The 57,671-nt window shown below is 65.6% G+C and carries 45 protein-coding genes (2 of these 45 cut by a window edge); 11 read left to right on the top strand and 34 right to left on the bottom strand.

Going from position 1 to position 57,671, the window contains the following annotated elements; translation table 11 throughout:
* Together VF092_18175 and VF092_18170 are read left to right on the top strand one after the other, a co-directional pair.
* Positions 1-1,866, top strand: partial view of a hypothetical protein gene (locus VF092_18175; protein ID HEX6749230.1) — the 3' portion only. 51 nt of this gene lie to the left of the window's left edge; only the last 1,866 of its 1,917 coding nucleotides appear in the window; its start codon lies beyond the left edge, outside the window; the stop codon is at positions 1,864-1,866.
* Between the two features lie 127 nt (positions 1,867-1,993).
* Positions 1,994-2,713, top strand: a complete 720-nt coding sequence (locus tag VF092_18170; GenBank protein HEX6749229.1) for an AcvB/VirJ family lysyl-phosphatidylglycerol hydrolase — start codon at positions 1,994-1,996, stop codon at positions 2,711-2,713.
* 80 nt (positions 2,714-2,793) lie between these two features.
* Here VF092_18170 and VF092_18165 read toward each other — a convergent pair whose 3' ends face one another.
* From VF092_18165 to VF092_18135, 7 genes are all read right to left on the bottom strand, one after another.
* Positions 2,794-4,710: an SEC-C domain-containing protein gene (locus VF092_18165; GenBank protein HEX6749228.1), complete on the bottom strand. Its 1,917-nt coding sequence runs from the start codon at positions 4,708-4,710 to the stop codon at positions 2,794-2,796.
* A gap of 172 nt (positions 4,711-4,882) precedes the next feature.
* Positions 4,883-5,110: a pinensin family lanthipeptide gene (locus VF092_18160; protein ID HEX6749227.1), complete on the bottom strand. Its 228-nt coding sequence runs from the start codon at positions 5,108-5,110 to the stop codon at positions 4,883-4,885.
* A gap of 51 nt (positions 5,111-5,161) precedes the next feature.
* Positions 5,162-5,458 carry a hypothetical protein gene (locus tag VF092_18155; GenBank protein ID HEX6749226.1) on the bottom strand — a complete coding sequence of 99 codons (297 nt, stop codon included), beginning with the start codon at positions 5,456-5,458 and terminating at the stop codon, positions 5,162-5,164.
* A 449-nt stretch (positions 5,459-5,907) separates the two neighbouring features.
* A complete protein-coding gene (locus VF092_18150) occupies positions 5,908-6,729 on the bottom strand; it encodes an RES family NAD+ phosphorylase (protein HEX6749225.1) in 822 nt (273 codons plus the stop codon).
* Between the two features lie 294 nt (positions 6,730-7,023).
* Positions 7,024-7,557 (bottom strand): DUF4145 domain-containing protein, encoded by a 534-nt coding sequence (locus VF092_18145; protein HEX6749224.1) that lies wholly within the window; start codon positions 7,555-7,557, stop codon positions 7,024-7,026.
* A gap of 112 nt (positions 7,558-7,669) precedes the next feature.
* Positions 7,670-9,850, bottom strand: coding sequence for an SIR2 family protein (locus VF092_18140; protein HEX6749223.1), 2,181 nt, complete (start codon positions 9,848-9,850; stop codon positions 7,670-7,672).
* Positions 9,847-10,887 (bottom strand): tetratricopeptide repeat protein, encoded by a 1,041-nt coding sequence (locus tag VF092_18135; protein ID HEX6749222.1) that lies wholly within the window; start codon positions 10,885-10,887, stop codon positions 9,847-9,849. The genes VF092_18140 and VF092_18135 overlap by 4 nt, the downstream gene beginning before the upstream one ends.
* Positions 10,888-11,598: 711 nt before the next feature.
* On the opposite strand from VF092_18135, the gene VF092_18130 reads away from it, so the two are divergent.
* Positions 11,599-12,606: a hypothetical protein gene (locus VF092_18130; GenBank protein HEX6749221.1), complete on the top strand. Its 1,008-nt coding sequence runs from the start codon at positions 11,599-11,601 to the stop codon at positions 12,604-12,606.
* A 920-nt stretch (positions 12,607-13,526) separates the two neighbouring features.
* Here the strand turns inward: VF092_18130 and VF092_18125 are convergent.
* Together VF092_18125 and VF092_18120 are read right to left on the bottom strand one after the other, a co-directional pair.
* Entirely contained in the window at positions 13,527-15,608 is a 2,082-nt protein-coding gene (locus VF092_18125; GenBank protein ID HEX6749220.1) for a hypothetical protein, read from the bottom strand.
* 104 nt (positions 15,609-15,712) lie between these two features.
* Positions 15,713-16,153, bottom strand: a complete 441-nt coding sequence (locus VF092_18120) for a hypothetical protein (protein HEX6749219.1) — start codon at positions 16,151-16,153, stop codon at positions 15,713-15,715.
* Between the two features lie 718 nt (positions 16,154-16,871).
* On the opposite strand from VF092_18120, the gene VF092_18115 reads away from it, so the two are divergent.
* Positions 16,872-17,222 (top strand): hypothetical protein, encoded by a 351-nt coding sequence (locus tag VF092_18115; GenBank protein ID HEX6749218.1) that lies wholly within the window; start codon positions 16,872-16,874, stop codon positions 17,220-17,222.
* Positions 17,223-17,689: 467 nt separating this feature from the next.
* Here VF092_18115 and VF092_18110 read toward each other — a convergent pair whose 3' ends face one another.
* The 7 genes from VF092_18110 to VF092_18080 all read right to left on the bottom strand — a co-directional run bounded on the left by VF092_18110 (position 17,690) and on the right by VF092_18080 (position 30,237).
* Positions 17,690-19,192, bottom strand: coding sequence for a lamin tail domain-containing protein (locus VF092_18110; GenBank protein HEX6749217.1), 1,503 nt, complete (start codon positions 19,190-19,192; stop codon positions 17,690-17,692).
* Between the two features lie 2,411 nt (positions 19,193-21,603).
* Positions 21,604-22,209: a hypothetical protein gene (locus tag VF092_18105; protein ID HEX6749216.1), complete on the bottom strand. Its 606-nt coding sequence runs from the start codon at positions 22,207-22,209 to the stop codon at positions 21,604-21,606.
* 1,261 nt (positions 22,210-23,470) lie between these two features.
* Complete coding sequence (locus tag VF092_18100; GenBank protein ID HEX6749215.1) at positions 23,471-24,586, bottom strand: hypothetical protein; 1,116 nt, start codon at positions 24,584-24,586, stop codon at positions 23,471-23,473.
* Positions 24,583-25,011, bottom strand: coding sequence for a hypothetical protein (locus tag VF092_18095; GenBank protein ID HEX6749214.1), 429 nt, complete (start codon positions 25,009-25,011; stop codon positions 24,583-24,585). The genes VF092_18100 and VF092_18095 overlap by 4 nt, the downstream gene beginning before the upstream one ends.
* Positions 25,012-25,495: 484 nt before the next feature.
* Positions 25,496-29,044, bottom strand: coding sequence for a carboxypeptidase-like regulatory domain-containing protein (locus VF092_18090; GenBank protein ID HEX6749213.1), 3,549 nt, complete (start codon positions 29,042-29,044; stop codon positions 25,496-25,498).
* A gap of 238 nt (positions 29,045-29,282) precedes the next feature.
* On the bottom strand, positions 29,283-29,501 hold the full coding sequence (locus tag VF092_18085) for a hypothetical protein (GenBank protein HEX6749212.1): 219 nt from the start codon (positions 29,499-29,501) through the stop codon (positions 29,283-29,285).
* An 82-nt stretch (positions 29,502-29,583) separates the two neighbouring features.
* Positions 29,584-30,237, bottom strand: coding sequence for a thioredoxin domain-containing protein (locus VF092_18080; GenBank protein HEX6749211.1), 654 nt, complete (start codon positions 30,235-30,237; stop codon positions 29,584-29,586).
* A 632-nt stretch (positions 30,238-30,869) separates the two neighbouring features.
* Between VF092_18080 and VF092_18075 the strand changes: the two genes are divergently transcribed.
* A complete protein-coding gene (locus tag VF092_18075; GenBank protein ID HEX6749210.1) occupies positions 30,870-31,610 on the top strand; it encodes a hypothetical protein in 741 nt (246 codons plus the stop codon).
* 286 nt (positions 31,611-31,896) lie between these two features.
* Here the strand turns inward: VF092_18075 and VF092_18070 are convergent, their stop codons facing one another.
* Positions 31,897-32,148: a helix-turn-helix transcriptional regulator gene (locus VF092_18070; GenBank protein HEX6749209.1), complete on the bottom strand. Its 252-nt coding sequence runs from the start codon at positions 32,146-32,148 to the stop codon at positions 31,897-31,899.
* A 249-nt stretch (positions 32,149-32,397) separates the two neighbouring features.
* On the opposite strand from VF092_18070, the gene VF092_18065 reads away from it, so the two are divergent.
* A complete protein-coding gene (locus tag VF092_18065) occupies positions 32,398-33,102 on the top strand; it encodes a hypothetical protein (protein HEX6749208.1) in 705 nt (234 codons plus the stop codon).
* A 628-nt stretch (positions 33,103-33,730) separates the two neighbouring features.
* On the opposite strand, the gene VF092_18060 is transcribed toward VF092_18065, so the two are convergent.
* The 14 genes from VF092_18060 to dnaA all read right to left on the bottom strand — a co-directional run bounded on the left by VF092_18060 (position 33,731) and on the right by dnaA (position 51,848).
* Positions 33,731-33,970 carry a hypothetical protein gene (locus VF092_18060; GenBank protein ID HEX6749207.1) on the bottom strand — a complete coding sequence of 80 codons (240 nt, stop codon included), beginning with the start codon at positions 33,968-33,970 and terminating at the stop codon, positions 33,731-33,733.
* 55 nt (positions 33,971-34,025) lie between these two features.
* Positions 34,026-34,841, bottom strand: coding sequence for a hypothetical protein (locus tag VF092_18055; GenBank protein HEX6749206.1), 816 nt, complete (start codon positions 34,839-34,841; stop codon positions 34,026-34,028).
* 11 nt (positions 34,842-34,852) lie between these two features.
* Positions 34,853-36,136, bottom strand: a complete 1,284-nt coding sequence (locus VF092_18050; GenBank protein ID HEX6749205.1) for a hypothetical protein — start codon at positions 36,134-36,136, stop codon at positions 34,853-34,855.
* Positions 36,133-37,299, bottom strand: coding sequence for an AAA family ATPase (locus VF092_18045; GenBank protein ID HEX6749204.1), 1,167 nt, complete (start codon positions 37,297-37,299; stop codon positions 36,133-36,135). The genes VF092_18050 and VF092_18045 overlap by 4 nt, the downstream gene beginning before the upstream one ends.
* Positions 37,292-37,888, bottom strand: a complete 597-nt coding sequence (locus VF092_18040; protein ID HEX6749203.1) for a hypothetical protein — start codon at positions 37,886-37,888, stop codon at positions 37,292-37,294. The genes VF092_18045 and VF092_18040 overlap by 8 nt, the downstream gene beginning before the upstream one ends.
* A complete protein-coding gene (locus VF092_18035) occupies positions 37,881-40,115 on the bottom strand; it encodes an N-6 DNA methylase (protein HEX6749202.1) in 2,235 nt (744 codons plus the stop codon). Before VF092_18035 ends, VF092_18040 begins: the two co-directional genes overlap by 8 nt.
* Entirely contained in the window at positions 40,112-41,251 is a 1,140-nt protein-coding gene (locus tag VF092_18030; GenBank protein HEX6749201.1) for a DNA adenine methylase, read from the bottom strand. Before VF092_18030 ends, VF092_18035 begins: the two co-directional genes overlap by 4 nt.
* 39 nt (positions 41,252-41,290) lie before the next feature.
* On the bottom strand, positions 41,291-41,800 hold the full coding sequence (locus VF092_18025; GenBank protein HEX6749200.1) for a helix-turn-helix transcriptional regulator: 510 nt from the start codon (positions 41,798-41,800) through the stop codon (positions 41,291-41,293).
* 491 nt (positions 41,801-42,291) lie between these two features.
* Positions 42,292-44,193: a TnsD family Tn7-like transposition protein gene (locus tag VF092_18020; protein HEX6749199.1), complete on the bottom strand. Its 1,902-nt coding sequence runs from the start codon at positions 44,191-44,193 to the stop codon at positions 42,292-42,294.
* Entirely contained in the window at positions 44,193-45,683 is a 1,491-nt protein-coding gene (locus VF092_18015; protein ID HEX6749198.1) for an ATP-binding protein, read from the bottom strand. The genes VF092_18020 and VF092_18015 overlap by 1 nt, the downstream gene beginning before the upstream one ends.
* A complete protein-coding gene (locus VF092_18010) occupies positions 45,680-47,857 on the bottom strand; it encodes a hypothetical protein (protein HEX6749197.1) in 2,178 nt (725 codons plus the stop codon). Before VF092_18010 ends, VF092_18015 begins: the two co-directional genes overlap by 4 nt.
* A complete protein-coding gene (locus VF092_18005) occupies positions 47,857-48,630 on the bottom strand; it encodes a TnsA endonuclease N-terminal domain-containing protein (protein HEX6749196.1) in 774 nt (257 codons plus the stop codon). Before VF092_18005 ends, VF092_18010 begins: the two co-directional genes overlap by 1 nt.
* 303 nt (positions 48,631-48,933) lie before the next feature.
* The gene (gene dnaN / locus VF092_18000) at positions 48,934-50,043 is read right to left on the bottom strand and encodes a DNA polymerase III subunit beta (protein ID HEX6749195.1); all 1,110 of its coding nucleotides are present in this window, start codon (positions 50,041-50,043) and stop codon (positions 48,934-48,936) included.
* 392 nt (positions 50,044-50,435) lie between these two features.
* Positions 50,436-51,848: a chromosomal replication initiator protein DnaA gene (dnaA, locus tag VF092_17995; protein HEX6749194.1), complete on the bottom strand. Its 1,413-nt coding sequence runs from the start codon at positions 51,846-51,848 to the stop codon at positions 50,436-50,438.
* Between the two features lie 471 nt (positions 51,849-52,319).
* Here dnaA and rpmH point away from each other — a divergent pair, with 471 nt between their 5' ends.
* The 5 genes from rpmH (at position 52,320) to mnmE (ending at position 56,430) form a co-directional block, all read left to right on the top strand.
* Positions 52,320-52,469 carry a 50S ribosomal protein L34 gene (gene rpmH, locus VF092_17990; protein HEX6749193.1) on the top strand — a complete coding sequence of 50 codons (150 nt, stop codon included), beginning with the start codon at positions 52,320-52,322 and terminating at the stop codon, positions 52,467-52,469.
* Positions 52,470-52,492: 23 nt separating this feature from the next.
* Positions 52,493-52,879 (top strand): ribonuclease P protein component, encoded by a 387-nt coding sequence (gene rnpA / locus VF092_17985; GenBank protein ID HEX6749192.1) that lies wholly within the window; start codon positions 52,493-52,495, stop codon positions 52,877-52,879.
* Positions 52,861-53,073 carry a membrane protein insertion efficiency factor YidD gene (yidD, locus tag VF092_17980; GenBank protein HEX6749191.1) on the top strand — a complete coding sequence of 71 codons (213 nt, stop codon included), beginning with the start codon at positions 52,861-52,863 and terminating at the stop codon, positions 53,071-53,073. Before rnpA ends, yidD begins: the two co-directional genes overlap by 19 nt.
* 46 nt (positions 53,074-53,119) lie before the next feature.
* Positions 53,120-54,856 carry a membrane protein insertase YidC gene (gene yidC / locus VF092_17975; GenBank protein ID HEX6749190.1) on the top strand — a complete coding sequence of 579 codons (1,737 nt, stop codon included), beginning with the start codon at positions 53,120-53,122 and terminating at the stop codon, positions 54,854-54,856.
* 200 nt (positions 54,857-55,056) lie between these two features.
* Complete coding sequence (mnmE, locus tag VF092_17970) at positions 55,057-56,430, top strand: tRNA uridine-5-carboxymethylaminomethyl(34) synthesis GTPase MnmE (GenBank protein HEX6749189.1); 1,374 nt, start codon at positions 55,057-55,059, stop codon at positions 56,428-56,430.
* A 173-nt stretch (positions 56,431-56,603) separates the two neighbouring features.
* Here mnmE and VF092_17965 read toward each other — a convergent pair whose 3' ends face one another.
* The 3 genes in view from VF092_17965 to VF092_17955 are tightly spaced (at most 4 nt apart) and all read right to left on the bottom strand, a layout consistent with a single transcriptional unit that may run on beyond the window.
* Entirely contained in the window at positions 56,604-56,876 is a 273-nt protein-coding gene (locus VF092_17965) for an acylphosphatase (protein ID HEX6749188.1), read from the bottom strand.
* 4 nt (positions 56,877-56,880) lie between these two features.
* Positions 56,881-57,630: a hypothetical protein gene (locus tag VF092_17960; protein HEX6749187.1), complete on the bottom strand. Its 750-nt coding sequence runs from the start codon at positions 57,628-57,630 to the stop codon at positions 56,881-56,883.
* Positions 57,585-57,671: the end of a phage holin family protein gene (locus VF092_17955; protein ID HEX6749186.1), read on the bottom strand. It continues 381 nt past the right edge of the window; only the last 87 of its 468 coding nucleotides appear in the window; its start codon lies beyond the right edge, outside the window — the gene reads right to left on this strand; the stop codon is at positions 57,585-57,587. Before VF092_17955 ends, VF092_17960 begins: the two co-directional genes overlap by 46 nt.

The raw sequence follows: 57,671 nt of genomic DNA, 5'->3' as shown, positions 1-57,671 counted from the left end.
AAGATCGCGGCGCCGGCCGGCCCGGCCGAGCTCCCCTTCACGCCCGCGAAGATGGTGCGCTGGCTGGCGCCGGGGCAGCTGGCCGTCACCGCCGTGCGCGCGGTGCTGTCGGCGGCGTTCGGCGAATACGCCGACCGCCGCGAGACGCTGGCCGCGCTGCACCAGCACGACGCCGACGAGGCCGGTCCCGACACCGCCGACGGCCGCATCTTCACCTACGACGCCCATGTCGAGACCGACGGCGACTTCTGGCTCGACTTCGTGGCCGACCTGGGCGACGGGTTCGATCCCACCTACACCGTCGCCTGGCTCCTCGGCCGCCCCGAGCTCCCCGCGCCGACGTTCGGCGAGGAGGCGGTGCGCGCCGACGGCGCCATCGACGGCGAGCGCACCCGCCGCGGCCACGTGCTGGTGATGGGCGGCGACCAGGTGTATCCCACCGCCAGCCGCGACGAGTACGCCAACCGCCTGGCCGGGCCGTACGAGGCGGCGCTCCCCTGGGTCACCGACGCCGACCCGCCGCACCTGTTCGCCATCCCCGGCAACCACGACTGGTACGACGGGCTCACCAGCTTCATCCGCCAGTTCTGCCAGCGCCGCTGGATCGGCGCGTGGCGCACGCGGCAGTCGCGCAGCTACTGGGCGCTGCGGCTGCCGCACCGCTGGTGGGTGTTCGGCGTCGACGTGCAGCTGCAGTCCGACATCGACCGCCCGCAGATCGAGTACTTCTGCCAGGTCGCACGCGAGCTGCGCGAGGGCGACCGCGTGATCCTCTGCACCCCCGAGCCCGCGTGGGCGCACACCCGCAGCGACGTGGACGCGTTCGACAACCTGGCGTACTTCGAGAAGACGGTGATCGCGCCCACCGGCGCCCAGCTCGCGCTGACGCTCACGGGCGACCTGCACCACTACGCGCGCTACAGCACCGGCGGCGAGTCCGGCACCGCGCGCCACAAGATCACCGCGGGAGGCGGCGGCGCGTACCTCTTGGGCACGCAGCTCCTTCCCGAGACGCTGGACCTGGAGACGCCGGCGGACACGAAGGAGTCCTGGCAGCGCGGCCCGCTCTACCCCGACCTGAAGGCGTCCACCGGCATCAAGTGGGGCGCGATCTTCTCGTTCTGGCACAACCCGTCGTTCGCCATCTTCCTGGGCGCCATGTACGCGCTCTTCGCCTGGTTCCTCCAGAGCGCCAGCAAGACCTCGGCATACATCCAGACCAGCTTCATCGAGGAGGTGCACCAGGATGGCGTGCGCTGGATGGACGTGGCGGCCAGCTTCTGGAACGTGGCCAAGTACTCCCCCGCCGTCATCGCCTTCTCGCTCCTGTTCGTGACGGGGATGATCGCGTTCACCACGCCCGACGTGGAGCGCTCGAAGCTCCTGCTGCGCTACGAGAAGCTGCGCACGGCGGTGAAGGTGGGGGTCGGCGGGGTCCACGGCTTCGCGCACCTGGGGCTGGCGGTGGGGCTCACCTGGCTCCTGTCGCAGCCGCTGGCGAACGTCAACTCGCTCGGCAACGCGCTGCTCTTCATCGTGGGGATGGTGGGGCTGGGCGGGATCCTGGGGTCGCTGCTGCTGAGCCTGTTCCTGCTGCCCGCGCTGAACTACAACGAGGCGTTCTCGGCGCAGCACCTGGAGACGTACAAGAACTTCGTGCGGCTGAAGATCGCGAAGACGGGCGAGCTGCACCTGTGGTCGTACGGCGTCGACGGCCCGGGCAAGTGGAAGTTCCACCCGAGCGCCCCCGCCGGCACCCCCTACTTCGACGCGGTCCACGAGCCGAAGGTGCGGGTGATCGACCGCCTCACCATCGACCGCCCGCCGTCCGACGGCAAGCAGCCCGAGGCGAGCGTCGCGGCGTAGTTTCCTGGATATTTGAGATGTGATGCGAGGCGGGCCCGGAGTCGGGCCCGCCTCGGTTCTTTCCCATGGATGCTGGTACGCCGCCTGCTTTTACGGGAGATGACGATTACCGCGAACGGGAGCGCGCGTGCCCCTTTCTTCTTCGTTCGATGCGATCCGTAGGCTGCTCCGCCGCCGGCGCGACGAGCAGCCCCGCGCGTTGCGCCACCTCCCGCTGGTCGAGGAGCGCGCGGAGGAGCCGGGACGCACCCTCGCCTTCGTCTTCACGGGAGACGGCAATTGGGCGATGCTGGTGCGCGGCCTGGCACGCGAGCTGGCGCAGCACGGCATCTCCACCGTCGGCCTGAAGGCGCGCACCTATCTGCTCTTCGGCCGCACGCCTGCGCGCGTCACACGCGACGTTGAGGCTGTGCTGCGACACTATCTCCAAGCGTGGGATGCCGATTCGGTGATGATGATCGGCCTCTCGCGCGGCGCGGACCTGCTGCCGTTCGTCGCGCGGCGGATGGATCCTGGGCTGCGGCAACGCGTGCGCCTGCTCGCGCTCCTCTCGCCCGCGCGGCTGGGCAGCTTCCGCTTCCGCTGGGCCGATCTCTTCGGCCACCACGAGCGTCCGGGCGACGTCCCCGTCCTCCCCGAGTTGCAGGCGCTCCGCGGAATGCGGATCCTCGTCGTCAACGGCCGCGACGATCCCGCCGCGTTGGCCCCCGCGCTCCCCGCCGGCGTGGCGGAGACGGTGCTGCTCGACGCGGGCCACAACCTGGCGCGCGACCACCTCACCACCGCCGGGCTCATCCTCGAGCGGCTGGGCGACGAGGAGCCGGTCTCGCGCGCGGCGGGCGCGTAGCTCCACGCCACCTGGAACGCGAAACGGCCCGCGAGGTCGATCGCGGGCCGCTCTTCGTCACCATTCACACCGGCCGGTGCTCACCCGAAGTCCGCGAACGACAGCTGCGGCGTTCCTTCCTGCTCCTGCTCGTACGCGGCCACGACCTGCCGCGGCGTGCGTCCGCCCACCTGCGGATGCGGCGTGTTCTCCCAGCCGCGCTGGCGCAGCGCCAGCGTCACGTAGAGCTCCTCCAGGTCCGTCACCCCGCCGCGCACCGCCTCGTCGTACCAGATCAGCCACCGGCGCTGCAACTCGTTGTGGAGATGGGCGATCTCGGCGTTCATCATGGCCGGCCATCCGTGCTCGGTGCCCGGCAGGTCGCGGTCCGGGAGCATCATGCGGTCGTCCAGGTCTCCGAAGAACATCCCGCGCCACTCCCGCACCTCCGCTTCCCAGTACGCGCCCTCCGGCGCCGGGCCGCGCTCGCCGGACACGCGGCCGAACTCGTGGAGCACGGCCGCGGCCCACGGATACCCGATTCCCTCCTCAGCCTCCAGCCAACCGAAGAACACGAGCAGCGACTGGTCGATCACGCGCTCCACGTCCTTCGGCAGCGCTTCCTTTCGCGGGAACCAGTCGTACAGGTAGTTGCGCAGATCGATCTCGGTGGCCGCCTGCGCGGGAACGGCCATCCCGGCCAGGTACTCGCACCACGTGCGCGCGTTGCGCAGGTGCCGCCGCTGCGCGGCCTTCGATAGCCCGCGCTCCCGCAGCCAGCCTTCGAACCGGCCGGCCCGCTCCAGTTCGGCGCTCTGCAGCCGCTCGTACTCGTTCATGTCGGCGGCCCACACGTACGGCAGCACGGCTCCGGGGTCCGCATTCGGGCCGGTGGGGCCGATGACGTGCGCCTCCTCGAGCTCCGCCCAGGGAAGCTCGTCTTCGTCCTCCCGCTCGACGCGGATCACCATGCGGTCCAGGATCTCGCGCACAGTGGCCGGCAGTTCGGCGCCGCCGACATCGAACGCCACCGCCGCCAGCCCGCCCGTCATCAGCCGCACGTGCTCGGCGGTCACGCGAAAGCCCGGCAGGCGCAGCCCGTACAGCATGGGATACGCGGCGTCGCCGGCGATCTCCCACCCCGCCGAGGCCACCTCGCGCTGCATCGGGCGGGGAAGCCGCGACCGGCGCTCGAAGCCGACCGTCAGCGCGTAACCGCGCATCTGCCGCAGCGCCGCCATCGGCTCGTGGTCGTGCTCGTACAGGTCGTCGAGGTCCGCCTCGTTGGAGTAGAGCACCAGCCCGAATTCCATCCCGCCGCTCCCCATCACCACCGCCAGGAAGGTGCCCGCGCCCTCGGTGGTCATCACCAGCACCTCGTCCGAGCTGACGCGCTTCCATGGCGCGGTGCGGTAGAATGCCGCCGCGGCGGCATGGAACGCCGCCAGCTCCGCTGGCGAAGTCTCCGTCTCGCGCCACGAGCCGAGCGTGCGCATGAACGCCAGGGCACGGTCGTCCATCAGGTGCTCGATCGAGCTCTGGATCGCGTCGTCCAGCTCCGCCATGGGTGCGGCCACCACCGCGATCCCGCGCGGCTCCAGCTCCGGACCCAGCGCCCCCGCGAGCGGCTCGTCGCGCACGTGCAGCGTCGGGGGCAGCACGCCGACCTGGCGTCCGGCCGCCAGCACCGCCTCGGCCACCGCCCGGGCACGCCCCTGCACGTCGGTCGGCCGGTTGCCGAGCACGTCCGCGCGCAGGATGAACCCCGCCGCCCCGACCATCACCACGGCGGGAGCAGCGTCGGGCTCGTCGCGGAACCCGCCGGCCAACGGCACCACGTCCGCTTCCCACGCGTCGGCCGCGCGCGCGGCCGGATTCCACGGTGCCTCCCCGTGCGAAAGCATGCCGCCCACCACGCGCAGGGTGCGGTCGATGTCGCGATCGACGCCCATGCAGCACGCCTTGTACTTCTTTCCGCTTCCGCACGGGCACGGGTCGTTTCGCTGGGGCCTGCTCATCGAGGTGTCGTGGTGGATGGTCCGCCGGAGAAACAGGTGAACGAAGTTGGTGAGGTGGATTCCGTCTCGCAAGGGCACGGAGGCAACACTCTGCCGCCGGGCAGAAAACGACATGGCGCGGCCGGATTTCTCCAGCCGCGCCGCGGGATTGTTGCTCCGGAGCGCCGTCGGGTCACGCTTCGCCGACGCAGTACCTGTGGCAGGTGCAGGTGTTGAACCAGCATGAGTCGCACTGCGAGTCGTCGCAGGTCTGGCAGGTGTCGCAACTGATGTCGTTGCTGCCGTCGATCACCACGTCCGAGCCATCGTGGCCGCGGACGGTGCCGCGCGCGGGGTGGTCGGCGTCGGTCTCGAAGCTCTCCACCCGGAGCGCGTCCAGGCTCAGCGTCATCTTCTTCATCTCGGCTCCTCCTCGTTCCGATTCTGGTTTCGGCCCAAGCGACAGCTCATATCAGAGCCCGCCGTCACCCGTCTGCTGAGGGCAGCAGACGTCCAGCGTGCACGTCATGCACGTGGCGGGGAGCGTGTGGCAGCGATCACCGCAGGTGTCGCCGCAGGTGAACACGTCCGGGTCGCACGAGTTGTAGCCTTGTACGCTCACCTGCGTCTTCGTGATCTCCCGCACCACCGTCCAGAAGATGCCCGCCTCCGCGTGGCCGCGTACCGTCCCGGTCTTGTGCGCCCTCTCGGGCGAGGTTTCGAACGAGTCCACCCGCAGCGCGTCGCAGTCCAGCGTCAGTTTTCGCATGGGGCCTCCTCCGGTGGTCGCGTGGAACGAGAACGGCCGCGCGCTCCCATGCGGGAGCACACGGCCGGATACCACTCAGGGATGACGCGTAACGACGCGGCGGTTGCGCAGGGGCGGGATCGAGCCTCGGTGGATCATCGGATCGTCCGTTCATGGGATCGCCAGTCTTCCACCCAAGGCCACCGTGGTGTGCCAGGGAAATAAAGTTGGTAACTAGCTCCCCTGGTTTATCAACAACTTACGGCGGAGCCACGTGGCGTCAACGGACCTGAAAGTTGGTAACTGAATCGACACTCAACCTCCCGTTCTGTTCTGGCCATCCGAAATTAGTTGGTACCTCGCGGTAACCCGCGAGTCGCCGGCGTGCTTGTCTTCGCTGGACTGGGATCGCCGCACGGGCAGCAGGAGTCCTCTTCTTCGTCCTCGCGAGACACCACGGCACGGACTCATCAGAGGTCCGCGCTATCACCATTCTGGGTGAGTTGCGGATAGTGCTCCCTAACATATCGACGATTCGCAACCTCCGGCACGTCGAAACGGATCTCACGAACCTCGTGGACCGTGTAGTTGATTACGACGGCAGCGTCCAGATCAAACAAGGCGATATTGTGACCGTCCCCCAACGAGCTTCGATAGGCAACACCATCCAGTCCTTGGCCTCGGAACATCTCGGCAATCACCTGGGTCGGGACATACTCGGCGAGTTGGTCGTCCCGATCGACGGGCTGGGCGAACGCGCGGTCTATGTCCCTCCACACCGCAATCTCACGCTCTGCGGGTGATGGCTCCTTGAGATAGATCATGTTCCGCTTGTCGTCCGATGTACAGTTTACCACGGTGATGTCGCGAACGATCTTCATCTGCGCAACCGAAACGTAGGCTCCGATCCACGGCCGAACCTCGGCGGCCGCGGTCTCGGCATGCGTAGCGGTGTAGAGGCAGGGGATGCCTCGCGGATTGACTCTACCTTCCGAAGCGCGGTCGCTGAGGGGCTTCATGCGCGCCGGCGGAAATGGGCGTGGGCCGGGGTCTTCGGCTTCCTCCTCGGCGTCGGCAGGCCACTCGCAGCCGAGCTGCGCGCGAAAGACCAGACTGCCTGCAGGCAGAACTTCCCGCCGCCGTTCGCTGGTGGCAAGCACGGCTTCGAGGAAGGCCGTCTGCTCAGCATTCCGCGTGAACCTCCACTCCCGCCGCACGGCATGGGCAAACTTCCAATAACTCCAAACGGAAGAAAATTCCGCCATCTCGATTTCCTCGGCCAGCCGGTGCAAGCGATGGTGTCGCACTGAATGCGATACCGGGAGGAGGGTGACAACCCAGCGGCCTCGGCCAGTCTCATCCGCTGAGCCCGCTCACGCGGCATCAAGCCGCCCTTTCGCTGCCTCGGCTTGGCCCGCGAGCAGCTCCTTTATCGCGACGAGCTGCGCGTCGTAGTCGAGGTCTGGTAGAAGCAAGACTGCGTAATCCTCGGTTCGAGATCGGGAATCCCCGCATCGCTCGCGATCAAGCCAGCGAGGCCGTTGGTGTCCATGGCTCTTGTTCTCTCTAGCAACCTGTGCGGTCGCTTATCCCGAAGGGGCGGTGCCGAACAGGCCGTTCACGAGATCGGCAACATGATGAAACGTGTTGAACGCGATACCCGGCGTGAAGATGTGCTGGCACCGCGGATGCGAGCTCTCGTTTCGTAAGTACCGCAGCCCGTGCCAGTACTCCTGATCACGCGTGGAAATGGCACCCGCGCTCACCAGCCAGTCGATCTGGTCGTTGAAGGTCGAGATCCGTTTCGGACAGCCTAGATCTTCTGCCTTGAGCTTGGCGGCGGCCTCAGCCACCCGGACGCACTGGTCTGCCGCTATAGTGAGGAGCGGGTAAAAGTAGTACCCGTAAGCCAGCGCGCCTCTGGCTACTTCGAAAAGATCGTGGACATCTTCCGGCACCATCGACGTCAGCTGTGGTTGGAGCGCAGGCTGGACATAGTCCTCTGGGGCTAATGGACGAACGGAGCCGTCCCTTCGGTCCACCACCGCTAAAAGCGTGGAGACGGGATCCGGCTCAAGCCAATTCTCCGCCGTGAGACGCTTCGTCTTGTGTCCTGCCATCGTCCTCTCGCGGGTAGCGGCGCCCCCCGTCAAGTCGTGGAGCGCGCGCCGAGCACATTTGTTCTACTGACGTGGCGCCACCGGTGCGGGGCAGCGCCGTTCCTTCAGTCCGTCAGTAGAGAGGAAACCTGTACCCCGACTTCCCACCGCCCGAGAGCGCGAGCGCGGATAGGGCACGTAGCTCTACGGAGTAGTCGTGCGCCCGCGCCAAGCGGCGCACAGCGGCGAAGTTTCCGTCGTGGGTCGACAGCACGCCACGGGACTCGAGGAGGAGTATGCCCACGCCGACCTGTGCGTGGTGCATTTCCAGCCTTCGGTAAATCCTCTCGGCTTTCCGGAGCATCGCTTCACCCCTGGGAATCCCGTATGCCTGGCCGGCGACGACATAGTAGTTCGCCCGGTCCCTGGGGGGCAGCTCGTTCACCCGGGCACGTCCGAGCTCCGCGCGGGCGTCGGCCGGCCGACCTTCCTGAAGAAGGAATAGCGTCCGATCGAGGAGGACCGCATGGAACCCGAGTGTCGCTCTAAGATGCACGAAGCCGGACTCCGCCTCGGTAAGTTCCCGAATAGGTGACTTACCCGTCGCGGCCTTGACCTGCGCGATGCCTTCCTTGACCCAGGAGCAACCCGCGAGATCGCCAGGCGGGAACCGGTCCAGCGCCTCTTCGTAAAGGCTCGCAGCCTCTCCGAACTCTGCGCGTATGCGGTGCAGTTCCGCGCGTCCCCACAATGCCCCGCCGGTGAGCGTCCGATGCCCCATGGCTTCGGCAGACCGGTGCACCGATTCATGGTGGCGCATCGCACGGTCCAGGTTTCCCCAGTACTTCTGCACCTCGGCGATTCCCCATTCCGCGTAGAGCGCTCCGGCCAAGTGCCTGCTCCGCTTGAAGCAGGCGATCGCCGCCTGGTACGAATCGTAGGCTTCCGGGAACCGGCTCCTCATGCGGTCGATGCCGGCGATGCCGGAGAGCGCATACCCTCGCTTGGTGAACTCGCCATCAGGGGGAAGACACGCCAGTGCCCGTTCGAACGCGGCACGGGCGGAGCGGTAATTCGCGATATTCCGGTAGCTTTCGCCGGAACCTAGCCACGTACCCCCGACCAAGACGGCGGCGCTCCGGCTGTGGTCGGCGCGAGCTTTTCGTCGCGCCTCAGCGCGGAGCCGAAGGTCCTCGGCGAACGCTCGCTGCAGGTACTTGCACTGTGCGAGGTCGTCGAGGGTGGTCGCGCGGTCGAACCCCGAAACCGAACGAAGGATCTCCAGGAAGCACGCTTCGGCCTCGGCGAGCAGTCCGTTGTGCTGCAGAAGCTTCGCGACGTAGCGCAGCCGTTGATAGCGCGAGAGAGAAAACGAGGCGATCGCCCGTACCATTTTGCGCTTCCAGTCTACCGTAACTCCGTGTGTTCCGCGTCCAGTAGGGACCCGCGGATAGAAGGGGATGCGTCCCACGACGGCGCGCGTTCTGCCGGTCGCGAGCAGTCCCTCCGGCACCCGGGCGACCATCGTGGTGCTCGGGTACGCGGAAGCGGTGGCTCGTGCGAGGGCTGTCGAGGAACGGAGGCGCATTCGGGTTGCCTCGTGGTGGATCCAGAGGACCCGGGCGTGCGGCAGGTCGGAGCGAAGACACGGCGTGATGTCGAAGTCGTCCATCCCGCTGTACCCCATGATCACAACGTCGTGATCGCGTAGTACCTTTCGCAGCAGGTTCTTCTTGGGGCCCGGAAGCCCGTTGCTCATTGAGGCAAGCGTCGCCTGGATGGAGCCCCACGCGCGCCTCCCCCGGGTGTCGCGCAGCGACCCGTGGATCTTGAAGAGCAAGCCGGTTCGCGGAGGCCAAGTCCGCAGTAGCGATGCGCATCCATGCGCGGTGGATGCGACCACTGGAAGGCCATGCGGGCCATAGAGCGCCTCGTACGCCGCTTCGATCAGCATGTCGAAGTTCACAGTCACTACTGTGTGACCGGCGTTCAGCGCCGCGGCGAGCTCGAAATGGTACTGGTTGGGGGAGCCCCCCAGCAGGCATTCCGTAATTCCCACGACGGCATCTCCGAGGCCGTCCCTGGCGATCTCCAGCAAAACCTCTAGGCGGCAACCCAGCGCACCCGCCCACAGCTTTGTCATCAGCGGAGCCACGGCCGCCGCGAGGAACGAATCTCCGGCGACGACGGCATCAAGGATCGCTGCCGAGAACTCGGCCCCAGTTGGAAGGGAGGCGGGAGCATCCCGCGAGATGCCAGCGCCCACGAGGAATGTCTTTGGACGGGAAGGGTCGCCGAACAAAGTCGCGATCAACCCGGCCTCCTCCCACCGTGAAAGAAGCGCCGTTTCTCAAACCGCCGGCGCAGGGCGACCCAGGATGCCGTCGGATCAAAGCTCGTGGACAGGCGCAACCGCATTTCGCCGATCAGGCTCCGAGCTGTTCGGTACTGAAGCAGCGCCTCCGAGAACTCCTCACTCTCTCGGTGCACGTCACCGAGTGTCTTGAGCGCGAGCGCATAGCCGCGAGTTTCACCTGCCTGCTTGAAGTCTGCGATCGCGGAGCGGATCGTCGCGTGAGAGGAGATCAGGTCCCCTCTCGCGAGCTGGATCTCCGCGAGCGTCTTCTTCGCGTATGCCACCCCTGTGGGGTAGCCTTTCGACTCGAATCCTTGGATCGCTCGTGCCGCCATCCCCTCTGCGGTGGTGAGGTCGTGGCGTTCTTTGGCGACTTCCGATTGGCCTCGGTGCGCCCAGGCAACCCCCACCGGATCCCCCATCAGGACACTCTGAATTTCAGCACGCCAGAACATCTGCGCCGCCCGGGCAAATTCTCCCTCCATTCGGTAAATCTGCGCGATTCCTGAATAGGCCCATGCGACCCCGCGCTCGTCGCCGAGTTTGCAGAACTCGTCCATCAAGTCAAAATGGGCAGCGAGCGCCCGGCGGCGATTCCCGACGATGCGATCGACCTCGGCAATCTCCGCGGCCGACCACAACGCGCACCGCCTCTCGCCCGAGGAACGCGCGATGTCGAACGCCTGCCGCAGCCAGTACGTGCTTTCAGGGTAGCGGCCGACTACCCGGAGGGTGCTGCCGAGTCCCCAGAGGCACCAGCACATTCGGCTGCGCTGTCCGAGACGGCGCCACAGGGAGAAGGAGGTCCCGAACAGACGAAGCGCCCGCGGAATATCGCCGATCCGACGATACCCCTCCGCGATGTGGGCGAGAGCCTCGGCAAAATGGGGAAGCGGCGGCCCCGCCCCACCCCCCACTTCGGAACCGAGTGTTCCGAGCGTCTCTCGGTACCTCGATGCGCTCGAGTCTACCGCGAACTGCTCCAGCGAGCTCACATCCCGCTCCCGCGAGGAGTGTCCCGAAAAAGCTCCACGCTTGAGGAATGGGCCCGGCAGGAGGGGCGCGTCAAGGTCCAGGATCCACGTTGCTCCACCGACGAAAAAGACCGGCTGTTTGATGCCTCCCCGTTGGACAATCGCGACATCACCGAGCAGGAGTAATCGCCGAGCCATGTGGTCTGGTCGAGCGCGGCCAGTCGGCGCAGATTGCATCGCCTAGACGGTTGCATCAAGAGCATCGCGGCAGCTCCCGACAGGCGTGGGCCTGAGCGCTGCCCAAGAGGAAGTGCTGCGCTACCTGGTGCGCCAGACTGGCGAGGTCCCGGCGGATTGGCCGGGTGCTTCGTGCTGTGTTAAGCCGCGACTTGGTGGAAGAGTCAATGGGGGTGGGTGAGTCCAACCGAGTCCGCTCCGCCGTACCTCCTGAGTCATACCCGGAAGGAACGGGAGCGAAGCATACGTCGCGCGGGCCACTCGGCGAGGGGAGCGCGCGTGGAGCGATCCTCCGCGCAGTGGAGCAGCTCGAAGAGGCTCTGCCGCGTGATGCTGAGCTGATGATGCCGCTCACCCAGCGTATGCGGACGACGTGGTCGCCGGGTTGAGAAGGTTGGTGCGCGAGATGGAGTGTATATTCCGGCTCGGAACTTCTTTACGAAGCCACTGGGAGATTCTGCCCACGACAGTTCACACTGGAACCAAAGCGAACCGATGGTTACCCTGCGGAATTTGACGAATGACGGCTTCGATCTCGCTGCTGGCGCTCAGGAGCGTCATCTCAAGAGCGTCGCCCTGCTCACCCTCGAGAGCGCGGTAAAGGCTTATTTTTCGACCTACAAAACAATGCGGCTTTCGCTTCATCTCTTCGATAACACCAAGCTGGAACGTCCAACGATTGAGTTCAATCATAACCATGATTATGCCGCCGCCAGCACGGAGTGTCTCCTCCACTTCCAACACTTCGCCGAGCTGACCTGCAAGGATCTTCTGGTGGAAGAGATCGCGGCCGGACAGCTCTCACGCCCGGCTAAGAACGTCCATAGGCTCAACTTTGGCAACGTGCTCGACCTGCTGGTTGCGCACTCGCCGGCACGCGTAGCGCAGCAGATCGCCTCGCGACACGAGCACACGCTGCGGGAGCTGGCCCGGCTCCGCAATCACCTGATCCACGAGGGCACGTTCGTTCTGCTTTACCCGGCCCTGGATCAGCTCGTGGGCGAGTACATCCTTCCCTTCGTCTCTGCCGTCGTCGCATTGCCCCAGTACAGTACGATGGGTGGATTCTGGCGCCATGCCCCACTCGCCTCCGGCATCGACCCTCTCTCTGAAGTGGAGATGCACTTCGCAGCAGGTCGGTATGACCTCAGGCAAATAGCCTACTTGAAGGAGCTCGGTCGAGCGGCCTACGCCAGCCCGATGCGGGCACACCCGATCGCCAAAGCGTTCAATGAGCGCTATCGACTGCGGTACGAGAATGTCGCTCGTTCAGTTCTGGAGCGGGAGCATGATGTCCGCGAAGCGAGGAAGTGCCCCGTGTGCGGTGTTAACGCACTCGTGCTGTTCGTCGAGCGCGATCATGACGAGGAAACCGGGGACGCATGGTGGTACATCTATGAGGTGCAGTGCTTCTGCTGCTCCTTTCAAGTCAACGATGCGTTGGGCAACGCATCGGCCCACGGAGTCTCAATCGAGGATTACTTCTCCGGCGGAAATCTTTGACCCAGGACTCTGCCAGATGCAAACGGCCGCACCCAGGACGACGTGCGTACCAGGGCACTCAGTCTCGACGCCTACCCATTAGCCTTTAGACCGAAACTCCACCTCGTAGGCTCCCTCGATGGTCTGCCCTGGGGACCAACTATAAGCCCCACGGAGGTATGTGCGGCCATGCCATTCCTTGTCACGGTCGCGTCGCACCGAGGGATCCATCGCGGAGTTCGACCCACCGCTGCTGGAGTAGCGCCCTTGGCCATTCCACTGCAGCGGCATCTCGCGCATGAGGAAAGCACTCGGTAGATCAAGCGTCACCGACTCTTCCACGGAGCTGTCGAAGTCCGTCCCCCTGCTGGAGTGGGGAGTGAGCGAACTGGTGGACTTGCCGATCGAGGCTCCTCCGGAAGCGCTCGTCGCCCGCTTGCGTGCTGCGCACGCGCGCCCCTTCAAACGCCGGCTCGAGGAGCTCTCCAGGTATGCTTCCGGCAACGCGATGACGCCTCATCCGGGCGGCCGCGGAGTGACCGCAGACGGTGGCCTGAGTACCGATGTGGCAGCGGTTTTCGGGGTGAGGGAACGCACGCTCGCGGGCTGGTGCACGCGCGAGGCATTGCCGCCGCCACGGCGACTGCTCGCGTGGACGCGCGTGCTCCTCGCAGTGGGGCTGCTGGAGGAGCCGGCCCGCACGTGGCGCAACGTTGGCCACGCGACGGGTTACGTCGACGAAGGCGGTCTGCGGCGGGCAATCAAGCGCCTCGTGGGCGAGGTGAACGCATTATCCGACCGACGTCCGCACGCCTTCGCGAATGCGCTTGCCGCATTCGCGAGGGAGTTGCGTGCGCGCCGCGAACGGACAGACTCACCAGGTGAACGCCACCGGGGCGCTCCAGCACTGGGGTGCCCCGCGCGTCTTCGCATTGTGGCGACTATCTACGCCCAATGTAGAAGTAGTAAGGGTAGATCCGGGCCGTATAGTTAGCCGGTCCGGCGTATGGCAGTACATCGGGATCGTTCACGCGTGCTGCGACGCTGTACGCACCCACTGGTAGCCACAGTGTGGTCGTTTGTCCTACGCCGATAACGGCCGAATCCGAGCGCGGACCTGAGAAGTAGACGGTAAGCGTCCTTCCCGTACCATTTTCGATAGAGACGGCCGCTTGACCTCGCCGACCACTGGGACCCTTTGATTCTGGAATTGCGAGTGGCTCATGATCACTACCTTCAATGTCTCTGACTTGCCTTGCAATATTGACGTCGGCGAGACCTCGCCGAGCTTCTCGGGCCCATCGCGTAGCTGGATGCTTTTCGATGGTCCTCTGGTATTGGGTGGCCGCTGCGTCGAGCGATCCACTGCTGTGTAGATACGCTCCCTGCCGGTACATATACTCGGGATGCAACGCGGCCGCAGCGCGGCGTGGTGCAGAGTCATCCAGATTGAGGAGGAGGTCGAGTTGTTCAAGAGCGGTGGACCACTGCCCACCGGCAGCGGCATCCCGCGCCTGCTTGAGCAACTGCTGCTCTAGGTCTGCTGCGAAGGCGTCCCGTGTCACCTCCGTCGACATGAAGGTGCGAGCAAAGCGTTGGGAAAGGTTGAAGAGCCTCCCGGGGCGTACGCTCGTGGCGTAGAGATCGAGAACTTTCTTCAAGAACGCGGAAATAAAATCCCCGAACTCTACGTCGGCCAGCGCAGACGAGAATACCTTTCCTGCCGCTTCAACGATCACCTTCTTCGCGGCAGCCTCGTTCTGATCAGCCATTGCGTCGAGTTGCTGTGCCTCGGCTTCAATGGTCGAGGCCGCTTCGCGCCGCGCCTTCCATTCGGCGGCGGAGTTGACAGGTTCGAGTCGCGGTTCGGGGGTGACTGCCCCCGACGCAACTTCGTTGTGCTCGTCACTGAGACCCGAAGTAGGGCCGGGTCCGGCAATCTCACGGTCCGCGGGTTTTTCCCGGGGAACCGTTACAGGCCTAGAAGGCTGTACGTGCGGCTCAGCGCCTGATGTCGAACCGCTGCGCGTATCACTGGGAACAACACCGCCACGTCCGTCTTGAGGTCGGGGGGACTCAGGACCCCTGATGGGACCCGTGGGTTCATTCCTTGGGCCTGGATCGTACGAACCCCGTAGGCGGGCAAACGTACGCGACGTGACGCGCTCAGCAATCCGTTCGGCAGGTGGCTTTTCAGTGGGTACCCACACACGGATCGTGTCGCTCGACCACCCCGCGACGGCCGCCTTGAACGCTGCGTAGAGAGCTGCGGCATCGAGAGGCCGTACGGCGGTAGGAACCTGGCTATCTACTGCAGCACTTGCTTGGACGCGTTGGTTGGCGTGCGCACGCTCTTTGAACGCCGCCCGATATGATTGCCTGGCGATCTCGTCGAGCCTCGCTGCTTCAGCCGTGCCCACGCTACCCGCAATGAACGTGAAGGTGGTGACGGTGACTACCACCAGCCACAAGCGGCCGACGTGGCCCTTCAGCGTGAGCACGCGTTTTAGTGCCTCAGTCCGCGGCCAGAAGTTGTGAACTACCGCGGCCACAGCGAGCACGAGCAGGAATATCGATAGTGATTTCGCGATTTTCAGATACGTCCAGGCGTCGAGAAAGAAAGCCTGTTCCGTGGCGAGCCAGCGCGGGCCCTGCGGGTCGCTGTCAGCGGCGTAGTTAAGTCGAACGAGCGTCCAGACGACCAGCCCCAGCCCGATCGTCGCGGGCCCGAGGATTGCCGCTGCAGCCTTCGGTACCAGTCGTTTGCTTCTTCTCAGCACTGCCCACGCCAGGAGTGAACCCCAGTAGAGGAACGCCACCAGGACCGAAAAGGAAAACCACGCCGCCACAGCGGTGGCAATCGCCGCGGCGATCATCCCCCTCCTGGCGAAGCGGAGCATGCGTGTACGCGGAAGCTCCAACAGGAATGTGTGCTCGCAGAACCGGCACTTCGCCATTCGGCCGAGGTCACTTTCCTCGATGCGGAGCTCGCGTTTGCATTGGGGGCAGGTGATCTGGATCATTTTAGGGGTGAATCTAAGGTGGAGCAGAAACGGAGCGACCACTGAGAGGTGCGCGGCCACCCTCGAAGGGGGCGACTGCGCTGCTGAGGTGTACGCTTCGTCTGCTAACGGAGGAACGGCTCGACCGCGTGTGCGAGTCTCTCCGCGAACGTCTGGAAGCCGTCCGCCGCGATGCCGAGGCATTCGACTTCCAAACCCATTATTTGCGCTTCTCCAACCTCAATTTGCTCGAACTGCTGACCGCTTCCGGGAGGATCACTGGTTCCGCCGCGCGGAACGCGCGGGTACAACAGAAGGGTCCGCTTCGCGCCTGCGGCGTGCATGAACGCCAGCGCCGCGTAAGCGTCTGCCGCTGCAATTCGCGTACGAGCTTCCGTCCGCCGCGCTCTGTACTTCGCATCGATGATCACCATCGCGTCGCCTCGGTAGCTCACGTCGGGCGTGACCACGAGGCGCCTGCCGTTCCGCCTGCCGAGAGGTAGGAAAACCTGCACTTCCACATGCTGTTCACCCAGACTGGACTGCAGCGCCCGCCACTTTTCCATTGCAGAGATTCTGGTAGGTATGCGAACGGGGTAGACTATGCTGCACCAGGCCTGCAGCGCTGGGACGGCGGTGTCGGCCACGAGCTGCGCGTCGTAGTCGAGATCTGGCAGGAGCCAGCCGCGTAATCCCTTGATTCGAGATTAGGAATTCCCAACCCTGCGTCTCTCGCGATCAGTCTGGCGAAGTCGTTGGTGTCCATAGATCCGTGTTCTCCCGGCGCGGGTGCAGCCCCTGTGCTTAGGGAAAGGACCGCCCTGTTTGTGCCCGCAGAGGGACGACCGAAAATGAGCGCGCAGAAACCGTTCGCTCTGCGGCAGAACTGAATGTCTGTCGCTCCAGAGTGGCGGGCACGCCACCCCCGCAGGCGGATGGGCTACGGTGGGCAGGGCTGCACGCTCTGGTCCGACACCGACTGACAGTGCAGATTGCGTATGTATCAATGCCCGACCTTCCTCATATCATTTCCGCCCGATGTCGCTAAAGTCCCATCAGCTCGAAGTTCTCCGCGGAATCTGCAGCCGTAGATCCGTCCTGGCATCTAAAATCGATGGACGGGTGTTGCGACCTCTTCTCAGACTGAACCTGATCGTGGAGTGTGGTGGGAGCGTCAGTGCGACGCCGGCCGGGCAGAGCATGGCGCGCCAAGAAGATCCTCGATCTGTCGGGCGGGGGCTGGGGGTGGTGACTCCGAATGATCTGAGCAAAAGCCAGGAGGAGGTGCTTCGCTACCTCGTTCGCCAGACCGGCGCAGTGCCGGTTGACCACCTCGACGGACGTGTCCTGCGCGCCCTGCTCACCCGTGGTCTGGTCGAGGAATCGCGCGGGTGGGTGCGTCCGACGGAGGCCGCTGACCCGCATCTCCATGGGCACCTCAGCCGGGCGCGTAAGAAGAGCCAGCGGCGGGCGGTCAGTTCCCCGAGGGGAGCGCGCAGTGAGGCGATCCTTCGAGCTACCGAAGAACTCGAGAGGGCGCTGCCCCGCGGTGCCGAGCTCATGATCGCGTCGATCCCTGCCTACGGCGACGATGTGGTGGCGGGCCTGCGTCAGTTCGCGCGAGAAATGGAGTAGCTCCCTTCCCCGATTATACCGACCTCCTGTCTGCCGTCAATCAGCCGCCGGATCCGATCCTCCCTCACTCGGGTCATCGCCGTCGACGGGTGTCTCGGAGGGCATGCTGGCGAGTCCAGCTTGGCGATAAAACCAGTGCGCAGACGCGTCAGCCCTTTTCCGTTCGGTAGGCGCCCGCTACGAAATTTCACAATCCCCGGGAAACACATCCTGGGCCACGCCGCGTCGTGCCGTACGTTTCGACCGCAGCCCCGACCCGCGCCACGCAGCTTAGCGATTTCGCTCGGTCGGAGCATTGGGCGAGCTCACGCACCGTGTGCGATGCGGCGTGCGGCGAGGAGGCGAGGAGGCGAAGGAGAAGGCAGATGCGCTCGCCGGCGCCATCAAGGATATGGCGGAAACACGTCCGCATGCCTGAAGCGCCGGCGCGGATGAGCGCCGGCGTCATCGTGGACCGCGCCGGCGGCCTAGAGGCTGTTGCAGCTGGTGTCGGACGAGGCGGCGTCCGCTGAGCCGCTCATGCTGGCGCTGCCGCGGCTGATGCTGACCGAGTACCCGCCCCCCGGCGCGCCGGAGCTCGTGAACGTGATCTGCCCGTTCTCATCCGTTCGGTACCAGGGGATCGACCGGCTCGTCAGCAGCGTCTTGGTCTGGGTGTGTACGTGGTGGTAGGTATTCGTCGAACTCACGCCCATGGTGACGTACGTGGGCGTGAGCAAGTCGAGCAAGCGGCTGGTAATGCCGTTGCATGACCCGTGGTGATCGGCCTTGAGCACGTCAACGTTCATCCCGAGCGACGTGTCGTAGCCGGCCGTGTTGTCGAACCACTCGATCTCCTCGTGCTCAGCGTCGCCGGCCATCCACATCGTGAACGAGGCGCTGTCAGGGCCCACCAACTTCACGGCCACCGAGCGGTTGTTGGGGTTGGTGTCGGAAGTTTTGGGCTTGAGGACGTGGAGCCTGGCGCCGCCGTCGAGGAGGATCGTGCAGACAGACGCGCCGGTAGCGCAGGGGTCGTCGGTGTCGCGGTAGGTCAGCTCACCGCGGCCGACCCGCGCGTTGATGGAATCGCGTAGTGAGGCCAATGTGCTTGCGGCCGAGGCGTCCTTGTTCTCGAAGAAGTATCCGATCCGGATGCTATGGCTGGTCTTGAAGAACTCTCGCAGCCCCGCGTAGTGGTCGTCGTGAGCGTGTGAGAGGATCATATAGTTGATCGTCTGGTTGTCCAGCCCGAGCGAGCTGATCCGGCTGGCCATCGTCGTCATCGACGGGCCGCCGTCAACCATCACCTTCGAGGAGCCGTTGGTGATGTAGATCGCGTCGCCCTGACCCACCTCGAGTATCCGAACGGTAAGTGGGCTACGGCGGCCGTCGTTTTGTGCTCCGGGAGTGCCTTTGTCCCCACTACCGAAAGCGACGTTGCTCGTATGCCAGTTCGTGCCCTTGGCGTCGAGGTTGTCGGCGTCAGGATCCGTCACGCCGCGGCTCGATCCCGCAGGCATGGTCGTCGCCCACGCCACCGAATCTACGCTCGCGCCCGCGTCGTCTCGCAGCGCGATCCAGTCCGCGGTGTTGGCCATCGTCATCGTGCCGTAGGCGTAGTTGGCCGTAACGCCACCGTTGAAGCTTGAGTTGCCGTTTCGTGCCAGGACCACGTAGCCGCCGGCCGGGATGGAGACCGAGCTGGTGATCGTGTGGTCCGTGTCGTTGTTGCCGGCGATCGTCCAGCCCTGAATATCCACCGCGGTGGTCCCGCGGTTCGTCACCTCAAACCACTCGCCGTCCGTGTCGGTGACTGCATTGGGATCGGCCATCACTTCGTTGATGACGATCTGGTCGGCGTAGCTCGAGACAGTAAAGTTCGGGCCGCTCGGATCCGGACCGCCCGGGCTCTGGAAGCGCTCCGTGCAGGCAGAGAGCAGGAGTCCACTTCCAAGGGATGCAGCGACGAGGAGGCGGGAATTCGGCATCGGAGGGACTCCGGCCAGGGACGAGGTGATGTTAGTTGCGTGCGCTGCTCTCTTTCCTTCTCCGGACAGAATACGCGGAACGGGCACGCTGCACCATGATTTCGTCCGGTGGCACATGGGCGCGAACGATCCCAAGAATCTCGCCTGCGTCACCGTGAGCGGCACGCGCCGCCTCCTCGCGCGGGCTTTCGGAAGGAGCAGCCGCGCTTGACCACTACTGGAACGCCAACTCGGCTGACCTGACTTGATCCTGGCACGTGCGCAGCCACCAGGATGCCGTATGGTCGGCATCGCTGGCGCGACCAAGGCGGCGAGGACCGGGGACGATATGATCGCGAATCTGGTGAATCCAGCGCGGGGATCAATGATCCAGACCGCGCGTAGACCGCCACCCCTGTTTCGCCAACTCGCGGAGTGCGGTGGCCCTATCCCTGTTCGCCCGAATGCTAGTTGCCACTGCCATATAGAAAGCCTCGCATTGGAGGTTTCAGCACGTGCCCCCAATCGTGATCGGAGAAGATCCGGGCTTCCGGATCGGGACCGTACCACTCCAAGAGCGTCGCCGTGCACCCTGCCCGCGACACCCGGTAGGCGGGCGTGGAGCGGTGGTCGCCTGTGCAACACGATTCCGCAAGGCCGGAGGACACCAGCGCCGTCAAATCACCAGTGGTCACGTAGGGAACGTTTCCGCAGCGATTCCAGCGTCTAATTGGTTTGAGCACCTCAGCCGCTGTCAACCAGTTTGGGTAAGCTTCGCGCAGCGCCCTCAGCGCCCACTGGCCAAGGTTCGAGGCATACACGTCCGTGCAACACTCGCCCAGGCAAGGTGGGCAAACGCTAGGTGCTATCTCGCCCACAAGCCGTGCAACGGTATCCATCCCGCTCTGCGTGATTCGGAACAGGGGCGACGGGAGTGCCGCAGTTCGCACGTTCGCGTGGCGCACGTCAGCGTGCCGACGATCCGCGAACCGGGCCAGTGCATCGGCCCATACGTAGGTCGTCCCCGCCAAGAGGTACAAGTCATCTGCGTGCGCCCAACCAAAGGTGCGGCCAATCCTGTATCCACCCGGTCGGACGGTGAGTTGCGCGAGGAAGATCAACGCACGCTCCTCACGTCCATGCGGATCGAAGCACCCATGCTGGCGTCCCGGTGTCACGGCTCGGCACTCGGCGTAGGTTCGCGAGTGCCGGACGGGTCAGGTGCGCGCCACGAAAGGAGGGGGATGGTCCGTCCGCTAGCCGAAACGCGCCAGAAGGCGACGGGCCGCTCCCGACCCCACACGACTGTTTGCTCGCGCCTCTCCGCGAGGCCGAAGCCTGCGAGCCACTTCAAATCCATCCAGTCGATGGTTCGGAAGTGGTCCGCCGCCCGATGGCGGTTTAGCTCATCGATAAGCGACGTGAGCTCACGCCCCGTACGCCAACCGTGTTCTCGGAATCGCTCAGGCCCTTCTCTTTCAAAAGCAAGGCGCAGCACCAGCAGCGCGTTGCGTGGTCCGGGTGCGATGTAGATGCCATGATCCGGTTCCACTTCTCCCGGTGGCTGAACCGACTCATACAACTCACCCCAACGCTCCGCGACCGCTCGCGCGCCTGCATCTGTTATCCGGTATAGCCACTCCTCTCTTCCCTTGGTGGCAACTCCGGCATTCACTCTGTTCGCCAACCCCGCCGCGTGTAGTAGCGGAAGCTCCCCGTCAAGCCTAAGCCTCGCCGCGTCCGCCACGTCGCGCCGGTGCGCCCATCCTGTGACACCGCAGAGCGTGTAACCTCCGTTTCCCGCTGCAAGACGTGAGAGAAAACGGATTGCGGTTGAAGTGTGGCGGTCTGCGAGTATGCGGTACTCCGTTCCCATGATTGCCCCCGAAGCATAGGTCATGTGGCCGGGAGGCGATCACCCACAGCCACTCTTGGGGACGAAAGATGGACGCTGTAACGCGCTCAGTACAGGACACCACATAACACGGTCAGCGGGAGCCGAGCTTACGAGGCGAAGTGGGAGGAAGTGCTTGTCCTGCCGTGCGGTGGGCGCTTCGATCACGCCACGGGGAGCGGCAAGAGGGGAATCCGAACCGGGAGATGGAGGGAACCAGCGGGGGAGTTGGCGCCCGCAGACGCATTTGGAGCGGACAGCCGCCACCGTCCGGATTATCTTGGGCGTGGGCGGGAAATCCCCGCCTTATGACCAATTACCCCGTTCGGGAGGTGGCCCAATGAAGGTGCGCGCGCTTGCTGCGGTGGCGGTGCTCGTTGTGCTTGCTGCGTGTTCATCCAAGAGCCCGACGGCTCCGCAGCCGCATAGCCCGTCGCTTGACGAGGTGGTAACGACACCCGGTGCGACACCGAACTCTGGAGGAATGGGAAGCGCACACTGACCGGCGCCCTCTGGCGCATGCGGAGCGGCGAGGGGACTAGGCTGCGGCCCTCGCCGCCCGCAAACGCGCTACAAAGCGGTCAACGAGCGGATCAGTGTCGGTCCGCTCTGGCTTGGTGAGGGGTGCTGTGGGAGAATGGGCAAGCGAGTCGAGAATGGCTTCCGCAGCGAGCAGGAGCGTGCTTTCCTTTCGCGTCCGTGCAATCTCCACGGCCTTTGTTGCTGCCCACTCCGCGCGGCTGCGTTCGCCTGCGGATGCAGCAGCATGCGCCAGATTGACGAGAATATCTGCCGGCCACGGGTCCATCGGGTACTCGGAGAACAGGACGCGCGTTTGCGCCCACGCATCCTCAAAGATCTCGACAACTCCCGCGCCTGCAGCTGCTCTGGCGACGTCAGACCAGAGAAGCGCCCGATCCGCAGGCACGGTGAAGTGGGTTAACGCCTCCTGGGCGAGGGGGAGGGCGCGGTCGAAGAACCCGCGGAGCATCCACCGCCAAGCCAGATCGCGTGCCAATCGTGGTAAGGACGCCGACGATAGCGGATACGCTTGCAATGCCCGCTGGGCGTAAACTTCTGCGCGCTCAACATCACCAACCTCCATCTCAACGACGAACAGGTTGTGATATGCAGAAGCTACCATATCCGGTAGATGATGCCGCCTAGCTGCTCGAAGAACTCGGCGGTGGGCCACGCGAGCACGCGGATAGTTTCCCACCTGTACATGTAGGTGCCCAATCCCTGCGTATGCCTCACAGTACGCCTGCCAGTCGTTTTCTCGGCGCGCGATAACAAGGCCGTAGTCGAACCAACTCCACGCGCGAGCATATTCGGCGCGCATTCTCAGCCAGCGCGCAGCACGTACTGCATAGATGGCGCTATGCGGGTCTGCGAGACTGGCCACTTGCTGATACTCGACGGCAGTTCCAAGTCGCCCGAGGTCGTGGGACCACCGTGCAATACTGTCACAGCCGTTTCCCACCGCAGGTGCATCAGACTCGCGTTGGTGACGCAGGAGCGACAACAAAACAAGCGCGGGCTTAATCGGCGCGTACGGGACGGCTGGAAGTTCGCCTATGGCTGTTGTACGCGTTTGGCTCCTGCGCGAGAACAGACCACGACGAAGTTCAGCTGTGGCCCAAAGCTCTGCGTCCCGAAAGGATTCCCACAGGAGTAATCCGTGGGCTTCCGAGAACTCGTCCAGAATGGCTAACCCGCTGAACCGGAGCGGTCCCGGTGAATGCAACAGAGGACGTGCCGACCGAATCGGCCTGAACGGACGGCGGCGGGGATGGAGCGGTTTCGTCATCAGTGACGGATACGATCAACGGCGGGTCGCGGTAGGCTCGCAGGGTGAACGTTTAGTGGCGTTTCCTGCGTTAGCCGACAGGATAATGAACGCAGGAGGAAAGCGCCACGGACGATTTTCCGGGTGGTCATCGGGTAACGTCAGGAGCGGAGGTGTGGTGATCTGAGAAACGGCACGCGGTACCCCAATGAAGACTTGGGAGTGGACAAGTGTCCTTCCGGTGCGCAAGGGCGCTTTTTAAGCGGAGTTTCTCGGCGGGGCTTCTGCGGTTCTTTGTCTCGACGCGACCGTGATCGGTCCAGGTCGCCTCCACACCACCGGTGCCGCAGCGGCGACCAGTGTAGTCGATGGTCTGCTGGAGCGTCTACGGTATAAGGTGCCAGTGTCGTAGACAGCAGCGGTAATGCAGCAAGGGGGACGACCGTTGGTCGCCCCCTCTGCTCCACGAACGGCTCGGACGGCCCTGCTTGGATGCTAACTGGACGGGCCCAGCCGCCTCTCCAGGCGAGTGGTGAACTCCGTCGGTGTCGTTCCGCAGGCCTCGCACAAATCAGCGAGCTCTAGGATATCCACCTTCCGCTGCCCCGCCCGCGTTTCAGAGTGAAGACATCGCCCATCCGAACTGGGCCACACCTTCTACGCGGGTCCCTGTTTTGTCGCCGACGCGATCTCGCCGGATGGGAAGGCCGAGCCGAAATTGTGCTCCACCGGGAAGACGTATATCGAGAAATGGCGTGAGGACCAGTTGCTCCCGAATGTGGTTGTCACACTCCAGAGGGGCGCCTCTGCACCGTTGCCATTCGAGCGACGTTCCCGCGGTGAGAGACGGAATGTACAGCTTCGAGCGGTAGTCCTTTGAGCTAAGGTACGCGGTATCCAAGATCATCGCGAGGCGAGTGAACGTTACCGAAGCGCCCTGAAAGGGGCGAAGCCGAGATCCTTCAACGGCATCGACTCGTCGTCGGCCGAGTTGCCCGCTTACCGAGAGGGCTGTGCGCATGTTCCACCGGTACAACGCTTGTACCGAGGCACCATATGCCTTGGTGGAATACGCGTTGTCGATCTTCTGGTCGTTGTCGAGATCTACTTTCGTCGCGGACAGGGACGAGAACGTCTGTACGAATGCGTTGCCGGATAGCGCCCACGTGTTTCGAAACCGGCGCTCCCAGTAATCCGAGAGAAAAGCATCGTGGATCTGTTGCGTTCGTTTCTGAAGAGCCGCGTCACTCTCACCGTCGAGAGGCGTAATAACCGGTAGATTCGGCAGCACCTCGTGGCGAATATCCTCGTAGACTCTCTGGCGCCGGGAGGAATAGTGTGCGACCCAGTCGTAGCCTGCACCGAGGCTAAAGGTGGACGTGCTGTTCGCGTTCGTGGCCGACAGGCTCAACGCGTCCCACCGCGTGGGATCCCGCGTCAGTTTTAAGGGTGAGAATGAGACCTTCTGCTTCAAAGCGTTGTCGCTGAAGCTCAGTGCCGCACTCACGAAAGAATACGGATCCGTGGTGTAGTCAAAGTTCAGTACTTTGCCCACCGTGGCACTGACCGATGCTAGATCCGGCAGCGGGTCCTGCAAGCCGCAGCCTCTGGTCGTGTCGACGCCGACCCCGGCGGTGAGGTGACACATCTGGAGGGCCGTCTGCTGGGCCGAGAGCAAGCTTGTGTCAGCCAAAGCGGCGAGGCAGAGAATGACAATGGGCTGAATCTTCATACCCGGAACTCCCCCTTCTTAATCCACGACACTCCACGCTCCATCTTCTCGCTGGGTGTGGGTGGGGTGGGGATGATCTGTTTTACGCTTCCCCCCGTCGTCACTGCACCTACTGCGCGGGGTACGTCTGCATCTACTGCTAGTGCGATTACCATTACTTCGATACTTTCACCCTCCTTGAACGGCCCGAACGTCAGAGAGAACTCGCCGTCGTCTTCAAGCACCTGGTGGGTCAAGAGCTGAACCCACTTGGTTTCACCGGTTCGTCGATAGACGAGCCCGGAAATGAGAACTCCCAAGCCACGCGTCCATAGGAGAGTGAATACGGCAGGTTGTGCGTCCAACGCGCCTGAGAGATGGTGCTCCAGTTCCTCAGTGGAGCTTTGGTCGTCGAGCGCGACTGTGCTGAACATCCTTGTTGTCATGAAATTTGTCCTTGGTGGTAGTGTAGTGATGGGAACATCGCGGAACGTATGACATATTTCCTCTCCCGAAGCCGCGCTAACATAATCCCAAATGTTTATTTCACCAAGCTTATTCGGGCATGCATGCTTGGCGTGCCCCCGCGGAACTGCGGTGGGGTTCTACCGCGGTCGTTCCGAGTCGGTCTACAGGCGGTTGCAGGAGGGATCGCTCGAGGTCGCGCTGGGAACGGTTGAGAATCAGAGCGTCACTGCCTGGCGTCCAGCGAGCGATACTGGATTGCCTCGGCCACGTGCGCTGTGGTGATGTCGCCGCCGTCGAGGTCGGCGGTGGTGCGGTCAGCACGGAATGGTATGTGCCCGCGCTGAGCCCTTGAGCACCGATACACCTGCGGGAGAACCGGGAAGTGCTCCGGCATTCGTGCCCGTTGAGGTCCACTGATTCGCCTCGTCGCTGCACCTTGTCTTCGATTGTCCGGCCGAGCCATCACTGGATGTACGTCCTAATGTGGACCGGCCCCGGTGAGTTGATGAGGAAACCAACCTGTCCTGGTACCATCTGTAGCTGTAGAGGCGACAGGACGCTCTTGATCGTAGCCCCTTCGAGCCTGGAGATCTCCCACGCGCTGTCCAGCGCCGCCTCCTGACGCTGGAGGGCCCCCGCTCCGTTGTAGTGCTCCGGTAGCGCCGCCAAGTAATCCACCAGCGACCGCCAGACGACGTCGAGCTTTGAGCGGTAGGCCTTCTGCGCCTCCTTGAGAGCTGCGGACTGCGCGGGCGTGAGCAGGAGTGAGTCGCTCTCGATCAGGATCTGGTCGTAGATATCCGGAACGCTGCGGGCATACCGCCGCAGGAGAGAATCGGCCGGCAGCCGCCCGTGCGCGCTCTTGAGCGACCTCTCCATCTGCTGCTCCGGGAGCGGACGACTGAGGTCGATGCTCACGTCGAATGAGATGCGGAACGGATCGCCCAAGTTTGCCTTCGAACGCCCGAATCCCCGGTTCACCGCGTAATCGAATTCCCGCGTGGACGGGTCGAACCCGCGCACGGTGTAGAGCACCGGATCCGCGCTGCGCTGCGTTCCCCAGCCGTGGAGATCGTCGCCGCCGTGGACGAGTTGGTCGAGCGCGCCCAAGGGATTCGCGATTTCCAGCGCGACCGTCGCCCTGCGGGCGGTGTGCGGCAGCGGCGGAGCAACCTGCAGCCGAGCGTTCAGCATGGCGCTCCAAGGTCCGCGGCAGCTGTTCCGCTCAGCAATCCGGCCGATCTGCTTCCGCAGGCAGGCCGCTGCTCCAGCCGGTGCGCCCTGGAGCAGGGTGGCCAGTGAAGCGTGCCGACCGGCATCGAAGACGAAGGCCCGGTCGTTGGCGTACCCGTCTCCGTTGACGTCACCGGCTACCACGGGCGTGTACGGCAGGCCCGAGGAGATGCGCCCGAAGAGGGTGAAGGAGAACCAGTCCGGGACGTCCACTCCGGCCTGCACGATCACCTGGTGCCGCACGTCCCAGTCGCCGGGTGCCCATTCCCGCTCGGAAGGGTTCCCGGCGGTCGGTGCGTCGAACCCGCGGGCCTGGGCTCGTGAATCGGCGAGGGTGTAGGAGACGCTGAAGAAGTAGTCGCTGAAGTTGAGATCGGGGGTCAGCGTGAGCGTCACCTGGCGGCTCGTCGAGCGGAGATCCGACCGGTGCTCCGAGACGGGACCGAAGAGAGTCGAGATCCGGCTGCTCGCCGCTGACGACGCTCCCGTGGCGGGATCTACGTCCGCGGGATCCGAGAAGAACGGCCGGCCCGATTCCGCCGGCAGGGTGAACCGCGGTTCCCCCCGGAAGTTCAGGTCCCGCGTTCCGGACTGGTCGAGGTTCAGCGAGTAGACGCCCTCGACGGTGAAGTCCACCCTCCGGAGGAGCCGTGAGGTCCAGGCCAGGTTTCCGCGCCAGCTCCGCGCGGCCGAGTAGTTGGAGGAGAAAAGTTCTACGCTGGGCGCGGTATCGACGTAGCGGCTTCCGTCTCCACACGTTGACGGAAGGGGCGCCCCCGCCAGGAACGCGGCCCAGTCGGGCGTCGGCACCGCGGGTCCGACGCACCGCACGCGCTCCGCGCCCCCCGGCAGGCCAGTGAACACTCGCGTACCGGCCAGGAGGTCGGCGGGCAGGAGAAGGCGGAATTCGCCGAATCCGCCGCGGAGCACGCCCACCGGCGCGCGGACCCGTGTTCCGAGGACGCTGCGCTGGTCGGGTGCAGGCGGAGAACCGGGCGTGTACGCCCACGTGAACCCGATCCGGGGGCTCACGTGCACACCGCCGGGCGCGCGATCGGTCCTTGCGCCGAAGAGTGAGGAGATCTGCGGGTTGAATGCGGGTCGCGCGGTGAACCAGCTCTCCTCCAGACGCGCCCCGTAGAGCAGTTGAAGGGAGGGATTCACTCTCCAGAGGTCCCCTACGGAAACCACGCCGCTCACCTCCCCGCCGGACGCGGTCGCGTCACTCAGCACGCGTGTGAACGAAGACGGCCGGTCCTCGGCGAGCGCCGCGAGCGAGGGATAGGTGAACGTGCCCAGGAGGTCACCGCCCGCGGAGCGCGAATCCTCATCCACCCGGAGCTGCGTGTAGAGCTTGGGCTTGTGGCGGCTGCCAGCCGTGTACCATTGGGTCGTGTTCGTCGTCTCCCAGGTCCACGAGCGGTTTCGGCCTTCCTGGAGCGAGTTGCCGCCAAACGCGAATGCGCCCGCCCCGTCCTGCACGGAGTCGTTTGCGAGCGCCACGATGCCGCGCGGAATTGCGAAGACCGGAGTCACGGCGGAGCGCCGGAACGAGATGGCGCTCTGGGTTTCGTTGAGGTACTCGCGCCCAAAATAGAACGAGTACGTGCCCTGGAGAGTTCCGTTCCATGCTTCGCGGCGGCCGCCCTGGCCAGGCGCTGCCACGCTCAGGCCGGGAGCATTCGCAGTAGAGTGGTCAAGGTACGCGACCACTCCCCAGGTGCGGTCGCTCCGGGGATCGTGGTCGATCCGCCCGAGGAAGGTAGCGCGGACCGGCGAGAGCGCCGCGCCCGCGCCGGAGAGCGACGGTACCCCGAGTGCGGAGAGCGTGCTTCCCAGCTCGTTGACCGATGCCTGCGACGCCTGGCCAGATCCGACGAGCTGCCTCCGAAGTTCCGCGATGGAGTACGCGCCGCTCGACTCGCGTGTTATCTGAATGCCCGCATTGTAGTTGAACCGGCCGGGAAGCTCGCCTTCCGTTCCCGTGCTCAGCCGCAGCCCACCACCGGTCCGGGGGGCGGCGAAGACGGAGTTCCCGCCGAGGCCGGGAATGTCGCCGCCCACGTGGGCGCGCCGGAACGTGTACCCGCCACCGGGAGCGAGGTCGACCGAGACCTCTGCCCCGCCGAAGCCGCCCCGTGCGGGATCGTACGTGGTGGTTGCGACCCGTGTACGCGTGCGTACGTCTCGCGGAATCTCGGCCCCGGAGAAGTCCAATCCGTTCAGCCGTGTCTGGTTCTGTCCGGCGAGCCCGAGTACGGCGAACCCGTCTGCAGTCGGCGTTACCCCGGGGACGGTGGCGGCTACGCTCGCCAGGTTACCAGCGTGCGCCGAGTTCACGGCCCCAACCACGCCGGCAGCGGGATGCTCGGCCGCACCCGTCTCGGAGATGATCCCTTGGCTCCGCTGCGGCTTCAGGCGCTGGGTCGAAGCGACCACCGGTGCCAGGTTCACCACGACCGGCGTGAGCTGGATCTCCAGCCTGGGCAGTGGACCGTCACCCGTCGCCGAAACGCGCTGCCGGTAGCTGTTCCATTCCGGAGCCGAGACATGCAGGAGATAGTCGCCCGTGCCCTGCGGAATCGTAATTGAGAAACCTCCGCTCGCGTCCGTCGTCCCGGTGAACGACTGCCGGTCCGGAGCGCGGACGACTAGAACCGTCGCGCCGGCGATCGGCTGCGCTCCGGTGCCGATCACGATGCCTTCGATCCGGTCCGTTCGGACCTGGGCCCAGCCACGAGCAGGTGCGGCCGCCCCCAAGAGGATCAGGAGGAGCATCAGGAATCCAGCGCCGTGAGCACGACGGGGAGGCATGTCGCTCACGCATCGGCAGCGGCGTTCGGTCCGCAATGGAGATCGGCCGGGATTCGTCGACAACGGGTATCTCGTCATGGGTGCGGCACCACGGAATTTCGTCAATGTACATCCCGACGCGCGCCAGGACGCGGGAAGGCTCCCGGCCGTGTGAAATCCGGCCGGGAGCCTCCCGTCGGGCGCCGCACGGTTCGGCGCGGGCCTAGCTGCAGACCACCGTGCAGGTGACGAACGGCGTGCCGCCGTTGCCCACGACACAGCTGGCCGAGATGTAGCACCCCGCCGGCGCACTCCCGCACGCCTTCCACCACCCGTCGGGGCAACCGAACATCGAGGTCGCGTGGGCGGGAGATGCCAGGTAGAACGAGCCGCCCATCGTGATGCCTGCCGCGATGAAACACGCGATCAGCTTCTTTTTCATCTCCACCGTCCGGTGCGGGAGACTGGGAAAGGCCGCAGCCTGGAGGGCTGCGAAGGGCCCGCCGAGGTGCGGGCCGTCGATCTCACTTGCGTGCCGCCGCGTCGACGTAGTGTGCAAGGGCCTCGTCCGTTAGCGCGCCTTCGACTTTCATGTCGTTGATCAGCAGGGTGGGTGTGGCCCGGATTCCCAGCTGATGACCCGCGTCCACGTCGCCTTGGATCGCGGCCGAGTATTTTCCGCTCTGCATGCACCGATCGAAACGGGTCAGGTCGGGTACGCCCGCCGCGGCGGCGATGCTCTCCCACGGGACGGACCCGAGCGAATCCTGTCGCGCGTATAGGGTGCTCTGGATCTGCTCGAACCGACCTTGTTCGGCCGCGCATTCCGAAGCCATGGCGGCTGGACGGGCCTGCGGATGCCCATCGAGCGGGTACTGGCGGTGAATCACGACCACGTTAGGCCGGGACTTCCGGAACTCCTCCAGCCGACCGTAGAGCTGCTTGCAGAAGGGGCACTGGTAGTCGGAGAATTCGACGATGGTGACACGCGCACGCTGAGCGCCGAGACGATGTCCGGCCGCGGCAAACGCCTGCCAGTCCGCGACCCTCGTCGGCTCGGGAGCGCCTTGGTCGTCCGGGGCCGAAATGAGCTCTCGCCGGACCACGAGGCCGGTAACCGTCAGAGCGCAAACGGCGAGGACGACCAGCACCACGTTCAGAAGGGCTTCTGACTTCATTGCGGGAAGAACGCGGGAATGCGGCGCTTTGACGGCGGGAAGAGAGTTGATGGGACGACTTGAGGTTACCCGCTCCAGGACCATCCGTCAACCGACGAGCGCTCCTGAGGGAGGGTTACACGACAAGATAATGTGCACCCGCGTCCACGCCCCGTGGATTGAACATGAGGTGTCTGTCAGGTTATCTTGTGGAACACACAGGAGGTTGGAACGTCGCGTGCCCCTCGCCAACCGCAGGCCAGCACCCCCGGCCAGACATTCTGCGAATGAAGATCAGCCGTACGCCAGCGGGAACTGAGCCCCGGCGCCGGGAACAGGACCGGAGACTCCTCGGTGCATCGCGCGCGGTGGCACGACGTGCGCTGGTTCGCGTCTCGGCAACGATCCTAGCCGGTAGCCTGGGGTGGTTCTACCCGGATCTCGCCTCGGGTCAGACGCGGGGGCGGCCGTCGGACACGACTCGCGTCGCGCGCGAGCTTCCGGGAATTCTCGCGCAGGCCAGCCGGGGCGACTGTGCCTCGCGGGACGACCCGCGGGCGAGGGGAGTGTGGGAGAGGCTTCGGTCGAAATACGCGGATGGCGCGGACTCTCTTTCCGTCTGGGCCGCCGAGTTGTCGACCTCCTCGGGGTACGTGGCCAACCCCGAGTTCCTGCGCTTCGATACGGCCGTATCGACCCGTTTGGACGGTACGACTTCCGGGTGGAACACCCAGGAGATTCGCCGCGACGGCGACCACCGACTGATTCAGTTCTCCATCGCGCCCCGCGTGGGCCGCGGCAGCAGGGGCATGGGGGGGACCTACCGGGCGCAGCTGTCGCGCGAGATCGCGACAAACGGGTACGCGCGCATCCTGCCGGGCGTCAACGCCGATCTGACCCAGACGTGGGCCGCCTGGGCTTATCCGCCGCTCGAAGCCGAGCTCGCGACGCATTTCGTGAGCGCGGATTTCGGACGCCTGAGTGCACTCTCGATGAGCACGTCGGACGGCGGTTTCGCGCTGGCCTTCTGCTCGCGATCTCAGTATCGCTCGAAGCCGTATCTGAGCGGCGTCATGGTGTTGCGTGCGGACACAACCGTGGAGCGCGTCTACTGGCGCTTCCACACGCCGGCCCCCGACGAGGCGGCCGGCGGGCAAGCCGAATTCCCGAGATACGATCCCTCGAACGGGCTTCCTCTGCTGCTGCCGTCCAGGGGGACGTACTTCCGCCGTCAGGGCGTCGCGTTTTTCTACCAGCGGCAGCAGACGTTCCCGCGTTGGTGGACCGGGCCGTGGTTCGAGCTACCGGCGCAGCTGGTTGCCGAACCTGAGACGACAAACGTGAAGCCGGTGGTAATCTTCAAGACTGCTACGGATTCGACCGGAGTACATTGACGAGCAGCGCGGGATCCGGCTGGAGCGCGTGCGCCCGTGGGCCGAAGGTCAAACAATGTGATGGACTCGCGGCCCGAGTACGTCCTCACCGCCCGCCCCGGAGAGCGCCAACGCCACGACCGCGAGAACGAAGCCGGATCGCTCTCCGTCCGCCGTACCTCGCCTTTGGTGAAGAAGAACATGTGGGGATGGTCGCGCGTTGACGGAGGGAGATGACGGCGGTACTATATCGTGTATAGGCTACATTTGACGACTGAGAACGGCCTAGGCATGGGCTTGGCGCGGCCTAATCGAGATCCTGCAGCGGCTCGGATTTCAGTTCATCGACCGCTGCGCCGAACTCGCTCCAGCTGTGTCGAAGCACGGTGAGGACTCGGTCGATCACCTTGACGGTCGGGTTCTCCTTTCCGCGCTCGACGTCCCCGTAGTAGACCGCGTGCAGCTTCGCACGCGACGCGGTCTGCTCGATCGTAAGACCTCGTTCCTTTCTGAACCTGCGAAGAGCGGGACCGACGGGAACGCCAGGATCGTGAGCCATGGGCCCACGCTACCGGGTTCGGCGCGCCCGGCACCATAAGGTATACGCTACATTTTGGAGTACCTGAGCCTGAAAGCGCGCTTATGACTGCTTCACCGCCATCCCCAGAGGTTGTAGCACATGCGTAGTTTGCTCGTCGCCCACGCCGCCCTTCTCGTGGTCACCACCACCTCCGCTCGCGCGCAGCAGACCGACCAACTCACGGATCCGCAGGCATCCCCCGCGCGCCAAGCTATTGGCTGCGGCCAAGTGGCGGACTACGTGCCGGGTACCGCGGCCGCGGGGGAGTTCACGGTCTCCGACTGCTTCACGCTGAACGCCGGCATGCGCCAGCCCACGGACTTCTGGCGCTTCCGCACGGACGTCCGGAGAGATATCCAGGCAGTGGTCGAGGCGCCCGGGATGCAGGTCCACCTGCGCCTACTGACCGATGACGGAGTGGAGGTGAAGGCGGACGAGTTCGTGAACTCTTTTGCGACCCTCGCGACGCAGGTGCAGCCCGGCACATACAGGTTGGAGGTGGAGAACCGCACCGAGTCGAGCGGTGGAGGACGTGCATTCGGGAGGTACACGCTCCGGAGCTCCACGGACGCGGCCGGGTTCGAGGGGTGTCCAAAGCTGGAGCCGCTCCCGACATCAGGCGTTGTCGCCGGCGAGTGGAGCGTGGAGGATTGCCTCCTGCCGACGATGATGCGCTACGATCTGCGGCGCCACGACTACTACCTGCTGAACGTCTCCTCTCGCCGTGGCGTCGCCCTTTCCCTCGAGTCTCCGGGTGTGACCGGTACACTTGCGCTGTTCACACGCACCGGCGAGCCGGTCGCCGACGCCATGGCCGCCGGCGAGCCCGGCCGCATCGCTACCCAACTCGCCCCCGGCACCTACGTTATCCGCGTCGGAGTGGCGTCCGGCGCACAGCGGGAAACGGGGAGCTACACGCTCCGGGTGAGGTAATCACGGTTGGGCCTGCTCTTTGTGAAACCCCGTGCCAGGATCCCGGTCGAAGATCTTCTGTGGTGACCAGCGACTCGTGCGCGTTCTCGCGCACGAGTCGCTTGCTCTGAGTCGGACGTTTACTTCCCTCCGGGCGTGCTCGCCGCGCGAACTCGGGATCCGTGCGAGCGCATAGGTAATTCTTGCTGGAGGACGCGCTTTGCGCCACTACTCTGTGCTGCTGTTCATCGGCTGGATAGCCGGTCCCCGCCTGCACGGCAACTGATTCCGAAATGACTACTCGAGAGGGCGGCAGTTCGCCTGAAGCGGAAGAACAGCTTGTTCCCGAACCGCTCGGAACGACGTCCAGAGAGGAGGGCGGTTTGAACGACAGGATCTGGCCTGATCTCGAGGAAACACCGGCTGAACCGAGGCGTTCCGGATCTGGTGCCCGCACGAGCATCCGGCTTGATCAACGCGCATTCGAGTACGTGGAAGGCGGGCGGATGCGTTCGCGGATGCGCCACGGGCGATCGATCGACCGTGGGCGGTTGGTCTCGAGCATTCTACACGGCTTGGCGAACGCCGGATTCGATCTCTCAGAGGTGGCGCCGACCGAGATCGCTGCGGCAATCGCGCGGCGTATCGGTCACCAGGACGCGTTGTATGCCGGCGGGACGAGACGAGAAACCTCGATGTCGGGCGAGATGTAGTCGCCCGATATCTTCTCTCCCGCGATCAGCGAACCAATTGGGTCGACGTATTTCGCCCAGAATTCGACTAGCCTCTCCTGCCGCTCCGCGTCGCCGTCGGCCTCCCTCCAGAAGAAACACGGAATCATCTGCTGGTCGAACGGAAGATCGGTACCCTCTTCCGCTGTGATGAGCACGCGCGTCGCGCGCCCAAGCTCATGACGCAGTTAGTAGACGTCGTGCTTCGCCACGTCATGGGGCGGCAAGTCGCACGTGCAGGTCCATGGCAAACCTGCCAAGCCCTTCGAGCACACCCTCGAGGCTCTTGAGCGTATCCCTGACGAAGCTCTCTTCCATATACGCGATCCACGGCTCTCCTCCACTCGTGGCCCATCTGAACCACTCAGGCGGCCACTCTTTCGAGGCGCGCTCCGCGAACTTGCGGCGCTGCTCTGATGGCCACTCGAAGCCGTTGTGGAACATCTTGTTGCGGTAGCCAAAGAGCGCCGCCAGCCGAAGCCAGAGATCCCGCGGTAGAACGGATGTAAGTCCCGTCGCGTCAGCCAGTTGCCTGATCCCGACGGGCAAGTCCTTGCCCCATTTCCCGTTGTTGTACGGCACGAAGTGGCAATCCCACGTCTTTTCCCCGACTGGGTGAAATCGTGGGTGCAGCGGCAGAGGTACGGCCGACTCGCTCCACATCTTGCCGAGTCGTATGAACACTTGGTAGAAGAGCGATTCCGCGAACGGCGCGAGCATTCCCACAGCGGCCATGCTGTGGGCAGCATCTTGATATACCGACGCGTGGACTCGTTCCATCCACTCGTCGAGCGCCTGATGGCTATGCAGCCCTACGTGGCTGCGCGCATCCTCTTCGAGGTTGCGAAGTCGGCGGGCGAGCACCTTCTCCGTCTCAGCTTGCCCGGCGAGCAGCTCCCGAATGGCGACGAGCTGCGCGTCATAGTCAAGGTCCGGGAGGAGCAGGACTGCGTAGTCCCTCGGTTCCAGTTCGGGAATTCCCAGTCCCGCGTCTCTCGCGATCAGGTCGGCCAAGTTGTCGGGGTCCATGGTTCGCTCTGCTAACCGAGGAACGGCTCGACCGACTGTGTGAGTGTTTCCGCGAACATATGAAACCCCGACGCCGCGATCCCGCGGCACTCGACCTCCAAACCGAGGATTTGCGCTTCTCCAACCTGGATTTTCTCGAACCGCCGACAGCTCCCAGGAGGGTCATTGGTTACTTCCGCACGTGCAACGCGTGGGTATAACAGAACAGTGCGTTTCGCGCCTGCGGCCTGCATGAATGCCAGCACCTCGTAAGCATCTGCCCGTGCGATTCGCGTACGAGCGTCCTTGCGTCGTGCTCTGTACTTGGCATCGATCAGCACCGTCGCGTCGCGTCGGTAGCTTACGTCGGGCGTGACCACGATGCGCTTGCCGCTCCGCACGCCGAGCGGGTAGGAGACCTTCGCCTTCACATGATGTTCACCCAAGCCTAACTGCAACGCCCGACTGAGGAGCTCCTCCCAGGCGAACCAGGTTCTGAGAACGTAGCCAGGGGAGTGAAGCAAATCCGGGCGTAAGCCAAGTCCGAGCCCCTCCAGAACCTGGAGGGAAATGTCGTAGATCTGCTGCCAACGACGGTGTCGTGACGGGACCACACGCGGACGAGGAGAGTTCCGCGGCGCCCCTTGAGGAGAGAGTGCCTCCACCACGCGCGTGAGCTGAACGCGTGTGGCCGGGTTCCGGATTTCGGGGAGCAACCTCCGCGCAGCGTCGCGGATCGTTGCATTGTAGCGGTTCTCCCGATCGAGAAAGATGCCCTCCTGCCGGAACCCATCGGGGTCCGGCAGGATCAGGTCTTCAGGATCCGGTTCCCCGTCGGCAGCGAACTCGTGCCACGTCTTGCGATGATAGGTGCGTAACGGCCGGCGGTGGTTATCCTCGTACATCGTCACCATCGCTCGCCCGACGAGACTCGCCAGGTCGCCCCGGTCGGCCGATTCGGCGCGGAGCCGTTCGCGCGGAAGGATCGCTCCCGTGCGAACGACGGATGCAATGAGAAAGAAGTCCTCTCGCCATGATGGCTCGTTGGCGCCGAGGAACTTCGGAGCGACCTCGAGTTCGAGCCCTGGCGCGATCCGGATCAGACCGGCGCAGTCGCGGACAAGCAGCGTTTCACCGGTAACGGAGAGCGCGTTCTTGATCCTGAGCAGACCGCGGAGGCGATCGGACGTCGACCTGATCGACTCCCGCACCTCCGCGGCAGACATGGCGCCGAGCCGCACGGCAGCTCCGATGAAGCCGTGCTCTGGAACGCCCTCTGTGCAGGCGAGCCTCAGCGGCAGGCCGGACCCGTTCACCGCGCGCCTACCGCCCGGAGCAGTCGATACAGGTCGGTACCGGTCAAGGGCGCTTCTTGGAGCTGGAGCATGCGCTCGCCGGCGAAAGCCTCGGACGTCAGTTTGTACGGGTGCTCGGGATTGTCCTGCACGTTGAGAGCGGCCGCGATCGCGCGCGTGTCGCCGAAGAACACCTCGTCCACGTGGGCTCGGACCTTCGCCCATCCGCGGCTTACGTAGTCGAGGGCTGCGCCGGGAGCAGCGTCTGGGGGTGGAGGCGCGGGTGCCATGAACACACCGTGGCCGAGCTGGAAGTCACGACCACGGCCAAGTGCGATGCGCCGGTTGACCTGGAGCCATGCACGCGTCGCCGCCCTATACACGTCTGCCGCGGACACGGGGCCCTCTGGGAGGCCATTGTCTCCCGTGCTACCGCCAACGGTCTCTGGTTCGGCTGACGCATCGAGCCCGAAGTGTTTAAGCAGTACCACCGGGTCGGGAACCAGGTGGTACGGTGCCCAACGCCGCTGGAACGCCACGTCGAGCGGTTCGACCGACGTGTCAGCCTGGTTCATGGCTCCCAGCAAGTAGAGGTGGTGGGGGAGTTCGTACAGCTTGGCTTCGCCGTCGTCTCCCATGACCTCAAATTGCTGGGTGCTGAACAACCTCTCGCCGTCCGACCCAAGACGCTTGTCCGACTCGATGGCGACAATGGTGTCGCCGAACACCTGTACCGCAGGCCCGCGGTTGATCTCATCGATTGTAACCAGAGATGCACCGGTGCCGCTCCGCGCGTGCTCACTCGCCCGGTAGAGCGTGCCGCTGGAGACGCGGAACCGCACGCCCGCCTCCTCCCCGGCAGCTGCGACGGAGGGAACAAGCCCACGCACGAAGTCGCGGTATTTGGTTTTCTGGTCGAAAACGGTAGGAAAGACCCTTCGCGTGCGGTCCGGGCTCGGAAGCCAGTCCTCTCCTGGAAGCGCCGCGGCTGGCAGCAGGACGCCAGTTCGACGGTAGGGCGGCACTGCGGCCGCTTGGGGAGGCGACTCGAACGCACGGGAGACCTCGGCCAGCAGCCGCGTTTTTCCCGTCCCGGGTGCGCCGGATATCAACACGTTGTGCTGGTCTTTGAGTAGGCGCAGAACTTCCCGGGCCTGCTGTGAGAGCGCCGGCACATCAGGCATGGCAGTACTTCCGGCCAATCGTAAAGTCGATGTAGCCCTGTGCGATGCGGTTGCGGCGTGTTGACGTCACGCAGTTCAGGATCGTCTGCACGACCTCCGGGTGCCAGCCCTCGGTTCGAAGCGAACTCTCGGTCACATAGTGTGCGCGGAGTTCACCCCGGGCGTTCTGGATCAGGAGCAGAAAGATCAGGCCGACGTCGCCCTCCGGGAGGTTTTCTAGGGACGGGATATTGGGAATCCGCGGGATACGTCCTTCCGAGCCCCGTGCCGTAGTTGGAGGTTCGTATTCAATCTGCATCGTTCTTTCCTCTCCTTCCGGCTCATCGGGCTTGACCGGGTAGTGAAGAGGCCCTGCATAGATTTCGATCTGCGTCCGGGCACCCTCACGCTTGCGCATCACCCGCAGCCGATTCGGCAGCATCTTCTCCATGATCGGGCCGAAATGCTCGTGGTTCATGCGGATATCACGCGCTCCACCACCCGTCGGCGATCTGTTGGATTCCGCACGTCGCTTTTTCTCGTCCGCCTCGGTGAACACACGGAAGTAGATGCGCTGCGGCCTGTCATCCTGCGTCGCGGCTTCAGCCATAATTGACCTCGTCCTCCTCATCTGGAATGGGGTCGAATACGCCAAACTCGGAGGGGAAGTATGGGATTGCGCCGCGCGCCCTCGCCAGAGCGGCGCGTCGTCCGTGCTCGCCGGGATCACTGCCGGCGAGCTCCGCAGCCCTCGCCATCACCAGATCGCGAGTCACGGTGGACCGCGACTCGCCTTCGAGTGGTGGCTGCGCACGGTCTAGGAGTGGGAAATCATCCAGCATCAGACGCAGGTGGTGAACTCCGAGCCGATAAGCCGTGAGCACGTGCACGTCGATCTCGGCGCGCAGCTCGGCCAAGGCCCATGGATCCGGCTGCCCGAGCTGCTGGTCTGCCCGTTCGAGCTGACGAGCCAGCGAGACCAGCCGCTGAGCGGCGAGGCTGTCGAGATCGTAATCCGGGAATGGCAGCGCCAGTAGGAGGAAGTAGTTGACTGACGTCGTGATCACACGCCGCGCGAACCAGTCCAACGCTATGCTGTTGGCAGTCGCCAGCCAGAGGTAGCCGAGCGCATTGCGCTCGGAAGCGGAAAGCCGGGGATTGTCGAACGTGATCGTCGGGACCTTGTTCCCGCACACGACTCGCGCAGGAATTCGGGCGGCGAGGATCGACCGTTCGTTTGTCTGCCCTGTAACGTCACAGAAGCCAACTCGAGGTTGCTCACACCGCAGTCGAACTGCCTTCCGCAGTTTTCCCGGGTCGATCCAGAACTGAGGTGCGACTGTGCCGGTGCCTGGCGGCAGGGGAGACCAGATCGCCCTTCGACCTGTACCGGAGACGTACGCCTTCGCACCGAACCGGTGCTGGTGGACCATGCGTCCTTCCACCAGTGGAAAGCGGCCGTCGGCCAGCGTACGGGCGAAGAGCGCGCGGTCGCGCGTCATGTCTACTTCCCGTACGATCTTCGGTTTCCATATGGCGTCGTCCGCGCCGAACGGTCTGCCGTTGCGTGCCATCCGGCGGAACATCCGCCACTCGGCGCGGCTTCGGAGCTCAGGAACGGAAAGGTCGGGCCTGACGACGGCGAGCGCGGGGCGGCTGATGCGGATCGCCGGAGCTGCGCGAATTTCGCCGTCGGTCGCAGACGCGTGCGTCAGGGTGAGTGAACGCCCCGGCCTGTCCTGACTCTTCACCGCGTGGACTGCGAGGAACTTGAAGCGCGTATCGATCGAGAAGAACCTCGCCCGGTTTTCGAAGATGGTCAGGCCGAGGTGCAACGCCGAACGCAAGAGCGACTTCCTCAGTTCCCCGGTGCCCTGTGACCGGATAAGGCCGGCCGGGAGCAGAAGCGCGACTTCCCCGCCTGGTGCCGCGAGCTGCAGCGAGAGCTCCAGGAAGGCCTTGTAGAGGTCGGATTCGCCAGAGCCCTGCATCGTGAGACCGGCGGCAACCTGGTCGCGATAGGCCACCAACCTTTCCTTCTCCTCCGCGAGCGCGGGAGAGGCATCGGCGTCTGAAAACCGGTCCGCCCCATAGTGAACCGCCGCGCCGTTCGCCGCGTCGAATTCGTGGCGCGTAACCTTGAGCTTTTCCCAAGGTGGGTTGCCGATCACCAGCCCGAACCCCTCAGGAGCTTCCCTGGCCCATGCGGCTGGGCCATCCAGCAGGCTGTCGGTCCGTTTCAGCCGCGGGAGCATCTCCTCGACCGCGCCGAGGTCCGACGTAAGGGACGCGAGCGCCAGCGCGACTCCCTGGAGTGCTTCCTCGGAAAGATCCGCTGCGTGCACGCACCTCCGCACGAAGGTGGATCGAGCGCCGCTGTTGCTGCCGCAGAGCCGCAGCGCGACGGCCACTAGGAGGATGCCGGTCCCGGACGCGGGATCAATTACGGTGAGGTCTTCTCGCCTCGCGACGAGGCTGGCGAGATACTGGGCGAGCCGGTAATCGGTGTAGTATGCTCCGGTCTTTCTTCGATCTAACGTCCCGAGTACAGGCCGGGCGAGTGCCGTCAGCGCTAGGGAGGGATGGAAAGGCAGACGGAGGAGACTCGTGACGAGCTGGTCCGCAGCCGCAAGCGATGCGGAGGTGGAGAGGGGTCGCTGCGCGCCAGCGATGCTCCGGTAGCCCGAGAGGTTGAAGCTGCCGAGGCGGCTGGCTGCGGCCTCAAGGATTGAGATGCGAGCCTGGTTAGTTTCGGCGCCCGCTCCGGACGTGATGCGGTTGAGAAGCCGCTCGGCGGGTTGGAGCAGGCTCTCCTCGACTGTCCTCGGCGCGCTCACGCTGCCTGCTCCAACCGCCCCTCCGGTTTATTCAGTTCGAGCAGGTACTCGCTCACCGTCGACCCCGCGCGCCGCGCCTCGGTGTTGGGTGCGTACCGTCCGATCTCGCCGAGCGCATGCACCTTCAGATCCCCGAGCCCCGCGAGCGCGACGCGAAGGCTGTCGAGGTCGACATGTCCCTCGGAGCTGTAGGAGAGAAGGATCCTCTGGGCTGAGCACCCGTCCACCAGCCGCTTTATCGACGTCAGGGCGCGGGAACGGTAGCAGAAGTCGGAGGCTTTCGCCCGCCATGGCCGGAGACCTGTCACGCCGTCAACGACCGGCTCGTCGCCATGGGCGATGGTTTCCAGTACGTGGTAGTACGCGGCGTATTGACGCTTGGTGTACGGCGGATCGAAGTACGCCACGTCGCTAGGGCCCATCGGCACCTTATGAACATCCGTGTTGAGGACCTCGACTCTCCCCGTGTGGGAGAGTAGATCGCGGGTCACCAACTTGGCAGGCTGAAGCGCGTTTGGCATCCACTCGCGGAGGAAGCAACCGAACGTCCCCGCCGTGTTGGCCACCCGGCTCGCTGCGGCAAGCAAATCAGCGATGAGCAGCCGCTCCTCGGCCGAGGTGAGCAACCCGGCAGCGGACCAGCGGGCGATCAACTTCCTCGCGCCGTCGATGAACGCGGCGTTCTCTTCGGTGAAGTAGGTGCGCGTGACCGGGGCGAAGGCTGCGGAAGCAGGGCTGTATTCGCGCCAGAGGAAACCTTGCTCCGGCGTGGAGGAGTTCAAGATCCGAACGGCTGCGGCGTACCCGCCGAAGAGATCGAACGCTGCTTCCGAAGATGAGACGAGCACACCCGCGGCCATGATGCTGGAGCACAGGAGGTGATCGTTCAGGCGCACGGACCAGCCCTGCATTGCAGCCTCGCGGCCGACGATGCCGGTCCCGGCAAATGCGTCCACGAAGGATGAGCCCGGGTTGGGCGGAGGGCCCACGATCCGCAGGATCTCGCCGGCGACTCGGGCCTTAGATCCGAGGTAGCGGATGCTGGAGCCGATATCGCGTGCGCTCGCACCACGTCCGCGCGGGGCCGCCCAGTCTGAGACGGTGCGCTTGGAACGGGCGGTCGATGTGCCTGGCATATGTAGTAGATCCGTGGTTAATGTTCGGGGAGACACCGGCTACAGCGCTCGGGCCTTCGTCGGTTCCCTGCGCTGCATTGCATCGAGGTGCATCATCGAGAGGTACGCCGCCGCCGGCATCATCACTCCTGCCTGTGCAACGGCTGCGAGGATGGCGTCGACGGCGTCTCTGCAGGCTCTCGTCTTCGTCTCCTTGGGGAGATCGCGAATCCCGCTGACCACGTTCATCAGGCTGTCTACGGGGTCGTCACTCGGAGGCTCGGCGTAACGAGCTTGCAGGTCGAACGGAATCTCCTTCTGTACTGATTTGACACCGGTCTCCAGGAAATTCGAGCTGACGTCGAGCGCGAAGGCGATGGCCGATATCGTAGACGGCCTGGGTGATTTCGTTGCCTTCACCCCCTCGTAGCGGAGAAGCCGGCTCAATGTGGTTTCAGCGATTCGGGCCTTAGCTGCAACCTGGCGGAGGATCCCGGGCGTGATGGGCCCGTGCTTCCTCTCAATCGCCTTTTTGATTCGTGCACGTACCTGGACGGGATCGTTTGACATCGGAGTCAACTCCTTTGCAGATGCACGGAAATTTATGCATTGCAAATACCAGGCAACAGGTTTGAGTGTGTGCTATCGCTTCACTTCAAATATGGAGTGGCGCGGAGGTGTACGCCACGTTGTTGCACTGCAAGACCAGAATTCCGTCGGCGCCCCCGCCGGTGCCCTGCGACGGCGTGGGGGGGCGAGTAGAGCGCGGCGAATCTGATGCGTTGCATTTAGCAGGACGTATTCGAACTTCCCGCGCTATCGCCATTCGATTCTGCAACCCGCGACGAGGTAATCGAGGAAACTGGCGAGAAGCCGAGGATTGGCTCGGGGACGATTCGCGTCCTCGATCGCGGCGAAGGGCCTCCGACTGATTTCCTCTCGATCGCCTTACGGATTCGGGCACGAACTTGAGCGGCGCTACCGGCCATGGCAGCTCCCGTGATGCCGCCGCGGTCAAGGCGGAGGTATGCCTCCGAACATCCAGGTCTTCCATGCCCCAATTATCCGACGTGCTGCCGAGCCGGTGCCAACGCATCATGAATCCGCTGCAGTGCCTGCCACAACTCGCCCTCGTAGGTCGTCCGGTTTCGCCATTCTATCCCACAAACTTCTAAGAAATCCGAATAGTTCGGGATCATCCCCGCCCGAACGTGGTCCTCGGCGGCGACCTCGATCCGCCGGCGCGTGAACGCGGCCACCGACTCGACCGCGGCCTTCACGGTCGCCGCGGTAAGTGGCAGACGCCCCCGTTCCCTGACGACGAGCGTGCGTGCGCCGGCTTGGCGCCCAATCGATGCGACCGTCAGCCGGGCTGGCGGGTGTTGCTCCAGGAGTGCTTCTATCGCGTCTTCCACCCGCGGGTGCAGCTCGCGGTCACGCTGCGACCAGTCGATCCAGCTCACGAGGGTTGGCGGACGTTTCGCGTGCGCCGGCGAGTTGGCGAGCAGCCAAGCATTGTCGTTCGCACGCAGCCAAGACCAGAGGGCCCGTGCCTGCGCTCGCAGCGCGTGTACGCCGGGGTCGGGGAAGTTCGAACGCAGACGCAGCCACTCCGCTCGCCTGCGCTCCCGCATCGTCACCGCGAGCGCTTGGCGGACGGCGAGCCTGTAGTCGTCCGGATTCCCCCACGCATCGCGCCAGACGCCCAGACGCGCGCAGTGACACAGAACCAACTCGTACCGCATGCTGCACCACGCCTGCAACTCGCGAACGGACGTGCCGAGTTCCACGAGTCGGCACAGTTCCGCGTCCCACAGGTCGCCGGTCTCGATGAACCGCACCCCGCAGTGGCCGCTGAACTCCTCGTACCGCGCTCCGCACGTCCGGCAGTGCCAGGCAGCACCAGTGCGGTGGTAGAGCCGCCTCGCGGCAGAGCGCCGGATTCTCGGCAGGTAGTTCGGACACGCCGGATTCGCGCACTCGCTGGCCGATCCCACTGCCTTCACCGTCGACGTGCAGCGGTTACCCTCCAGGAATTCTTCAGGTGTGATCCCGTAGATCCCTATGAGCAGCAGGTGCTGCAGCGGGTGCCCCGCCGACACCCGCGACGCTGCCCCCGCACGCGCACGCACCCAGCTGCTGATCCGCCGTTCGGCCGAGGCAGGGTGCAAGCCCAGCGACGCGAGCAGCGAATCGCCCCAGTGTGCAACGAGCAGCTGCTCGGCCTCGTGGGTTCTCAGCGTCCCCCGCGGTGACAGCAGGCCCATCCGCCGTAGCCCGGCGCGGTGGCGCTCGCGGAGCTCCTCGGGGGTGAGCATGCATGGAGGCATCTGGAGCAGGCGCAGCGTGGCATCCGCGAGCCAGCTCAGCCGTTCGGGTACGGTATCCGGCAACCGGTTGGGTCTGGGGGGCCGTTCCTGAGTGGCGCGCAGGCTGTCGTAGTCGAAGACGCGGACGAGGTCCTTCCGCCGCACCGGCCCCGACAGCAGCGGCTCCCCATGGTCGGGACAGACGTACACCCCCGGAAGCTGGTGGACCCGCCGCCAGCACGGCTCACCGGCCGTGGCCAGGTCCTCGCGGGCGCAAGAGGCGCAGTAGAGCAGGTGCGAGGGCGGGCTCACCCGTCCCCTTCCCACGCCCAAGAGCGTGTGGGGAACGGGGCCGCGGCCGCCGGTCCGCATCCGGGTGGTGATCTCGGCGAGCTTCGCGGCGCCCACGAAGTGGCTGTAGTACGGCAAGGTGGTGTGCAGCCGAACTAGGTCCGCCGCGTCGTAGGTGTCCTGGGGCAAGTGCGACACGAAGGTGTCTAGGCCCAAGGGTAGATCCAGGACCGCTGTCGCCTGGTGGGTTCCGAACAGGTCCCGGGCCACCCAGCGGCTACCCGGATACCGGAACAGCTCGGCGTAGCGCGCGCAGGCGCTGTACAGGAGCTCCTCGGGCTGGAGGGTCGGGAAGAGGAGCATCAGGCCGCCGGGGCGTCGTCCGCGACGATTCCGGCCGCCTTCAGGGCATCATACGGGGACGTGCCTGCCGCGCGGCCGGCAGCGACGATCGCTTCCAGCGTCTGCGGCGCGGCGGGAACGTTTCGCCGGCGCCGGGAGCGGGGTTTCGGTGGCGCCTTGGGTGGCATGACAGGCCCCTCCAGGGGCACCGCCGCTGGCTGGGTCGCCGCCGGCAGGATTGGTGCTTGCAGCGGCCTCGCCCCGAGGACGATCTCTTTCAGCCCGCGAGACAGGACGTCGTCGGCCTTGGCCAGGAAGGCGCGGTCATTCCGCCGGAGCGCGTCGAGCACGGGCTTGATGCATCGCAGGCTGTCGTGGGCAACCGTGCGGATGTGCCCGACCGTGATCTTGTCGGTCCCGGTCTGGATCGCGCGCAGCTGCGCGAGCATGTACAGCTTGACCACGACATCCGTGATTCCCTGGCTCTCCTCGTACAGCGCTTTCCGGAGCTCGGTGGTCAGGGGCGTCGCTTGTTTGGTGAACTGGTAGCGCCACAGCCGCTCGCAGAAGAACGACCACTCCGCCTCGTGTTCCGGCGCCGCCACGCTCATGCGGTCCCAGAACATGTCGCCTTGGCCGGTGCTCCGTCGCGCGTGCCTGAACTGGCGGGTGAGCACGTCGACTGCCTTCGGCGTGCCGACCAGCACGACTGGCACGCCGATGGTGTTCACCAGCTCGGAGAAGAAATTGAGCATCACCTGCTCACCGCCGCTGCGCGCGCTCGCGAGGTTCTGGATCTCGTCGATCACCAGGACGCCGATGGAGTGTACTGCCGCGATCCTCGCCATGTGCGACAGCAGGACCTCGGCCGTCGCCTTGTACCGTACGTAACGGTGCTCGTAGTCCGTCCCGAGCAGCTTGTCGACGGAGAGGAAGAAGTTGATGCAGAGCGCCCGCACCGAGCTGTTCGCGGGGCACTGTAGGATCAGGTGGACGATCTGCGTGTGGATGAATGGCCGGCCCGCGTACGCCGTGTGAAGCATGACCTGGGGATCCATTCCGAGCACCCCCTCGATCCCCGTGGTCTTGCCCACCCCGCTCAGGCCGGCGACGACCATCCCGGTCGCCCGGGGCCCGGCTATGGAGCGGCGGGCCCGCATCGCCTCGAGCCCGCGCTCCATGTTGGGGCGGTACTCCGGGCGAATGGGGTTCCGGGCCATGAGACCGTTCCGAAGCAGGCGCGAGATCCGGTGCGCGAGATCGACATGGATCGAGAGCGGCTGGATGAAGGACAGCACTTTCTCCGTGGCGTGCGCGCGTTCGGCCGGAGAGAGGTTCCGCATGCCCTCGTCGTACGCGGGCCTGTAGGTGAGGTTCGCCGCGATCTCCTTCGACTCGCGAATCGGCGGGAGCGCCTCGATCAGCGGATTCCCGCGATAGTCGTCGAGCGCCTGGTCCCGGTACACGGCCTCGGTCCATGTGCCCAGGGGCAGCGGCGGGTGATGGCTCATTCGTCCTCTCCTACCGAACGGAGAAGGTCGAGCTCACTTGCCGCAGGGACGATCGATTCGTCGTCGGCCGCCTCGGTCGGGACCCGGTGCTTCGCGGTGCTCGAGCCTGCGGTGGTGGCCTGCTCCGCGCGCGCATGCTTCCGCTCCAACGCCATTTCAGCGCGCGTCGCGATCCGGGGCTTATCCCCCGTTTCCGCGAGATCGGCGGCGACTTCCGCGAGTTGCTCCTCCCGGATGACATCCCGGCGGTGAAGGTGTCCCACTCGCTGCTGCGCGAGCTCACGCTCGGCATCTCTCGCCAGCACTCGTTCCCACGCGCGCTCGTCACGGACCTCATCGCGGCTCCGACCCCGGAATGGGGCATAGCGCGGCAGCAACTCGCAACGCTCCACGGTGCGGCCGCGGTCGAGGCGAAGGTATGCCTCGGAAACGTCCAGGTCTTCCATACCTAGCTCCAGCTTTATGCGCTTCCGGCCGCGTTCCAGAACGAACCAATCTTCGGCCTCAGCCGTCGGTGACGTGTAATGAAGGCCCAAGTCGGGGACGTAGATGCCCTCCCGCGTGATTCTCGCCTCGACTGTGCGCATGAGGGCACGACGCAGGGCTTCCGGATCGCTCACGGGACGGAGCGCCCCCTGCCGGTTATGAATCCCCCAGTTCCACAGCTCCCGGGGAATCAAGGGAACCTCGTCGCGCAGCACGTCGGCGTCGGGATCGTAGGCGCCCAGCCAGGTGCAGTTGTTGAACTGGAGGGTCAGTTCGAGGAAGAGCCGCGTAAAGCTGGAGAGGGTGTGCACCGCGTCGAGACGGTGATCAGGCTCTCCCCGTTCGCGAGGGCCATGAACCGCGCCCGGCTCCCATGAATACGCGTGATGGTAGAGCGGGAAGACCCGTTCGATCACCGCTTTCCAGTCCGGCCGGCTCGGGGCAGCGTTGCTCACCCGAACCCGAAAGCTGTTGATCAGGAAATCGGCATTCTTGCTAAGGATCTCGGCTGGTCCGCGATCACCAAGGATTTCGTCGCAAAGGACATTCAAGCAGGGCCAGTCCTCCGCCGCGATGACCCTGCCAAAACGTGCGCAGAAGGCCACCTTGTCCATGAACGCTGACTGCAGCGCGGAACGAACCCCCAGCCAGTTGGGACCCTCGAGAGCGATGTGAAACCCCACAATCATCCGGCTGAACAGGTCTCGCACGACGTAGATGATGGGGCGCCCGATCTTCCTGGAAGCGCGGAGCGAGCTCCGGAGAGAGATGTCGGCCCTGGTCGAGTCGATCTGGTACAGCGCGCCGGGTGCCGGTCCGAGGTGGTACGAGGTGCCCAGGACAGGCCGGTTCTCCAGCAGGAAACGCTTGTGGCCCTTTCTCGTGATGAGCGCGCGACGGCTATCCCGCTCGGCGCCGTAGTGGTAACAGAACTGGCCGAAGGACGGCCGGTCGTCCTCCGCTGGGATGATCGGTTCGAGGGTTCCATCGGCAGCAACTTCGTAGCCGCAGGCGAAGTAGGTCTTGATCGTCGCGTCGTACGCTTCCTTCGGCGGCATCCCGCCTTTCTCATGGAATTCCTTGGCGCCCAGCAGAAGCAGCTTCCGGGTGCGTTCATTGACGTTGATTCCTACGATGTGCTCCTTGCCGGGAACCGGTTTTCTCGGCCGCCCGCGTTTGGTGGTGGTGTCGGCGCCGGCGGTGATCCGGGAACCGGACCTGCCGGAGTTGACGTAAGCGGGAACGAGAGCATTAGGCGTCTGTCCTCCCCGCCAATAGAGCCCCAGCAGATGGTAGACGTTCTTCCTGCTCGTGTGGCTCTGCTCGGCGGCCGACTTGATCAGCGGCCCACGCAGGTCCTCGTACAGGATGCTCTGCTCCGGGTCCTCGACGAGCGGTCTGATGATCCCGTACCGGGCGTCCCGCACGCGCCGCTCTACCTCCGTGAGGTCTTCCTCGAGCGAGGCTCGGGGCGCGAAAGTGTCGACGGAGGCGATGACGTAAACCCCGTTGTCGACCGCCGCTGTGAGTGCCTCCAGATCCTCCCACTCCGGGATTCTCTCGTCGCGGGCCAGCCGAATGACCGCAACCCGCCGTGCCGCCAGATGTGCCGGCTCAAGCCAGAGGACGCGCACCGGATCCCGCTCGGACTCTGTGCACATCAGTATCTGGTTGACCAGCAGCGTCATCATGATGCCTCCGTCGAGGTATCGTCCCGAAGGAGGAGGGGCCGCGAGGGATCGATCTCGGCGTGTAGGTCGACACGCCACTGCCGGCTCGCCACCGCGTGGCGAGCGAGGGCGAGGTGGCCACCTGGCTCAGTCCCGAGGCTCCTGTCGCACTCGGTGCAGATGTAGGCGAGAGATTTCTCGCGCTGGTCCTGGATCCGGCGATGTAGGTTCTTGATGAGGTAGGCGAGGTGTTCGGACGCGATGCCCACAGAGGACGGTTGAACAAAGGGATGCAGCCATCGGAGATTCCTGATCAGCGGATCCGGGAGATCCCGCTCGGTCACTAGCTTCCACTCGATCCCGCGCCGCAGCCAGTACTGCCTCTCGATCTCGAGCTTCTGAAGCGTGCGGCTCCCGCCCAGATCACCGCTCCGCTTGCAGGACCGGACCTGAGTGACCTCGCCGCTCCCGACGCGCCGACTCAGGACGAGGTCAGTGGTGACCGGATGTGGTTTGCCGCTCTTCCGGTCGGTGATATGGGCGATGCCGAGCTCGAACGCGATCGCCTGGGTGACGTCCAGCTCGAGCGCGTACTGCTCGCGGATATCGGATACGTCGGGAAGCCAGTCGTAGAGCAGGAAGGCTGATTCCTCCACCATGCTGAAGAAGTGGTGGACGCGACCGGTCGTGTGGCCGGCGATACGGATGGATTTGCCGCGGGAGCCGAAGCTCCGAACCGTCAGCGCCGGTCTGTAATCCGCCCCACAGAGTTCCGAGTTCCACTTGTCCATAGCCGCTGTCCGGCCTCGTCACAGATCCAGGAGAGAGATGTCGCACGGGCGACTCCTCTCGAATCGTAGCGAGAAGGACCTGAACCGGGACTTAGCTGGTTCGGTCCAAGACCGGAATAGTTCGGCCATTGTGTGATCCAACCCAAAGCGTGGAGCCAAAAAGACACGGGTCCATCCCCACTAAGGGAGCGGACCCGTTCGTCGAGGAGTCACCCCGGCGAGTTACCAACTCTATTTCTGAGTTACCAACTTTATTTTTCAGTTACCAACCTTATTTGTTTGGGACACCGTGGTGACGTGCCGTCAGCTCAGCAGACGCAGCGGCATCACCAGGCAGAGGTAGTCGGGCGTGTCTTCGTTCCCCAGCGGCTGCATGGTGGCCGCGCGCTCGGGCGCCTTGAAGGTCATCCGCACCTCGTCCGTCGGCATGTAGCGCAACAGCTCGAGGAGGTACTGCGCGTTGAAGCCGATCTCCAGCGGATCGCCGTCGTACTCCACCTCCAGCTCCTCGTTGGCGGCGCCCAGGTCGGGACTCTCCACGCTGAACTTGAGGGACGCGCCGCCCAGCGACAGCCGGATCCGGTGCGTCTGGTCGCTGGCGACGATGGCCATGCGGCGCACGGCGGCCGTCAGCGCCGCCTTCTCCGCCACCATCGTCTTGTCGTTGTCCTTGGGGATAACCTGCTCGTAGTTGGGATACGGCCCCTCGATCAGCCGCGTGAACACCTGCACCTCGGGGCTGCGGAAGCCGATGTGGTTCTCCGAGCGCGCCACCTCCACCGGCGTGTCGGACGCGAACAGGCGCTGCACCTGCGCCAGCGCGCGCGGGTGCACGATCAGGTCCGCCGCGGGCACCGGGGACCCGGCCTCGACCGGCAGCGTCATCTTCGCCAAGCGATGGCCGTTCGTGGCCACCATCCGCATCTCGCCGTCGTGCAGCTGCCAGAGCACGCCGTTCAGGATCGGCCGCGTCTCCTCGGTCGACGCCGCGAACGAGACGTGGGTGATCAGCCGCTGCAGGTCGGCCCCCGTCACCCGCCAGCTCTCGGTGAAGTCCACCCTGGGGAAGGCGGGGAACTCGTCTCTCGGCAGCCCGTTCAGCTTGAAGCGGCTGCGTCCGCTGCTGATGAAGATCGAGTCGCCCTGCGTGCTGATCTCCGTGGCCCCCGGGAGCTCGCGGGCGATCTCCTGGAGCTTCTTGGCCGGCGCGGTGATGGCGCCCGGCTCGGCCACGTCGGCCGGCACGCGCACGCTCACCGCGGTGTCGAGGTCGGTGCCGCTCATCCGCACCGCGCCGTCCTCGGCCTCGATCAGGATGTTCGAGAGCACCGGCAGCGTGGTGCGCGTCGGGATGCTCCCGGCCACCGCGCCCAGCCCCTGCTGGAGGTTCTCACGCGTGATGGTGAATCGCATACGGTGTCCACAGCCCAGGCTGGAGTGACCGGTCCTTTTCCACCGGAATACTTACTAATGACGAGAGAGTTACAAATCTCAGTCGTAGTAGTAGAGGGTGTGGAAGTGTGGAAAGCTCTCTCCCGCAACCCTCATCCCGCTGTCCCGCAACCATTTGCGGGCTTTCCCACCTGTGGACGGGAGATGTGGGGAACTCGCCGGTTCTCCACGGACTCCACATCCCCACAGAACGCGGCGGTTACCCACAAACTTTCCACGCCCTTTCCCCAGTCCGTTTCCACACCCCTGTAACGGTCCGGACACGCGGGGCGCGGGGGTGCAAGCAACCGGAGTGGAGACGCGCGCAAATACGCGCCGCCCCCCGCGCCTGTCAAGGAGCCGCGCGGAACACGTCAGCGGAAGGACGCCCGCAGGGTGTCCACACGCTGCCGGAACCCCGCGTCCGCCGCCATGTCTTCCTCCACCTTGCTGATGGAGTGGATCACGGTGGAGTGGTCGCGCCCGCCGAACAGCTTGCCGATCTCCACCAGCGGCAGGTCGAACAGCTCGCGGGTCAGGAACATGGCCACCTGGCGCGGCACCGTCAGGTCCTTGGTGCGCTTCTTCGACTGCAGCGCCTCGGCCGTGGTGCCGAACGCCTCGGCCACCTTGTCGCGCACCCGCTCGGGCGAGATCTCCGCCGCGCCGTTTCCTCCGCCGGCGCCGCCCGGCCGCAGCGCGCCGCCCAGGGCTTCCTGGGCAAGGGAGATGTCGATCGGCCGGCCGGTGAGCGACGAGTAGGCCAGCAGCTTGATCACCGCGCCCTCGATCTCCCGCACCGACGACGTGCGGTTGCGGGCGATGAAGGTCAGCACGTCCTCGGCGTCGCGGATCACCAGCCCGTCTTCCTCCACCTTGCGGCGCAGGATGGCCATCCGCGTCTCGAAGTCGGGCGCCTTGATGTCGGCCACCAGCCCCCACTCGAAGCGCGAGACCAGCCGGTCCTCCAGCCCGATCTCCTTCGGCGGCCGGTCGGAGGTGAGCACGATCTGGCGCTGGGCGTCGTGGAGCGCGTTGAAGGTGTGGAAGAACTCCTCCTGCGTGCGCTCCTTCCCCTCCAGGAACTGGATGTCGTCCACCAGGAGGAGGTCGATCTGCCGGTACTGGCGGCGGAACTCGGCCATCGAGCCCTCCTGGATGGCCGACACCAGCTCGTTGGTGAAGCGCTCCGACGACAGGTACATCACCCGCTTCCCCGGCTCGCGGTCGAGCATCGCGTGGCCGATGGCGTGCATCAGGTGCGTCTTGCCCAGCCCCACGCCGCCGTAGATGAACAGCGGGTTGTAGTGCTTCGCCGGCGCCTCGGCCACGGCGTGCGCGGCCGCGGCGGCAAGCTGGTTGTTGTTGCCGATGACGAAGCGCGGAAAGGTGTACCGCGGGTTGAGCGGCACCGTGCGCATCCCCGGCGCGGAGTGCGCGGCGGACGGGGGTGCGGAGGCCTGCGCGGGCGCGGCGGCGGGCACGGGCGGGGGCGCGATCTCGAGGGGGGTGGGTGGGACGGCGGCCGGCTTGCCGTTCGCCTGGAACTGGACCGACAGCGTAAAGCGCCGCCCGAAGAGCGACTCGCCGAGACCGGTGAGCATCGCGGCGTACTGCTTCTCCACCCACTCCACCGCGAACGGGTTGGGAGTGGACACCACCAGCAGGTCCTGCGAGATCGCAACCGCCTCGGTCGGGGCCAGCCAGGTCCGGTACGCCTGTTCGGGCAGCGCAGCCTTCGCGGCGTCGAGGATGCGCGACCAGACCTCCCCTGCGGTGTGCTCCATGACCTCTGTGGCGGGATCGTCGAAGCCTTCGGAAACGGTAACGGCGCAACCTAGGCGGGGGGTGTGGATAAGTCAAGGAACCCGCATGAATGCTGGATTTTCTTCGGTTTAGCTCCCCTTGCGCAGCCGCGTCCATGAGTGTAGGGAGACTATAGATGGTTTGTTTCCCGGAGTGCTCCGCCGGGGTGTATCACCAGAAGACCTGTGTGGAGAGGACGCCGCCGAACTGGATACTCGTCACGGCACCGGGAGCAGGATGCAGATGGCAGGCGTCGACGTCTGTCACGCCTGTCCACCGGCAGGGTGGTGAGAAAGCTGACACCACGAATATTGTTGACGAAGTCGAAACCACTCGTCCTCCTGACCGCGACTGATGGCCCCTCGGTTGACGGGAGCGCGCAAGATGGCTATCTTACTTGTCTTTGCCGCACCCGGACCAACGACTTACGCGCTGCACCCGAAGGGGTACCGATGAAGCCTTCTTATCGTCCGCGCAACCGCAAGCGGATCAACAAGCACGGGTTCCGCGCCCGTATGGCCACCAAGGGCGGCCGCGAGGTCCTGAACGCGCGCCGGCGCAAGGGCCGTCACCGGCTGACGGTCAAGATCGCGGGCAAGTAACCCGCGGCCGGGGCCGCACGCCGGTGGACGCCGAAGGGCCCGCCCGGCGGGGGTTCGCGCTGCCGCGGGCGGCGCGGATCACGCATTCGGCCGAGATCCGGGCGCTGTTCAGACGGGGGAAGAGGAGCAAGACGCGTCACCTGGACGCGTTCGTCTCCCCTTCCCCCGTGGCGTTTGCCCGGTGGGGCGTGGTGGTGCCCAAGCACAAGCACGACATCGTGGAGCGCAACCGCGTCAAGCGGCGCCTCCGCGAGCTGGGGCGCACCGTGGTCCTGCCCATGCTGAGAAACTCCGGGGCGGCGCTGGACGTACTCATTCGTGCCCGCCCCGAGGCGTACGCCGCCGGTTTCGACGAGCTGCGCCAGGAGCTGGCCGAGCTTGCGGAGGTACTGTGCTCGCGCGCGCCCTGACCGCCGGTATCCGCTTCTACCGCCGGGCCATCAGCCCGCTGAAGCCGCCGGTGTGCCGCTTCTATCCCACCTGCTCGGCGTACGGGCTCGAGGCCATCGAGAAGTACGGCGCCGGCAAGGGCACCTGGCTGCTGCTCAAGCGGCTGGCGCGCTGCCAGCCGTTCGCCCGCGGCGGCTACGACCCGGTACCCTGAGGGCCGGGTTCGACATACACGAGATCTGAACGGATCTGGACGATAGATGGAAAAGCGACTCGCGCTCGCGTTCGTGCTCACGGCGGTGCTGCTGATCGTCTGGCAGACCTTCTTTCCCCCGGTCACCCAGCCGCCCGCCGGCCGTGGCGCGGACAGCGCGGCGGCCGCCTCGCGTCCCGCGCCGGCACCTGCCGCCGCGCCGACGGCGGCCGCGGCAGCACCGGCTGCCGTCGCCCCCGCGCGGACGGTGACGGTGCGCTCGCCGCTGTACGAGTACCGCTTCTCCACCCGCGGGGCGGCGCTCACCTGGGCGGAGCTGCTCCAGTACCCCTCGTACGTCCACCGCGGCGAGCACGTGCAGCTGGTCCCGCGCGGCGCCGCGGATGTGCTCTCCGGCGTGGCCACGTCCGCCGGCCGCACGCTCGACCTGCGCGCCGCCGACTTCCAGCCGAGCGCGGATCGTCTCGACCTGCGCGCGGGCGACGGGCCGAAGGCGCTCACCTTCACCGCCACGCAGGGCGGCGTACCCGTCGCCCAGGTCACCTACACCTTCCGCCCGAACGACTACGTGGTCGACGTCAGCGGCAGGCTGCTGGGGCTGGGCGGCGCGGGCACGCTCGTCACCAGCCTGGGCACCGGGCTGGCGCCGCACGACGCCAAGGACCACGGCACCGCGCGCGAGCTCTCCTTCGTCGCGTGGAACGGGCGGCGCGTGGAGCGCGACTACCTGCAGAAGGTGAAGGCGACGGACACCATCCCCGGCCCGCTGGCCTGGGCGGGGATCCGCGACCGCTACTTCCTGATGGCGCTCCTCCCGCAGGGGCGCCAGTTCACGCGCCTGGTCGCCACCAACCAGCGGGACGAGAGCTACCGGGTGGAGGACGAGACGCTCACGTCGCCGCGCGCGTTGGGCGTCGTCTCGCTCCCCGTCGGCACCGACGGCACCTTCGCCTACCGGGCCTACCTGGGCCCGCTGGAGCACGACCGGCTCGTGGCCGTCGGCAACCAGCTCGAGGAGGTGAACCCGTACGGCTACCGCTGGCTGCGCCCGGTCGTCCGCCCCATCGCCGCGGTGGTGCTGTGGGCGCTGCGTGCCATGCACGACACGCTGGCGCTGCCGTACGGGTGGGTGCTGATCGTCTTCGGCGTGCTGGTGCGGCTGGTCACCTGGCCGCTGAACGCGCGCGCCATGCGGTCGCAGATGAAGAACATGGCGGTGCAGCCGGTGATGCAGGCGCGGATGAAGGAGATCCAGCAGCGCTGGGCCAACGATCCGCAGCGGCAGCAGCAGGAGATGATGAAGATGTACCAGGAGCTGGGGGTGAACCCCTTCTCCATGATGTCAGGCTGCCTCCCGATGCTGATCCCCATGCCGGTGCTCATCACCCTGTTCTTCGTGTTCCAGGGGGCGATCGAGTTCCGCGGCACGTCGTTCCTGTGGCTTCCCGACCTGTCGCTGCGCGACCCGCTCTACCTGCTGCCGATCCTGCTGGTGGTGTCGATGTTCGCGCTGCAGTGGATCAGCACCAAGCTGAGCGGGATGGAGCAGAACGCGCAGGCGCAGACGATGATGTACACGATGCCGCTGATGATGGGCATCTTCTTCTGGTTCATGCCGTCGGGGTTGAACCTGTACTACGTGAGCTCGAACCTGGCCTCGCTCCCGCAGCAGGTGCTGATCGCGAAGGAGCGTCGCGTGGCGATGGAAGCGCAGAAGGCCAAGGACGCGGCAAAGAAGAAGGAGCGGCCCAGTCCTGCGAAGGAGGCGCCGCGCCGCCGGTAGAACGGTGTCGTCGTAGGATGGACCCACGCCCGCCACTCCGCGCGAGAGGCGGGCGTTCTTTTTGGAGATGAAGATCTCGACGTTCCGCGAAGATGCCCGTCAGGGGAGTCCGCGAAGGCGGACTTCGGGCCGTTGTTGCCGCGGTTTCAACCGCCCGTCGGCGGTTGCTCGTGAAGCGGCCCAGCCCCATTCTCCCCCGCATGTCCGTCTCTCCGCTCCCCGCCGACACCATCGCCGCGATCGCGACGCCGCCCGGGCGCGGCGCCGTCGCGCTGCTGCGCGTCTCCGGCCCCGGCGCGATCGACGTGCTGCGACGCATCGCGCCGGCTGTCGATGGGAGCGCGCCGCGGATCCAGCGCCTCGTCGCGCTGCGGCATCCGGAGACGGGCGAGGTGCTGGACCGCGGGCTGGTGACCGTCTTCCCCGCCCCGGCCAGCTACACCGGCGAGGACACGGTCGAGATCTCCACCCACGGCGGCGTGCTCACCCCGCAGCTCGTGCTCGACGCGCTGCTGGCCGCCGGCGCGCGCGCGGCCGAGCCGGGCGAGTTCACGCGGCGGGCGTACCTGAACGGCAAGCTCGACCTGCTGCAGGCCGAGGCCGTCGCCGACCTGATCGACGGGCGGTCGCGCGCGCTGCACCGCGCGGCCGTGCACCAGATGGAGCGTGGCCTCTCGCGGCGAATCGAGGAGCTGCGCAGCGCGGTGATCGGCGCCGAGTCGCTGATCGCCTATTCGATCGACTTTCCCGAAGAGGACGAGCCCCCCGTCCCACCCGAGCGCGTCCGCGCCGCCGTGGACGACGTGCTGCGGAGGATCGACGCGCTCCTGGCCACCGCCCCCGAGGGCGAGCTCCTGCGCGAGGGCGCGCTCACCGTGCTCGCCGGGCGGCCGAACTCGGGGAAGTCGTCGCTCTTCAACGCGCTGCTGGGCACCGAGCGCGCGATCGTCACCGAGATCCCCGGGACGACGCGCGACGCGCTCGAGGCCGCCGTCACCCTTGACGGCTACCCATTCCGCCTCGTCGACACCGCCGGGCTGCGGGAGACGGTTGACCGGGTAGAGGGGATCGGGATCGAGGTCGCACGGCGCTACCTGGCCGCGGCCGAGCTGGTGCTCTTCTGCATCGAAGCCGGCCGGCCGCTGGAGGACGACGAGCGCGCCTTCCTCACAGAGCGTGATCCCGGCCGCACTGTCGTCGTCCGCACGAAAGTGGATCTGCACGCGAGCGAGGATGAGTCGGACGCGGATCCCTTCCCCTCCGTGCACGTCGCGGCGACGGAGGGCTCGGGGATTCCCGAGTTGCGGGACGTGCTCCTGCGTCTCGTCTTCGGCCACATCCTCGGCGATCCCGGCGAGGCGCCGCTGGTCACGCGGGAGCGCCATGCCCGTGCCATCCGCCGTGCCCGCGACGAGATCGCATCCTTCACACTCGCGCTCGACGAGCTGGTCCCGATGGAGCTCGCCGCCACACACCTCCGCGCCGCCGCCGATGCACTGGAGGACCTGATCGGCGTCGTCAGCGTCGATGACGTGCTCGACCGGGTGTTCGGAGATTTCTGCGTCGGGAAATAGACACTGACCCGAGTTCGACAGGATTTCGGGAGATCGGGGATCAAAAACCCCGGTCTCTTTTCGCTCAGGATCGATTTTGGGATGGGGGGAGCACCCGCTACCCTCGCCCACGCGCGTTTACGCGGCCTGCGCGAAATGGCGAAGCCGGTTTTCTTCGGTTAAAATTCGGGAAGTCACCGCACGATCTCGAATCCGGCCGCGCTGGACGAAAGCGTGACGGGGATCCGCTCCACCACCGCCACGCGGGCGTGGGGCGGCCCCTCGGCGAGGAGCCGCTCCAACTCCGCGAGCGCGTGGTCGGGTCCCCGCGCCTGCACCTCCACCGATCCGTCGGCCGCGTTCCGCACCGTCCCGACCAGGCCCAGCCCGGCGGCCTGGGCGCGGGCCCACCAGCGGAAGCCCACGCCCTGTACCCGTCCCGTCACGCGGAACCCGGCCTCGCCCATCGGGTCAGAGGTTCTCCCGGTGGCTGGGCTCGCGGTGGCGCGTGCCCCCGCCGTACGAGCCGCTCGTGCTCCCCGCCGTCGTGCGGCCGCTCGTCGACGAGCTCCGCGCGGTCGTGGTGCGCCCGCCGCCGCCGTACTCCGCCTCGCCGCCGAGCCCGGGGATGTTCTGCATCAGGGAGTTGATCACCCCGTCCTCGGCGCCGGCGTTGCGGAGGAACGCGCGCGCGCCCTGCGCCAGCCCCGCCGACAGCCCGGCCGCCAGCGCGCTGCGCAGCTCGCCGCGCACGCGGCCCGCGCGGGTGCCGCCGCGCCCGCCGCCCGCCAGCAGGAAGCCGACCCCGAACGCCACCCCCAGCGCCGGAAGCGGGTTCTCGCGCAGGCGCTCCAGCCAGCCGCGCTCCTCGAGCGCCGACTGCGCGCGGTCCGTCATCGCGCCCACCCGGTCCTTCGCGCGCGACGCCACGTCGCCGGCGCGTTCTGCCACGTCACCGGCCAGCGTGCGGGCGCGGTGCCCCAGCCCCGCGGCCGTGTCGGCCACCGTTCCCGCCGCGTCCTTCACCCGGCTGACGGTGCGCTCGCGCACGCCCTCGTCCTGCTGGGGGTTGAACGCGATCCCCGCGTGCACGTCGGCGCTCCCCGGCGCGTCACCCATCGCCATCGAGCGGGTGGTTCCCGCCTCCAGGCCCGCGTGGTCGCGCCCGGTGCCGCTCAGGCCAGGTCCCGTCGAACCTGCTTCATCTCGCTCTGCAGCCATTGCTTGTCCTCCTTCAGGGTCTGGAGAGTCTGGTCCGGAGT

This window comes from Longimicrobium sp. (genome assembly GCA_036377595.1).
GTDB lineage: Bacteria > Gemmatimonadota > Gemmatimonadetes > Longimicrobiales > Longimicrobiaceae > Longimicrobium.
The sequence above is the reverse complement of the archived record's forward strand: the minus strand, read 5'-3'. Positions and strand labels throughout refer to the sequence as shown.

Excerpts from the sequence above, each read along its gene's own strand:
- VF092_18165 (HEX6749228.1), bottom strand. The coding sequence starts at position 4,710 with ATGAGCAGGCCCCAGCGAAACGACCCGTGCCCGTGCGGAAGCGGAAAG.
- VF092_18160 (HEX6749227.1), bottom strand. The coding sequence starts at position 5,110 with ATGAAGAAGATGACGCTGAGCCTGGACGCGCTCCGGGTGGAGAGCTTC.
- VF092_18155 (HEX6749226.1), bottom strand. The coding sequence starts at position 5,458 with ATGCGAAAACTGACGCTGGACTGCGACGCGCTGCGGGTGGACTCGTTC.
- VF092_18145 (HEX6749224.1), bottom strand. The coding sequence starts at position 7,557 with ATGGCAGGACACAAGACGAAGCGTCTCACGGCGGAGAATTGGCTTGAG.
- VF092_18130 (HEX6749221.1), top strand. The coding sequence starts at position 11,599 with ATGGTTACCCTGCGGAATTTGACGAATGACGGCTTCGATCTCGCTGCT.
- VF092_18125 (HEX6749220.1), bottom strand. The coding sequence starts at position 15,608 with ATGATCCAGATCACCTGCCCCCAATGCAAACGCGAGCTCCGCATCGAG.
- VF092_18120 (HEX6749219.1), bottom strand. The coding sequence starts at position 16,153 with ATGGAAAAGTGGCGGGCGCTGCAGTCCAGTCTGGGTGAACAGCATGTG.
- VF092_18110 (HEX6749217.1), bottom strand. The coding sequence starts at position 19,192 with ATGCCGAATTCCCGCCTCCTCGTCGCTGCATCCCTTGGAAGTGGACTC.
- VF092_18105 (HEX6749216.1), bottom strand. The coding sequence starts at position 22,209 with ATGGTAGCTTCTGCATATCACAACCTGTTCGTCGTTGAGATGGAGGTT.
- VF092_18100 (HEX6749215.1), bottom strand. The coding sequence starts at position 24,586 with ATGAAGATTCAGCCCATTGTCATTCTCTGCCTCGCCGCTTTGGCTGAC.
- VF092_18095 (HEX6749214.1), bottom strand. The coding sequence starts at position 25,011 with ATGACAACAAGGATGTTCAGCACAGTCGCGCTCGACGACCAAAGCTCC.
- VF092_18090 (HEX6749213.1), bottom strand. The coding sequence starts at position 29,044 with ATGCTCCTCCTGATCCTCTTGGGGGCGGCCGCACCTGCTCGTGGCTGG.
- VF092_18085 (HEX6749212.1), bottom strand. The coding sequence starts at position 29,501 with ATGAAAAAGAAGCTGATCGCGTGTTTCATCGCGGCAGGCATCACGATG.
- VF092_18080 (HEX6749211.1), bottom strand. The coding sequence starts at position 30,237 with ATGAAGTCAGAAGCCCTTCTGAACGTGGTGCTGGTCGTCCTCGCCGTT.
- VF092_18070 (HEX6749209.1), bottom strand. The coding sequence starts at position 32,148 with ATGGCTCACGATCCTGGCGTTCCCGTCGGTCCCGCTCTTCGCAGGTTC.
- VF092_18055 (HEX6749206.1), bottom strand. The coding sequence starts at position 34,841 with ATGGACCCCGACAACTTGGCCGACCTGATCGCGAGAGACGCGGGACTG.
- VF092_18045 (HEX6749204.1), bottom strand. The coding sequence starts at position 37,299 with ATGCCTGATGTGCCGGCGCTCTCACAGCAGGCCCGGGAAGTTCTGCGC.
- VF092_18040 (HEX6749203.1), bottom strand. The coding sequence starts at position 37,888 with ATGGCTGAAGCCGCGACGCAGGATGACAGGCCGCAGCGCATCTACTTC.
- VF092_18030 (HEX6749201.1), bottom strand. The coding sequence starts at position 41,251 with ATGCCAGGCACATCGACCGCCCGTTCCAAGCGCACCGTCTCAGACTGG.
- VF092_18025 (HEX6749200.1), bottom strand. The coding sequence starts at position 41,800 with ATGTCAAACGATCCCGTCCAGGTACGTGCACGAATCAAAAAGGCGATT.
- VF092_18020 (HEX6749199.1), bottom strand. The coding sequence starts at position 44,193 with ATGCTCCTCTTCCCGACCCTCCAGCCCGAGGAGCTCCTGTACAGCGCC.
- VF092_18015 (HEX6749198.1), bottom strand. The coding sequence starts at position 45,683 with ATGAGCCATCACCCGCCGCTGCCCCTGGGCACATGGACCGAGGCCGTG.
- VF092_18010 (HEX6749197.1), bottom strand. The coding sequence starts at position 47,857 with ATGACGCTGCTGGTCAACCAGATACTGATGTGCACAGAGTCCGAGCGG.
- VF092_18005 (HEX6749196.1), bottom strand. The coding sequence starts at position 48,630 with ATGGACAAGTGGAACTCGGAACTCTGTGGGGCGGATTACAGACCGGCG.
- dnaN (HEX6749195.1), bottom strand. The coding sequence starts at position 50,043 with ATGCGATTCACCATCACGCGTGAGAACCTCCAGCAGGGGCTGGGCGCG.
- dnaA (HEX6749194.1), bottom strand. The coding sequence starts at position 51,848 with ATGGAGCACACCGCAGGGGAGGTCTGGTCGCGCATCCTCGACGCCGCG.
- rpmH (HEX6749193.1), top strand. The coding sequence starts at position 52,320 with ATGAAGCCTTCTTATCGTCCGCGCAACCGCAAGCGGATCAACAAGCAC.
- yidC (HEX6749190.1), top strand. The coding sequence starts at position 53,120 with ATGGAAAAGCGACTCGCGCTCGCGTTCGTGCTCACGGCGGTGCTGCTG.
- mnmE (HEX6749189.1), top strand. The coding sequence starts at position 55,057 with ATGTCCGTCTCTCCGCTCCCCGCCGACACCATCGCCGCGATCGCGACG.
- VF092_17965 (HEX6749188.1), bottom strand. The coding sequence starts at position 56,876 with ATGGGCGAGGCCGGGTTCCGCGTGACGGGACGGGTACAGGGCGTGGGC.
- VF092_17960 (HEX6749187.1), bottom strand. The coding sequence starts at position 57,630 with ATGGCTGCAGAGCGAGATGAAGCAGGTTCGACGGGACCTGGCCTGAGC.